Below are 56,275 nucleotides of genomic sequence, written 5' to 3'. Positions count from 1 at the left end.
GGCGCCGGGAAGATCGGCGTGAGCAGCGTGCCCTTCTCCGGGAAGCGCATCTCGATCAGCGGGACGACGCCCTCGTTGACGTCGAGCTGCGCCATGCGCTCCGGCGTCTCGGCCAGGTTGCGCAGGATCGGCGCCAGCCACTTCTTGAGGAAGTTGCCGTCGGCGTAGTCGCCGCAGTGGTTGATCGGGCCCTTGGCCTGCGGGCCGGTGCCGGTGAAGTCGATGACGAGCGGGACGTCCTTGGTGGAGTCCATGATCAGCGTGATCCGCTGCCGGTGCAGCTGCGGTTCCTCGACGCCGTCGTGCTCGGCGTAGTCCTCCCAGACGTACGTGCCGTCCGGGATCTGCGACAGGATCTCCCGCCGGTACACCTCGGTGGAGCTGTCGAGGATCGCGTCGAAGGCGGCCTCCACGGCCTGCACACCGTACCGCTCGAACAGCTCCCCGAGCCGGCGGGCGCCCGCGAGGCAGGCCGAGCACTCCGCGTCGAGGTCGGCCGCGAGCGAGTCGGGCATCCGCGAGTTGCGGGTCATGATCTTCAGCGCGCTCTCGTTGGGCACGCCGCGGTCCCACAGCTTGATCGGAGGGACCATCAGGCCCTCCTCGTACACGCTGGTCGCCGCCGACGGCATCGAGCCCGGCACGGCGCCGCCGATGTCGTCGTGGTGGCCGAACGCCTGGATGAAGGCGACCACCCTCTCGGCGCCGTCCACGTGCGCGAAGACCGGCACGGTGACGCAGAGGTCGGGCAGGTGGCCGATCCCGCCCTCGGAGAGGTAGACGTCGTTGTGGAAGTAGACGTCGCCGGGGTTCATCGAGTCCAGCGGGTAGTCCCGCACGACCGGCTGCACCAGCGCGGAGTACGAGCGGCCGGTGAGCTTGCGCATCAGCCGGTCGTGGATGCCGGCCCGGAAGTCGTGCGCGTCGCGGATCATCGGGGAGCGGGAGGTGCGGCCGATGGAGGTCTCGACCTCCTTCTCGATCGCGGCCAGCGTGCCGGCGACGATCTCGACGAGGACCGGGTCGGCGGTCGTGGTGTCGGTGAGGCTCATCGGCCGGTCTCCTTCGTGAGCAGCAGGTTTCCGTAGGCGTCCACCGTGGCGGCGAAGCCGGGGTGCACCGGGACGGTGGAGCCGAACTCCTCGACGATCGCCGGGCCGCTGACGACGTCGCCGGGGGCCAGGCGCAGGCGGTCGTAGGTCGGCGTCTCCACCCAGTCGCCTCCGGGGGACGACGACGGCTGCACAGCGTCGAAGAAGACGGGACGGGAGCCCGTGACGGCCCGGTCCGTCCCGCCGTCGGCCGGCGCCAGCTCGACGAGGTCGGGACGCCGGATCGGGCCGATCCCGCTGACCCGCAGGTTCACCCACTCCACGGCCTGGCGCGGGTCGTCGGCGAAGTCGTAGCCGTACAGCTGGCGGTGCGCGGCGTGGAACTCCCGCGCCACCGCCTCGGTGGCCTCGGCGTCGAGCTCGCCGTCGGCGACCGGCACCCGCACCTCGAACGCCTGGCCGACGTAGCGCAGGTCCGCCGTCCGCTGCATGCGCTGCTGGTCGCGGCCGAAGCCCTCGCCGTCCAGGGCGACCTGCGCCTGGGCCTCGAGGTCGGCGTAGACCGCGCGCACCCGGGCCAGGTCCAGGTCGGCGTGCCGGCTGATCACGGTCTGCACGTAGTCGTTGCGGACGTCGACGGTGAGCAGGCCGAAGGCGCTCACGTTGCCCGGGTTCGGCGGCACCAGGGTGCGGGGCAGGCCGAGGATGTCCATGAGCCGGCAGGCCAGCAGCGAGCCCGAGCCGCCGAAGGTGGTCAGCGTGAAGTCGCGGACGTCGAGGCCCTTGGCCACGGTCACCTGGCGCAGCGCGTTGGCCTGGTTCCACGCGGAGATCTCCAGGATCCCGGTGGCCGTCCGCTCGAGGTCCATGTCCAGCTTCGCGCCGAGCTGCTGCAGCCCGTCCCGTGCGGCATCGACCGACAGCGGGATCTCGCCGCCCAGCAGGTGCGGGGGGATCCGGCCGAGGACGACGTGGGCGTCGGTGACGGTCGGCTGGTCGCCGCCCGAGGGATAGCACATCGGGCCGGGGTCGGCGCCGGCTGACCTCGGGCCCACCTTGAGCGTGCCCTCCGGCGAGAGCCACGCGATCGAGCCGCCGCCCGCGCCCACGGTGACGACGTCGATCATCGGGATCTTGGACGGGTAGTCGCCCACCGAGCCCTCGGTGGTGAGCGCGGGCTCCCCGTCGATGACCACCGTGACGTCGGTGGAGGTGCCGCCGCCGTCGCAGGTGAGCACGCGGTCGAACCCGGCGGTGCCGGCGATCAGCGCCGCGCCCAGCGCCCCGGCGGCCGGGCCGGAGAGCATCGTGGTGATCGGCTGGTGCACGACCTCGGCGGCCGAGAGCACGCCGCCGTTGCTCTTCATGACGTAGAACGGCACGCCGGGGGCGATCTCGTCGAGGCGGGTGCGGATGTTGGTGACGTAGGCGCCGACCTTCGGCTTCACGGCGGCGTCCACCAGCGTGGTCACCGAGCGCTCGTACTCCCGGTACTCGCGCAGCACCTCGGAGCTGATGCTCACGACGGCGTCGGGGTGCTCCTCGCGGATCACCTCGAGCATCCGGCGCTCGTGCGCGTCGTCGGCGTAGGCGTGCAGGAAGCAGACGCCGACGGTGGTGATGCCGGCGTCGCGGAAGAAGCGGGCGGCGGCGCGGGCGTCGTCCTCGTGGAAGGGGCGCACCTCCGCGCCGGTGTGGTCCAGCCGCCCGCGGACGGTGCGGACCAGGTCGGCCGGGACGATCCGCGGCGGCTTGACCCAGAAGTAGCTGTTGCCGTAGCCGTCGGGCACCGACTGGCGGGCGATCTCCAGCACCGACTCGTAGCCCTCGGTGGTGATGAAGCCCAGGCGGTCCAGCTTGCCCTCGAGCAGCTGGTTGGTGGCCACCGTCGTCCCGTGGCTGACGGCGGTCACCGCCTCGCCGGTCAGGCCCATCAGGTCCAGCACCTTGCGGACGCCGGTGAGGAAGCCCTCGGCCGGATCGGCGGGCGTGGACGGCGTCTTGGTGGTGGTCGTCCGCCCGGTCTCCTCGTCCACCGCGACGACGTCGGTGAACGTCCCGCCGGTGTCGATGCCGATGCGGACCCGGCGCTCGCTCATGGAGAGAAACCTTAGCGGTGAGATAACCGGATCGGAAGACTCCCGCCGCCGCGGGTGCGCCCCGCGCGGGCCCTGCCTACCGTGGGCCGATGGACACCGCCGACCTGCTCGCGCTGCGGTCCGACGACCGCGCGGCCCTGCTCCTGATCGGCCTGCGGGGCGACTGGTAGCCCTACTGCTGCGCCCAGGCGGTCCGCCTGGCCCCGTCCCTGCCTCGTCTCGCCGCCGCCGGCACCGAGGTCGTGCTCGCCTCGGTCGACCCGCCCGAGGTCCAGCTCGCGTTCGACCGCACCTGGCACGTGCCCTACCGCTGGGTGAGCGATCCCGACGGCTCCCGGCTGGCGAAGCCGCTGGACGCCTGGGACGAGGACGCCTCGATCTTCCGGCCGGTCGTCGTCGCGGTCGCCCCCGACGGCTGGGAGGTGTTCCGGGAGCTCTCCCGCGACTTCACCGACCGGACGGACGACGAGCCCTTCCTCACCGCGCTGGAGGGGCTGGGCCTGCCCCCGCTCCCCGAGCCCGGGCCGTGGGCACCGGAGGGCGTCGAGCCCCGGCCGTCGAAGCGGGCGTTCACGCCCGGCTCCTTCATCCCGTACTTCCGCGCCATCAAGTTCAACACCATGGCGCTGGCCGACCGGATGCGCGACGACCGGGACCGCGAGGAGGTCCGCACCGAGAACCGGATGGCCGCTTCCTTCCTGGAGGCGTTCGACCGCTGGCGGGCCGAGCACCCGCCTGAGCGGCAGTAGTCAGCCCGGTGCCCGCCGCGCGCCGGGCTCCTCCGCCGCCGCGTGGAGGCGCTCGGCGCCGGGCACGTCGGAGAACAGCCACGGGTCCAGCCGCTCGGACCTGCGCACCACGCTCACCGCCCCGGTGCGCTCGAGCACGACGCAGCCCACCTCGGCGAGGTCGCGGATGCCGGCCAGGCGCAGCTTCTGCCGCAGCTCGTCCTCGCCGACGTGGGCCGCCCGCATGTTCTCCCGCAGCGGCACGTCCCCGGCCATGAGCAGCACCGGGGGGCGGTTCAGCAGCCGGTCCACCCAGCGGCTGCGCCGGACCCGCACCAGCGCGATCTGCGTGGTGAAGAGGGTGACGATCGCGACGACCCCGGTGAGCAGGGTCGGGTCGAGCAGCAGCGCGGTCCGGCCGATCACCGCGCCGAGCGCGATGGCGCAGCCGAGGTCGAAGCTGGACATGGTGGCGAGGCTGCGCTGGCCGACCAGCCGGACGCAGAGGACCAGCACCAGGTACATGGACACGGTGGTCAGGACGACGAGGCCGGCCGTCAGCCAGTCGATCCCCAGCCGGTCCCTCATCGGGCCTCCCCGGACGGCGGTGTGGGTCGGCCCCATTCTCGGGGGCGTCCGCCGCCGCGGCTGCGCGCCTCCCGGGTCACTGCCGTGCGGCAACAGCTCGGCAGACCAGGGGCCGGCGCGGTCAGTCGGCGAGCGTGCGCAGGATCCGGGCGAGCGCGGCGCGGTCCTCGGGACCCAGGCGGGCGAAGAGCTCGGCGGAGTCGGCGGCCCGCGCGCGGCCGATCTCGCCCCGGAGCCGCCGCCCCTCGTCGGTCGGCCGCAGCAGCACCGCCCGGCGGTCGGCGGGGTCGGGCGACCGCTCGACGAGCCCGCGCTCCTGCAGCCCGTCGGCCACCTCGGTCGCCGACCTCGGGGCGATGTGCAGCGCCTCCGCCAGGTCGGAGAGCCGCACGCCCTCGCGCTCGCAGACCACCCGCAGCGCCCGGGCCTGGTGAGGAGAGAGGTCCCAGGGGGCCAGCGCGTCGCGCCACCGGCGGCGCTGGGTGCGGGCCACCCGCATCAGCAGGTCGCCCAGCTCGCCGGTCCGGTCCTCCGCCACGGGGGAATGGTAGCGGCGGTGCTCCGGTTACCGGACAGTGAGGTAACCTCAGCAATCTGGAGGTGGCGACATCAGCGAGACGATGACCGGCGGCGGGGGCCGCGGTGGTGGCGGCGGCGGGGGCAACTCCGGCCGCAGGCCCGACCCGGCCGACCTCGCCCAGCTGGAGCGGTCCCCGGTGCGCTGGGGCCGGGTCGCGGCGCTGTTCCGCCCGTATCGCGGGCAGCTCGCCGTCGTGGTCGCGCTCATCGTGGCGTCATCGGCCGTGGCGCTGGCCACGCCCTTCCTCATCCGCCTGGTCATCGACGAGGCGATCCCCGAGCAGGACGTGCCGCTGCTGCTGTGGGCGGTCGGCGGGATGCTCGCCGTCACCGTGGTCACGGCCGTCTTCGGCGTCGTGCAGACGTGGCTGTCCACGACCGTCGGCCAGCGGGTCATGCACGGCCTGCGGACGGCGGTCTTCACCCACCTGCAGCGCCAGTCCCTGGGCTTCTTCACCCGCACCAAGGGCGGCGAGGTGCAGTCGCGGCTGATGAACGACATCGGCAGCATGCAGTCGGTCGTCACCTCGACCGCCACCTCGTTCGCCTCCAGCGCGACCACGGTCATCGGCACGGCCGTCGCCATGGTGGTGCTGAGCTGGCGGCTGTCGCTGCTCTCGCTGGTCGTCCTCCCGCCGGCGATCTGGCTGACCCGCCGCGTGGCCCGCATGCGCCGCACGATCACCGCCCAGCGGCAGCGGCACCTCTCCGACCTGCACTCCCAGGTCGAGGAGGGGCTCAGCGTCAGCGGCGTGCTGCTGGGCAAGACCCTCGGCGCGGGGCCGGTGCAGTCGCAGCGCTTCGCCGGCACGTCGGAGTTCCTCGTGGACCTCGAGGTCCGCTCGCAGCTGGCCGGGCGCTGGCGGATGGCCACGATGAGCGTCGTCTTCGCCGGCATCCCGGCGCTGATCTACCTGGCCGCGGGCCTGCCGGCGACGTCGGGCGGCATGACGATCGGCACGCTGGTCGCCTTCACCACGCTGCAGGGCGCGCTCTTCCGCCCGCTCATGCAGCTGCTGGACATCGGCGTCTCGCTCACCGCCTCGATGGCGCTGTTCAGCCGGGTGTTCGAGTACCTCGACCTGCCGGTCGACATCGACGACCCGGCCTCCCCCGTGCCGGTCGACCCGGCGCGGGTGCGCGGGGAGGTGCGCTTCGAGCACGTCGGCTTCCGCTACCCCGACGGCGTGCGGCCCGCGCTCGACGACGTCGACGTCACGGTGCCCGCCGGCTCCACCCTGGCGCTGGTGGGCGAGACGGGCTCGGGCAAGAGCACGCTCGCCTCCCTGGTGGCCCGGCTGAACGACCCCACCGCCGGGCGGGTGCTGGTCGACGGCGTGGACGTGCGCGACGTGCGGCTCGCCGACCTCGCGCGCGTCGTCGGCGTCGTCTCCCAGGAGACGTACCTGCTGCACGGCACGGTGCGGGAGAACCTGCTGCACGCCAGGCCCGACGCCACCGACGCCGAACTGGTCGACGCCGCCCGCCGCGCCCAGGTGCACCACGTCATCGCGGCGCTGCCCGACGGCTACGACACGGTGGTCGGGGCGCGCGGGCACCGCTTCTCGGGCGGGGAGAAGCAGCGCCTGGCGATCGCCCGCACGCTGCTGCGCGACCCCCGCGTGCTGGTGCTCGACGAGGCGACCAGCGCCCTGGACAACGAGACCGAGCGGGCGGTGCAGGCCGCACTGGACGAGGCCGCCCTCGGCCGCACGACCATCACCATCGCCCACCGGCTCTCCACCGTGCGCGACGCCGACCGCATCGTCGTCCTGGACGCCGGCCGGGTCGCTGAGCAGGGCACCCACGAGGAGCTCCTGGCGCTCGGTGGCCGGTACGCCCGGCTGGCCGGCCTCGCCCAGCGGGACGCCGTCCTCGCCGGCTGAGGCTCGCGCCGTCGTCCACGCCGCGCCGCCCGGCCCCGCGGTTCAGTCCAGATCGGCCTGCCAGAGGTCGGGCCCGAAGACCTCGTACTGGATGTCCCTGGCCGGGACGCCCCGGTCGATGAGCGTGCTGCGCACCGCCTGCATGAACGGTAGCGGGCCGCAGAGGTAGTACACCGCGCCCCAGGGCAGGTCGACCTGCGAGAGGTCCATCTGGCCGGCGTGCGCCCCGGCGACCGGCATCGAGCACCCGTCGCCCTGCTCGAACCAGACGTCCACCGAGGCGTTGGGCAGCTTCTGGGCGTCGCCGACCACCTGCTCCCGCAGCGCCCAGGAGGCCTCGTCGACGTCGGCGTGCCACAGTCGCACGTCCAGGCCGGAACCGGCGTGCGCCAGGTGCGAGAGCATCCCGGCCATCGGCGTGATGCCGATGCCGGCGCTGGCGAAGACCACCGGGCGCCCGGAGTCGTCGAGGACGACGTCACCGAACGGCACCGACAGCTCGAGCCGGTCGCCGACGCCGACCGAGTCGTGCAGCAGGTTCGACACCTCGCCGTCGGGCTTGCCGCCGCCGTGCACCCGCTTGACGGAGAACTGGCGGTGCTCGCCGTCGTCGGCGCGGGTGAGGCTGTACTGCCGCGGCTGGCGGACGCCGTCGGGCATGACGGGGCGCACCGTCACGTACTGGCCGGGCAGCGAGGTCTTCACCAGCCGGTCGTCGACCCGCTTGACCTTGAAGGTGACGACGTCGTCGGTCTCGGGGGTCTTCTCGGTGACCTCCCACTGCCGCCAGACGGTGTCCGGGCGGACGCCCCGGGCGCTGTACAGGCCGCGCTCCTGGTTGATGAGCGCGTTGGCCATCAGCCAGTAGACCTCGTCCCAGGCGGCGGCGACCTCGGGCGTGACGGCGTCGCCGAGGACGTCGACGATCGCCCAGAACAGGTTGTCGTGCACCACCTGGTACTGCTCGGGCGTGATGCCCAGCGAGGTGTGCTTGTGGGCGATGCGGCTCATCAGGTGCTCGGGCAGCCGGTCGGGGTGGTTCACCAGCGCGCTGGCGAACACCGCCACGGAACCGGCGAGCGCGACCTGCTGGGTGCCCTCGGCCTGGTTGCCGCGGTTGAACGTGCCGTCGAACAGCTCGGGGTGCTCCCCGAACAGGTGCGCGTAGAACCGCCGCGCGATCTCCTGGATGTTCTCCGCGACGACCGGCAGCGTGGCCTGGATGACGGGTGCGGACCTGTCGGACAACATGCGGAACTCCTTCCCCCTCGGTTCCCCGTACCAGGGCCACGTTAGGCAACACGGGGTGGCGGGGCAGGTTCGGAACGGTCCCGGGAGGTCACCTCGCGCCGTATGGTCACCGCCCCGGGCGCGGAACCGGTCCATCCGACGAGCAGCGGGGGGTGAGCGCGGGATGCCTGCGCAGCAGGGCGCCGTGCCGTGGGGGGACACGGGCCCCGGCCTGCCGGAAACCCACCTGGCGTGCGCGTTCGTGCAGGCGGTGGACGCGCTGCTGTGCATCATCGACGCCGAGGGCCGGATCGTGCTCGCCAACCCCGCCCTGCAGCGCTTCACCGGGCTCGACCGCGACGCGCTGCTCGGCCGGCGGTTCGTCGAGGTGTGGGTGATCCCCGGCGACGTGCCCTACGCCGAGGAGGCCGTGCAGCTGGCGATCCGGAGCGGCAAGGCCTACCCGTTGGAGGCCGACTGGGTCGACGCGCACGGTGGCTTCCGGCGGATCACCATGCGCAACACCGTCCTGCGGGACGACGACGGGCAGCCCTGGGCGATCGCCTGTGTGGGCCTCGACGTGACGGAGGAGCGGGCCCGGGAGGCGCGGCTGCACGAGAAGACCCGCACCGATCCGCTCACGGGCGTGGCCAACCGCGGGGCACTGTTCGACGAGCTGGCGCTGCGGTTGAGCACGACCGGCTGCGGGCTGCTCTTCTGCGACCTCGACGAGTTCAAGCGGGTCAACGACCAGTACGGGCACGGCGTGGGCGACCGCCTGCTCGCCGAGGCGGCCACCCGGCTGGTGGAGGTCGCCGGCCCCGAGCACCTCGTGGCGCGCTTCGGTGGCGACGAGTTCGTGATCCTCTGCTCCGTGGCAAGCGAGGCGACGCTGGCCGACCTGTCGCAGCGCGTCGTCGCCCGGCTGGGCATGCCCTTCCCGGGGCCCGACGAGCCGCTGTCGATCGGGGTGAGCGTCGGGGCGACCATCGGGCGTCCCGGGGAGCCGTCGGACGACGTCATCGCCCGCGCGGACCGCGCCATGTACGGGGCGAAGAGCACGGAGCGGCGGCGGGCGCGGCGGCTGCCCTGACCCGGCGGCGATGAGTTCCGGGGCCGGCGGTCGTCTACCCGGAGACCGCCCCGCCCCACGCAAGGAGGACACCGTGCGCCCGCTCGTCGTCACCACGTTCCTGACCCTCGACGGGGTCGTGCAGGCCCCCGGCGGCCCTCAGGAGGACACCTCGGGCGGCTTCCGCCACGGCGGCTGGCTGGTGCCGTTCTTCGATGAGGCCATGGGCGCCCAGATGGAGCGGTGGTTCGCCCCCGCCGAGGACTTCCTCCTGGGCCGCGGCACCTACGAGATCTTCGCCGCGCACTGGCCGAAGGCCCCGACGGAGGGCGACCCGGTCGGCTCGGCGCTGAACACGTTGACCAAGCACGTGGCGTCGCGGAGGCTCACCGCGCCGCTGGAGTGGGACACCGCGCGGCTGCTCGAGGGTGACGTGCCCTCGGCGGTGCGGGAGCTGAAGCAGCGGGACGGCGGCGAGCTGCAGGTGCACGGCTCGGCCGGGCTGGTGCACACGCTGCTGCGCGAGGACCTGGTCGACGAGCTGCGGCTGATCACCTTCCCGATCGTGGTCGGCGCGGGCAAGCGCCTGTTCGCCGACGACGCAGCGCCGCGCTCGTGGCGGCTGACCTCGTCGGAGGTGACGTCGACCGGAGCCGTGATGGCGGCCTACCGGCGGGTGGGCGAGCTGGAGACCGGGGACCTGACGCTCCCGGGGTGAGCCGGCGGCGGGTTCCACGTGGAACCCGCCGCCCACCCTCAGGGCCAGCGGCCCGCCGGGGTGCTCCTCCCGAGCTCCGTGGGAGCCGGGACGGCGTAGGCGCCGGGGCCCTCGTCGAGCCACAGGTCGGGTCGGGTCAGGAGCTCCCGCGCGGCGTCGGGCGGCAGCAGGTGCAACTCGCTGATGAGCCGCCGCTCCCGGTCCCCGCCCGGGGTCGTGCTGTCGTCGCGCAGCTCGAGCAGCCCCGCGTCGAGCCACCGCAGCAGTTGCGCGGAGCGCGCTCCCAGGTCCGGCGCATCCCACCAATCGTCCCGGTCGTCGAGGAAGCGCCCTGCCGACGAGTCCGGCGGGGGCCAGGTCTGCTCCCCGGAGCGTCACGTGCGGCACGACGCTCCCGGCGGGGTGCCCCGGACGACGCTCTGCCTCTGCTCCCCGTGCGGACCAGGGACAGAACCTCCCGAGGGGATCCCCGACCCCGGCGCCGCCGTCGCGAGGTCTTCGGTGGCGCAGCACGGCCTGGCCGGGGAGTGTGTTCATGATCGGTTCCGGGCGAGCGAGGAGGTCCCATGGCGGAGGTCCACGGCAGGTGCGACGAGCGGTTCGCGGGGGTACGCGAGGCGCTGGCGCAGCAGCTGGACGGCGAGGAGCTCGGCGCATCGGTCGCCGTGGACCTCGACGGCGAGACCGTCGTCGACCTCTGGGGCGGTCACCGCGACGAGGCGCGCACGCTGCCGTGGTCGGAGCACACGATCGTCAACGTCTGGTCGACGACGAAGTGCGTGCTGGCGCTGGCCGCCCTCATGCTGGTCGACCGCGGCGAGCTGGACCTCGACTCCCCGGTGGGCGACTACTGGCCGGAGTTCTGCGCGAAGGGCAAGAAGGACGTGCGGGTGCGGCAGCTGCTGTCGCACACCTCCGGCGTCTCGGGCTGGGAGCAGCCCTTCTCCATCCGCGACATGTACGACTGGCCCTCGGCCACCGAGCGGCTCGCCCAGCAGCGCCCCTGGTGGGAGCCGGGGACGGCGTCGGGCTACCACGCCAACAACCAGGGGCACCTGGTCGGCGAGGTGATCCGGCGGATCACGGGCACGACGTTCAAGAAGTTCGTGGCCGACCGGATCGCCGACCCGCTGGGCGCGGACTTCCAGATCGGGGCGCGGGAGTCGGAGGTGTCGCGGATCGCGCCGGTGGTGCCGCCGCCGCCCCCGGACGTCAACCCGCGCACGCTGGACCCGGAATCGGTGGCGGTGAAGACCTTCACCGGCCCGCTGGCCTCGGCGAAGGCCGCCAACAGCCCGGAGTGGCGGGCCGCCGACCTCGGTGCGCTCAACGGCCACTCCAACGCCCGCGGCGTCATGCGGGTGCTGCGCACGCTGTCGCTGGGCGGCGAGGCCGGCGGGGTGCGGCTGCTGCAGCCCGCCACCGTGGAGAAGGTGCTCGACGTGCAGGCCGACGGCGTGGACCTGGTGCTGGGCGCGCCGTTCCGCTGGGGGACGGGCTTCTGCCTCGGCTCCCCGACGGTGCCCTACGTGCCCGAGGGCCGGACCTTCTTCTGGGGCGGCTGGGGCGGCTCGCTGGCGGTGGTGGACCTCGACCGGCGGCTGACGATCACCTACATGATGAACCGGATGGGCGCCGGGCTGATCGGCTCGCCGCGCAGCGAGGCCTACGTGCGGGCCGTGTACGACGCGCTGGCCTGATGGACCTCGACGACGTCCTGCCGCGGCCGGAGCACGTCACCCGGCAGGCGCGCTGGATCGCGGCCGGGCCCGAGGCCGTCTGGGACGCGTTGCACGCGGTCCGTCTCTCCCAGCTGCCGGTGACGCTGGTGCTGGGCGTGGCCCGGTTCCTGCCGGTGGTGCTCTCCGGCCGCGGCATCGGGCAGCTGCACGACCGGCCGTTCCTGGACGCGCTGCCGGTGCCGTTGCTGGGCGCCGAGGCGCCGTCGTCGGTGGTCTTCGGCGGTCCGCTGCAGGCCTGGCGCCTGGACGGCGGTGACGACGGCCCGGCGTTGGATGCGCCGGCGTTCCGCCGGTTCACCCAGCGCGGCTGGGTCAAGGCGGCGATCGACTTCCGGCTGACCGCATGCGGCGGCGGCACGGAGCTGAGCTCGGAGACCCGCGTCATGTCGACCGACGAGGTCACCCGCCGCCGGTTCGACCGCTACTGGCGGCTGATCCGGCCGGGCAGCTCGGCGGTCCGCTGGGAGGTGCTGACGGCGGTGGAGCTCAAGGCCACCGGCCGCCTGCCCTGACCCGTCACCCCCTTCGAGCACGTGCGCTGACAGTGAGGGCCCGGCGTCCAGCACCCTGCGCCGGCGCGCATCGTCGGTGGGGGGCACGACCGTCACGGGTGGTGCACGCCGGGAGGATGTGCGCATGCCGTGGACCGAGAAGGACATCCCCGACCTCACCGGGCGCACCGCGGTGGTGACCGGTGCCAACGGCGGCCTCGGCCTGCAGACGTCGCTCGCGCTGGCCGGTGCGGGAGCGCACGTCGTCCTGGCCGCGCGGGACCCGCAGAAGACGACGGCCGCGGTCGCCCGGATCACCGAGCGGTACCCGGCGGCGTCGCTGGAGGTGGTGCCGCTCGACCTGGGCGATCTCGCGGCGGTGCGGGCCGCGGCGGACGCGGTGCTGGCCGGGCACGGGCGGGTCGACCTGCTGGTGAACAACGCCGGGGTGATGGCGATGCCGCAGCGCGCCACCGCCGACGGCTTCGAGCTGCAGCTCGGGGTGAACCACCTCGGGCACTGGGCGTTCACCGCGCACCTGCTCCCCGCCCTGCTCCACGCGCCGTCGGCCCGGGTGGTGACGGTGACGAGCACGGCGCGCCACCGCGCCCGGCGGCTGGACCCGGCCGATCCGCACCTGCGGCGCGGCTACGGGGCGTGGGCCTCCTACGCCCGGGCCAAGATGGCCAACCTCCACTTCGGCCTGGGGCTGCAGCAGCGGTTCGCGCGGGCCGGGGTGTCCGCGGCCTCGCTGATCGCGCACCCCGGGCTGTCGAACACCGACCTGCAGGCGCGGTCGGTGCGGGAGGGCGGCGCCGGGTGGGTGGGGGCGTTCTTCGAGGCGCTGACGGCGCGGTCGGGGATGACGCCGTTCGAGGGCGCCCGGCCGCAGCTGCGGGCGGCGACCGACCCGCGGTCCCGGGGTGGGGAGCTCTACGCGCCCCGGTTCGGCTCGCACGGGCCGGCGGTGCGCCGGCCGGTCCTGCGGCGGTGGGCCCTGCAGGAGCGGATCGACGTCCTGTGGGAGGTGTCGGCGCGGGAGACCGGCGTCCCGCTGGAGGTGCCGCCCGCCTGACCCGCCTGACCCGCGTGCCCGCGCCCCGACTTCCGGGAAGTAGGGGCCCGGCCGGTCCTGCGGAGGCCGACTTCCGGGAAATCGGGGCCTGCCGCGGTCGACGGAGCCCGGTTTCCCGGAAGTCGGGCCCCGGGGCTCGGGCTCAGCGGGGGAGCGGGCCGTGCCCGGGCTCGCTGCCGCCGGGCACGTGCCGCTCGGTGCCCCGCCCGATCCGTTCCCCGCAGACGTCGCACACCCAGGAGGCGGCGATGCGGTGCCCGTGGTGGTGCAGCTCCACCGGCGGTGAGTCGGCGACGTGGCGGTCGCCCCACTGCATGAGCGCCTGCAGCACCGGCAGCAGGTCGATGCCGGCCCGCGTCAGGTGGTAGTCGGCGCGCGGCGGGGTGCGGCTGTACTCGCGCCGCTCCAGCACGCCGGCGTCAACGAGGGCGGCGAGCCGGGCGGCCAGCCGTTCCCGGGGAGCACCGGTGCCGCGGAGGATCTCGCCGAACCGGTGCGCACCCAGCGACACCTCGCGGACGATCAGCAGCGCCCACCGGTCGCCGACGACGTCGAGCGCGCCCGCGATCGAGCAGCGCCGGCCCGGGAGCTCGTCCAGTCGCGTCGTCATGCCTACAGGTTCGCAGATCAAACCGACTCGTGTAACGTCCCGGCGCATCCGGTTCGGAAACCGAACCATCGACGGTGCAGGGGTGCCCATGAGCACGACGGCGGAACCGCAGGCGGCGAGGGCGACCCGGCCGGGGCTGGTGCTCCTCGTGGTGTCGGCGGCGGTGTTCCTGGCCAGCCTCGACCTGTTCATCGTCAACGTGGCGTTCCCGGCGCTGAGCCGGTCGCTCGACGCCTCGACGACGGCGCTGTCCTGGGTGCTGAACGGCTACACGATCGGCTTCGCCGCGCTGCTCGCCCCGGCGGGCCGGGTCGCCGACCGCATCGGCCGGCGGCGGGTCTTCCTCACCGGGCTCGCGACCTTCGGCGCCGGCTCGCTGGGCTGCGCCCTGGCCTGGGACGTCGGCAGCCTGGTCGCCTTCCGAGTCGTGCAGTCCGTCGGTGCCGCCCTGGTGACGGCGACGTCGCTGGCGCTGCTGCTGCACACCTTCCCGCCGGCCCGGCGGGCGCAGGCGATCGCGGTCTGGTCGGCGGTGGGCGGGGTCGCCGCCGCGCTGGGGCCGCCGATCGGCGGGCTGCTGGTCGAGGCGTCGTGGCGGTGGGTGTTCCTGGTCAACCTGCCGGTCGTCGTCGCGGCGCTGGTGGTGGGCCTGCGGGTGCTCCCCGAGTCGTGGGACGAGCACGAGACCCGCCGCCCCGACGTCGTCGGCACCGCCCTCCTCGTGCTGGCCGTCGGCGCGCTGGCCTACGCGCTGGTCGACGCCCCCGAGCGGGGCTGGGGCGACGCGGTCGTCGTCGCCTCCTTCGCCGCGGCCGTGGTCGCGGGCGTGCTGGTCGCCGTCCGGGCGGCGCGGGCGCCGGCCGAGCTCGTGCCGGTGCTGCCCCTGCCGCTGTTCCGCGCCCGGGCCTTCGCGCTGGCCTGCCTGTCGATCGCCGCGTTCATGGCCGCGTTCGCCGCGATGCTGCTGGGCAACGTGCTCTGGCTGACCGGCGGCTGGGGCTACACGGCGGTCGAGGCCGGCTTCGCGCTGGTGCCCGGGCCGCTGCTGGCCGCGCTCGCCGCCGTGCCGGCCGGCCGGCTCGGCGCGCGGGTGGGCTGCGGGGTGGTGGCCGGGGCCGGGACGGCGCTGTTCGCGCTGGGCGGGCTGTGGTGGCTCACCCAGGTCGGCGCGGACGCCGACTACTTGACCGCGTTCCTGCCCGGCCAGCTGCTCACCGGTCTCGGCGTGGGGCTCACGCTCACCAACCTGTCGGCGGCGGCGTCCTCCGCGCTGCCCCCGGGTGCGCTGGCCACCGGGACCGCCACGTTCGGGGCGTCCCGGCAGCTCGGCGCGACCCTCGGCGTGGCGCTGCTGCTGGCCGCCGTCGCCCGCAGCAGCGGGGAGCTGCCCGGGGCCGACCGGGGCTGGCTGCTCGTCGTCGTCCTCGCCGCCGGGGCCAGTGCGCTCGCGCTGGCCATCGGCCGCGCCCAGCACCCCGATCTCGGCCCCGCTCCCCGAGAGGAAGCCCCGTGACCGCCACGACCACCGCCGGACGCCGGCTCTCGTTCGACCCGACCTGGCGCTCGTTCACCGCGACGCAGGGCGGGCTGGTCGTCGGCCACCTGCTCGACGCCGCCGCCGCGCTGGCCGGGGCGCGGCCGCGCGCCGTGACCGCGCACCTGCTCGGCGGGGTGGCCGCCGGCGTCGAGGCGGAGGTGACGGCCGCGGCCGACCGGACCGGCCGCACCGGCAGCGTGCGCAGCGAGCTGCGGCAGGGCGGCGAGCTGCGCGCGGTCGCCCAGGTGCTCACGCTCGCCCGTCCGGCGTCCGCGGGGATCGAGCACGGGGCGCCGGCGGAGCAGCCGCGGGTGACCGACGGTGTCCCCTTCGAGCTGCCGCGCGAGTACGTGCCGGTGGCCGAGCACACCGAGATCCGCGCGCTGGGCGCGTCGCGCCCGCTGGCCGGGGGCAGCGAGCCGCGGCTGCACGCCTGGGTGCGCATCCGCGGCGGGGAGCTGGCGCCGCTCGTGCAGCTCGGTGTGCTGCTGGATGCGCTGCCGCCGTCGCTGTTCGCCGTCCGCACCGCCCCGGCGGCGATGCCGACGGTGGAGCTGACCGCCCACTTGACCGGGCCGGTGCCGGCGACCGGGGCGTGGGTGCGGGTGGACCAGCGGACCGTCTGGTGCGACGACGACGTCGCGATCGACGACGTGGAGCTGCGGGCGGAGGACGGCTCGCTGGTCGCCCGCGGCCGGCAGACCCGGCGGCTCCCGGCCGGCTGAGCCACGGGTGTGCGCTCGTCGGGGTCATCCGCCGGCCGATGACCCCGGTTTCCGCACAGCCGCCGGGGTCAGCGGCGGGCGGCCGGATCGGCCGTGCGGCGCTGCCCCCAGGCGAAGCGGGTCTCGCAGACCCAGTCCTCCAGGTGGTCGGCGAGGCGCTCGGCGAGGGCCCCCGGCCCGGCTCGTCCGAACTCCTCCCACGACGGGCTGCTCAGCAGGTCGCAGAACACCTCGCCGCGGGCGACGACGCGCACCCAGATCTCGTCCGGGGCCACGCCGTCCTCTCGCCACAGCTCGGCGGACTCGAACTCGTCGTCGCGCAGGATGCTGCGGGCCACCGGCTCGACGACGTCGTCCCGCAGGCGGTCCAGCTCGTCGTCCGGCACCCGGCCAGCATGGTGCGCCGGGTCAGCCGCCGTCCAGCAGGCCGGCCTCGTGGGCGAGGATCGCGGCCTGCGTGCGGTTGCTCAGGTCGAGCTTGGTGAGCAGCCGGGAGACGTAGGTCTTCACCGTCGCCTCGCTCACGAACAGGCGCCGGGCCAGTTCCGCGTTCGGCTCGCCGGTGCCCAGCAGGGCGAGCACCTCGCGCTCGCGGTCGGAGAGCCCGGCGATCCGCTGCAACGCCTGCGCCTTGCGGGGGGCGGCCCGCTTGTCCACGTAGGACTCGATGATCGCGGCGGTGACGGCGGGCGAGAGGGTCGCCGTCCCGTCGGCCACCGCCCGCACCGCGGCCGCGATCTCGCGTGGCGGGGTGTCCTTGAGCAGGAAACCGCCGGCGCCGGCGGCCAGCGCCGCGTGCACGTACTCGTCGACGTGGAAGGTGGTGAGGACGGCGACCCTCGGCGGCTCGGGCAGCGCGAGGATCTGCCGGGTCGCGGTCAGCCCGTCCATCTCCGGCATCCGGATGTCGATGAGGACGACGTCCGGTCGCAGCTCGCGGGCCGCGCGCACGCCGGCTGCGCCGTCGCCCGCCTCGCCGACGACCTCGAAGCCTCCGACCGACTCGAGAACCGTGCGCATCCCGAACCGCACGAGCTCCTCGTCGTCGACCAGCAGCACGCGGATCACGCCGGCAGCACCGCCTCGACGCAGAAGCCGCCGTCCAGCCGGGGTTCGGCCGTGAGCCGGCCGCCGAGGGTGCGCACCCGCTCACCCAACCCCACGAGCCCGTAGCCCTCGCCGGACGTTCCCGCGGGAACGCGGTCGGCCGGTCCGTTGACCACCCGGACGGCCAGCGCGTCCGCCGTCCGCACGATCTCGACCGAGACCCGCGCGCCGGGCGCGTGCTTGCCGGCGTTGGTGAGCGCCTCCTGTGCGATCCGGTACGCCGCGCGGCCGACAGCCGGCTCCACGGCGGCGTGCTCGCCCAGCGCGAGCTCCACCCGCATCCCGGCCTCGCGGGCGGAGTCGACCAGCCGCGGCAGGTCCTCCAGCCCGGGCTGCGGGCCGAGCGGTGCGTCCTCGTCGACGTCCCCGGCGCGCAGCACGCCCACCATCTGGCGCAGCTCCTCCAGCGCCCGCCGCCCGGCGGTCTGCACCTGCCCGGCCAGCTGCTCGACGCGCTCGGCGTCCCGCGCCGCCATCTCGATGGCGCCGGCCTGCAGCACCATGAGGCTCACCCGGTGGCCGACGGCGTCGTGCATCTCGCGGGCGATGCGGGTGCGCTCGCCGAGGACCGCCTCCCGGGCCAGGAGCTCCCGCTCGGCCTCGGCCTTCTCGGCGCGGTCGCGGAGGGCGACGAGCAGCTCCTCGCGGGCGCGGACCCAGGCGCCGATCACGCCCGGGAGCACGATGACGAGGGCGGCGGCGGTCGCCAGGACGACGAACTCCAGGGCAGCCTGCGCCACCATCCAGGGCCGGACCACGGCGATCGTCCCGACGACGGCGGCTGCGAGCCGACGGTTCATGCGGCCCTCGTAGCGGCCGACGGCGTAGGCCGAGATGGCCAGGGCGCCGGTCACGGCGGGGGAGAGCGCCGTCACGAGCGCGCTGGCGAGGAAGACGGCCAGCGGCGACCGGCGGCGCCGCAGGAGCAGCAGGACGGCCAGCAGCACGGCCGACAACACGACGGCGTCCGGCGGGAGCGGTCCGGCGTCCTCGACCGCGAGGGCGATCGAGACCCAGGACAGCAGCGCGAGGACGACCTCGAGGACGATGCCGCGTCTGCGCAGCCCCGGCCACAGTCGTTCCCGCAGCCTCATGCGCCGGAGCGTAGGTGGGTGCGGCCGGCCGGCGGGTCGCCCTGGGGTGGATCACCGGGGTCAACTATCGGATGACGAGGTCGAGCCCTCCGTCGTCCCGGGTCGATGCCTGCGGCCGACGCGCTGAGCTGGGTGTTCCCGGCAGATTCGTCCTCGACAACGGACGACCACTGCGGAGGACCCGATGATCACGGTCAGCGGACTGACCAAGAAGTACGGCGAGCGGACGGTCGTCGACGACGTCTCGTTCACCCTCGAACCCGGCACCGTCACCGGCTTCCTGGGGCCCAACGGCGCGGGCAAGACGACGACGATGCGGATGATGACCGGCCTGGTGCCGGCGACCTCCGGCTCGGCGACCGTCGACGGCCGGCGCTACACCGACCTGCCCAACCCGGGCGCCGTCATGGGCACGCTGCTCGACGCCTCCGCCGTCCACCCCGGCCGCACCGGGCACGTGCACCTGCGGCTGCTCGCCGCAGGGATCGGGGTGCCGGCGTCGCGGGTGGAGGAGGTGCTGGCGCTGGTCGGCCTCGCCGACGCCGGGGGACGGCGGATCGGCGGCTACTCGCTGGGCATGCGGCAGCGGCTGGGCATCGCCGGGGCGCTGCTGGCCGACCCGCCGGTGCTGGTGTTCGACGAGCCCGCCAACGGCCTGGACCCCGAGGGCATCCGCTGGATGCGCGACCTGCTGCGCGGGCACGCGGCGCGCGGCGGCACGGTGCTGCTCTCCTCCCACCTGCTAGGCGAGGTCGAGCACACGGTGCACCGGCTGCTGGTCATCGGCCAGGGGCGGATCGTCGCCGACGGGCCGGTGAGCACGCTGCTGGGCGGCGACGGTGTCGCGGTCCGCGCCGTCGACCCGCGAGCCCTGGCGGCAGCCCTGGAGGCCGCGGGGTTCCACCTGCAGCACGGGGACGACGGCGCGCTGGTCGTGGCCGGGGCCCAGCCCGCCGACGTCGGCGCCGTGGCCGCCGCGGGCGGTCACGTCCTGACCGACCTGCGCCCGGTGCAGCGCGGCCTCGAGGACCTCTTCTTCCAGCTCACGGCCGCGGCGTGACCACCACCCACATCACCGGAAAGGGCACCGCCATGACCGACGTCCTGACCCTCCCCGCTCCGCGCACCGACGTCCGGGTGCGCCGGACCGCTCCGTCACTGACATCGCTGATCGGCCTGGAGGTCCGCAAGTCGCTCTCCACCCGGTCGGGGAAGTCGCTCGCCGCGGTCGCCGTGCTGATCGGCCCGGCCGGCATGGCGCTCCTGGGCCTCACCGGGGACCAGTTCCCGGACGTGCTCGGACCGCTGGCCGTGGTGGGCGTGATGACCGGGCTGCTGCTGCTCGCCCTGGGCGTGCTCTCCACCGGCGGGGAGTGGACGCACCGGACGGTGCAGACGACATTCCTGCTGGTGCCGCGGCGCGGACGGGTGCTGGCGGCCAAGGAGATCGCGGTGGCGCTGCTCGGCGTCGTCCTGGCGGCGGTCTCGGCGGGCCTCTCGCTGCTGGTGCTCTCCGGGGTCGCCCCGGCGGAGGCGTCGTGGGACGGTCTGGGTGCGGCGGTGCCCGCCGTGCTGGGCGCCGGGGCGGCGTTCGCGATGGCCGGCGCCGGGGTGGGCGCGGCCACGGGCAACACGGCCGCGGCGCTGACCGGCCTCTACCTGCTGATCCTCGGCGCGATGCAGATCCTGCGGGTGTGGAACGCAGAGCTGGTCGGGTGGATCGACCCGGTGGACGCCACGCTCATGCTGGTGCAGGGGATGCAGCGGACGCAGGCAGCGGTGGTGCTCGCCGGCTGGATGGTCGTCTCCGCGGTGGCCGGCTGGCTGGTGACCCGGCGCCGCCAGGTGGGCTGACGCCGACCGGGCAGGGCCCCTCCCGGGTGCGGGAGGGGCCCTGCTGCTCAGCGCTTCGTGCCGTGGGCGGCGACGGAGAGCGGCTCCCACGCGCGCCACTCGGCCAGCCGGGACTCGTAGTCGCGGGTCGCGATCGCCAGCGGGCCGTCACCGAAGAAGACCCGCAGCGGCGGGTTCTCCGCGTCGACCAGCTGAAGCACCGCCTCGCGGGTGGCCAGCGGGTCGCCGGGGTTGCCGGCGCGGGCCCTGCGCTGCTCGGCGGCCTTCTCGCGGAAGGCGTCGTAGGCCGGGTCCGGGGTGGCGTGCTTCGCCGAGGCGCCGCCCCAGTCGGTGGAGTAGGCGCCGGGCTCGATGACCGTCACCTTGATGCCGAAGTCGGCGACCTCCGCGGCCAGCGACTGGCTGAACCCCTCCAGGGCCCACTTCGAGGCGTTGTAGATGCCGATGTTCGGGAAGGCGCTGATCCCGCCGATGCTGCTCACCTGCAGGATGTGGCCCGAACCCTGGGCGCGCAGGTAGGGCAGCGCGGCCTGGGTGACGAACAGGGCGCCGAGGACGTTGGTGTCGAACTGGGCGCGGGCCTCGGCCTCGCTGATCTCCTCGACCATGCCGAACTGGCCGTAGCCGGCGTTGTTGACGACGACGTCGAGGCCGCCGAACCGGTCGTGGGCCTGCGCGACCGCGGCGAACACGGCGGCGCGGTCGTCGACGTCCAGCTGGATCGGCAGCACCTTGTCGCCGAACCGCTGCACCAGGTCGTCGAGACTCGCGGTGTCCCGGGCGGTGGCGGCGACGCTGTCACCGCGCTCGAGGGCGGCGATCGACCACTCGCGGCCGAAGCCGCGGGATGCGCCGGTGATGAACCAGGTCTTGGCCATGCGGGGTCTCCTTCGTCGGGCGTCCGCCGTCGTCAGCGCATGCGTTCCCCGTCCTGTTCCGCCGCAGACCTCGTGATCCCGCGCCCCGCGCCCGACCCGTCGCTTCGCCGCCCGGTCCTACGGGGCCCGGGGGAGTCGCTCTCTGCCCACATCCGCGGGGCAGAGAGCGACTGTCCCGAACTGCGGCCTGGGGTCAGCCGCGGCGCCCGAGGCGGTAGCCGACCAGGATGCCGATCAAGGTCAGCACGGCACCACCCAGAGCGCCGAACGCCAGGGTCTGCGCATCGCCGGGCGTCCCCGCAGAGACGCCCGCGCGGCCGGTGAACACCTGCGGCGCGCCCTCGGGAGCGGGGGCGGCGTGCTTACCGGCCGCCTCCGCCTCCGCCGTCGAGCTCACCGCGGCCGCGGACGGCGCGACGGCCGCCGGCACCGCGGCACCGGTCAGCTCGGCGTCGATCGCCTTGAAGAACTGGCCGGCCATCCGCTTGGCCACGCCGGTGATCATCCGCTGGCCCACACCCGCGACCGGCCCGCCGATGACGGCGTCCGCCGAGTAGGTGAGGTTCGTGGCCCCGTCCTCGGACGGGGACAGGGTGATCGTCACCGTCGCCCGCGCATTGCCCGGCGCACCGGCGCCCGACGCGTGCATCACGAAGGACGAGGGCCGCTGCTGGTCCGACAGCCGCACCTCGCCGGCGTAGGTGCCCTTGATCGCGCCGACGCCGACCGAGACGTTCATCTTGTACTCGTCGTCGCCGACCTGTTCCAGCGACTCGCAGCCGGGGATCGTCCGCGCCAGCACGGCCGGGTCGGTGATCACGGCCCACACCTTCTCGGGGTCGCCGTGCAGCACCGCAGAGCCGTCGAGCTTCACGCCATCACTCCAGTCCCCGCCCGGCGCCCGGCCGTCGCGGTCATCTCCGAATCAGGGGAACGCACCAGGTCGTACAACTCGGTCGGCGAGATCGGCATCGACGCGATCCGCCGCCCCACCGCGTCCTCGATCGCCGAGGCCAGCGCCGCCGTCCCCGGGATCACGCCGGCCTCGCCGGCGCCCTTGATGCCCAGCGGGTTCAGCGGCGAGGGGGTCTGCTGGTGGTCGATGTCGATGTCGGGCACCTCGGAGGCGTACGGCATCAGGAAGTCCATGAACGAGGCGTTCTGCAGCTGCCCGTCGGCGTCGTAGGCCATCCGCTCGTACAGCGCCCCGCCCACGCCCTGTGCGACGCCGCCGTGCACCTGGCCCTCGACGATCATCGGGTTCACCACGTTGCCGCAGTCGTGCACCACCGCGTACTTCACGACGTCGATCTCCCACGTCGCCGGGTCGATCTCCACGATCGCCGCGTGCGCACCCGAGGCGAACGTCGACCGGATCGGCGAGTAGTAGTCGCGGTGCTCGAGCCCGGGCGCGTCGCCCTCGGCGATCGGCGGCTTGTCGTCGTCGCCGGGCTTGGCGAACTGCGTGGCCTGCCGCGCCGCCTCGTCGAAGGCGTACCGCAGCGGGTTCGAAAGCACCGCCACGGTGCGCAGCGGGATCGACGTCCCCGGTACGCCCTTCACCTGCACCAGGCCCTCGTCGATCTCGAGGTCCTCCGGCGAGGCCTCCAGCACGTCGGCGGCGATCCGCAGGGCCTTCTCGCGCACACCACGGGCGGCCAGCGCGATCGCGTTGCCGCTCATCACCGCGGCCCGCGAGGCGAACGTGCCGACGGCGTACCCGAAGCGGCGGGTGTCGCCGGTGGTCACCTCGACGTCCTCGATCGGCACCCCGAGCTCGCTGGCGACGATCTGCGCGAACGCCGTCTCGTGACCCTGGCCCTGCGACGTCAGCCCGGTCGAGACCAGCACCTTGCCGCTGCCGAGCACCTGCACGTGCCCGCCCTCGTACGGCCCGGGCCCGGTGCCCTCCACGTACAGCGCCATCCCGACGCCGAGCAGCTTGCCGCGCGCCTCGGCGTCGGACCGCAGCCGCGAGGCCTCGTCCCAGCCCACGAGGTCCTTGAGCTTGACCAGCAGCCCCGGGTAGTCGCCCGAGTCGTAGATGACCGGCCGGCCGTCCTGGAACGTCAGGTGGTGGTCGTAGGGGAACTGGTCGGGCTGGATGAGGTTCCGCTCGCGCACCAGCGCCCGGTCCAGGCCCAGCTCGTCGGCGATGCGGTCCATCGTCCGCTCCATCGCGTAGCAGCCCTGCGGCCGCCCGGCGCCGCGGTACGGCGTCACGATCACGGTGTTGGTGTAGACGCTCTCGACGATCACCCGGTACACCGGCAGCGCGTAGGGCCCGACCAGCTGGGTCGCCGTCACGATCGGGACGATGATCCCGTAGGGCGTGTAGGCGCCGTTGTCGTGCCAGATGTGCACGTCGAGGGCGGTGATCCGGCCGTCGTCGTCATACCCGACGGTGATCTCCTGCCGCTGCTGGCGCTCGTGCGCGGAGCCGATGAAGTGCTCGCGCCGGTCCTCGGCCCACTTGACCTCCCGGCCCAGCGCGATCGCGGCCATCGGCACCAGCAGCTCCTCGGGCCACGGGTGCATGATCTTCACGCCGAAGCCGCCGCCGACGTCCGGCGCGATCACTTCGACCTTGTCCAGGCTCAGGTCCAGCTTCGCCGCGATCGCCGCGCGCACCGACGTCGACGCCTGGGTGCTCGTGTACACCCGCAGCGACGAGTCGTCGGCGTCCCACTTCGCGTGCACGCCCTTGCCCTCCATCGGCATGCAGGCGCTGCGCTCGATGTACTGGGTGAAGCTCAGGGTCCGCGGGGAGGCGGCCAGCACGGGCTCGACGTCGCCGGTCTCCTGGTGGTGCCGGGCCGCGATGTTGTCCGGGATCTCCTCGTGCACCGCGTGCTGCGCCGCGCGTGCGGCGTCCACCCCGACGACGACCGGCAGCTCCTCGTAGGTGACGACGATGCGGTCGCAGACGTCCTCGGCGACGTACCGGTCGGTGGCGACCACCATGACCACCGGCTCCCCGACGTGGTTGACCTCGCCGTTGGCCAGCGGGAACCCGGTGCGCGGCGCGTGCAGCTGCGGGTGCGGGATGAGCACCGGCAGCGGCTCCGCCATCGGGCCGGTGAGGTCCTCGTAGGTGTAGATCGCGACGAGGCCCTCGACGTCCAGCGCCTCGTCCACGTCGATCGAGACGATCCGGGCGTGCGCGTGCGGGGAGCGCACGAAGGCGGCGGCCAGGGCGGTGTGCCCGATGTCGTCGAGGTAGCGGCCCTTGCCGGTGATCAGCCGCTGGTCCTCGCGCCGGCGGACCGGTTCGCCGAAGAGCTTGGTCGTCACGCGTCGGCGTCCTTCATCGCGGCGGCCGCGTGGTGCACGGCCTTCTTGATGTTGGCGTAGCCGGTGCACCGGCAGAGGTTGCCGCCGACCATGTCGTCGACCTCGTCCTCGGTGAGCTCCTCGGCGTTGTCCCGCGTCTCGAGCCCGGCCGCGATCGTCATGAGGAAGCCCGGCGTGCAGAACCCGCACTGCAGCGCGTGGCACTCGCGGAAGGCCTCCTGCACCGGGTGCAGCACCTGCCCGCCCTGGTGGTCCTCGCGCGCCAGCCCCTCGACGGTGCGCACCTCCGCGCCGTCCACCTGCACGGCGAGCATCAGGCACGAGCGCACCGGGGCGCCGTCCACGACCACCGTGCAGGCGCCGCAGACGCCGTGCTCGCATCCGACGTGCGTGCCGGTCAGCCCCAGGTCGTGGCGCAGCGCGTCGGAGAGCAGCCGGCGCACGGGCACCGTGGCTTCACGTGGAACACCGTTCACGGTGACGGTGATGGTCCGTTCGGTGTCGATGCTGGTCATGCGGCCCTTCCAGTGGCCTCTGCGGCGGCGTCCGCCAGCGTCCGCTCGGTCAGCACCCCCACCAGCAGGCGCCGGTAGTCGGCGCTGGCGTGGATGTCGGTGTCCGGGTCGACCAGCGTGCGCGCGAGCGCCCCGGCGGCGGCCCAGTCGGCCTTCTCCACCGGCGAGCCGGCGACGGCCTCGGTCAGGTCGTGCACCTCGGGGGTCAGCCCCACCGAGACGTAGGAGGCCAGCACCCGCTCGACCCGCCGGTCCTCGGACAGGGTGACGACGACGCCGGCGCCGCAGACCGCGTAGTCGCCCTTGCGGCGGGCGACCTCGGCGAACGCGGTGCCCGAGCGCGGGGGCAGGGCCGGGAAGGTGGCGGCGGTGACGACGGCGCCGGCGGGGATCGAGGTCTCCAGCGGCCCGACGAAGAAGTCGCGCCAGCCGACGACCTCGCTGCCGGCCGTCGTCGCCACGGTGACCGAGCCGTCGGTGAGCGCGAGCACCGAGGTCATCTCGCCCGAGGGGTCGGCGTGCGCGATCGAGCCCACGGTGGTGCCGCGGTTGCGGATCGCCGGGTGGGCCACGTTCGCGGTCGCCCGGGCCAGCAGCGGCTGCACCGCGGAGGCTCCCTCGTGGCGGAGCAGCGCGTCGTGCCGCACCAGCGCCCCGACCGTCACGCCGTCGGCGGTCACCTCGACGGCGTCCAGGCCGGGGATCCGGTTGATGTCGACCAGCGTGGCCGGCGCCGCCAGGCGCATGGACAGCAGGGGCAGCAGCGACTGGCCACCCGCGAGCACCTTGGCGCCCTCGTCGGACAGGACCGCCAGGGCCTCTCCCAGGCTGCTGGGATCGGCGTAGCGGAAGGGGGCGGGCTTCACCGGCTCCGTTCACCTCCGTGCTCGCTGCGAGACGTCACTCTGTCACCGGCGGGAGGGTGGGCGAAAGTACCTCAGCGCTAAAACTTCGTTGCGAGTTCCGTCAGCGGACGGGGATGACGGCGCCGAGCCCACCGTCCCGCGGACGCACGCCGCCCCCGGCACCGGGACGGTGAGGTCCGGGTGCCGGGGGCGACGGGGAGAGCGGGTCAGCGCTTGCGCGTGTCCGTCCCGGGGGTGTTGCCACCCAGCACGCCGGGGCGGCCCAGCTGGTCGACCGACGACGGATCCGGCCGGACCTCGTGCCTACCGGCGTGCCCCAGGGCCGGCCCGGTGCCCTGCACGAACCCGTCCTCCTCGAGGAGTGCGGCCTTCATCTCCGGGGGCGCAACGGCCCGGGCCAGGTGCCAGCCGACGACGACGACGATCGTGCCCAGGGCGATGCCGCTGAGCGGGAACGTGTCCGTGACGTTCAGGGTCACGTTGCCGATGGCGATGATGATCCCGGCCGCCAGCGGCACCAGGTTGATCGGGTTGGCGAAGTCGACCCGGTTCTCCTTCCAGATCTTGGCGCCGAGGAGGCCGATCATCCCGTAGAGGACGACGGTGATCCCGCCGAGCACCCCGCCCGGGATGATGTTGATCAGCGCGCCGAACTTCGGCACCAGGCCCAGCAGGATCGCGACGATCGCGGCCACGTAGTAGGCCGCCGTCGAGTACACGCGAGTGGCGGCCATGACCCCGATGTTCTCCGCGTACGTCGTCGTCGGGGAGCCGCCGACCGAGGTGGCGACGACGGTGGCGACGCCGTCGGCGAAGACCGCCCGGCCCATGACCGGGTCCAGGTCGCGCTTGGTCATCGCCGCGACCGCCTTGACGTGCCCGGCGTTCTCGGCGATCAGCGCGATCACCGCGGGCAGCACCAGCAGCGTGAAGTTCACCGAGAAGCTCGGGGCGGTGAACTCCGGCAGCCCGATCCAGTCGGCCTGGGCGACCGCGTCGAAGTTGATCCGGTCACGGGTGACGACCGCTCCCGTGCCGTCCGGCGAGGTGATCGGACCGGCGGCCGCGTCGAGCAGGACCGAAAGCAGGTAGCCGAAGATCAGGCCGAGCAGGATCGAGATCCGCGACCAGAACCCGCGCAGCAGCAGCGAGGCGACGATGACGAAGGTCATGGTCGCCAGGCCGACCCACTGGTCCTGCGGCCAGTACACGTTGGCCACCACCGGCGCGAGGTTGAAGCCGATCAGCAGGACGACCGCGCCGGTGACCGCCGGCGGGAGCGCCGCGTTGATCGCCCGGGCGCCCATGAAATGGATCGCGAGGCCGGCCAGGGCCAGCACGACGCCGGACACCAGGATCGCGCCCAGGACGGCGGCGTCGCTGTCGGTCTGCGCCCGTACCGCCAGCACGCCGCCGACGAAGGCGGCGCTGGTGCCCAGGTAGCTGGGGACCTGCCCCTTGACGATCAGCAGGAAGATGATCGTCGCGATGCCGCTCATCATGATCGCCAGGTTGGCGTCCAGGCCCATGATGAGCGGGAAGACGAAGGTCGCCCCGAACATGGCGACGACGTGCTGCGCCCCGATCCCGACCGTGCGCGGCCAGGAGAGGCGTTCGTCGGGGGCGACGGCCTCCCCGAGTGGGGGCGTCTTGCCGTCCCCGTAGAGCTTCCACCCGAACGCCATGAGTGCCTCCTCGACGTGCACTTCGAACTCGATGCGGTGCTGGTCGACGGGGGTGTCGGCGCACCAGAAGGCGTCACTGTGTCACCGCACACACGTCCGACGGAAGTACCTCAGTGCTAAATCGTTATTGCGGGCAGATGCCGATACTTCACCGCTGAGAGATCTGTCGGTACGGTGCCGAGGATGAGCCCCTCAGCCCCCTCCGGTGGAGACGCCGCGGTCTCGGTGCAGCTGCGATCCGGCGTCTACGCCGACTCGGTGAAGCTGATGCAGGTGAGCCGCCGGATCGGCGCCCGCGAGGGCGTCTCCGCAGTCCTCGTCGCCATGGCCACGCCGCTGAACCTCGAGCTCGCGGCCGGCATGGGGCTGGCACCCGACGAGCAGCCGAGCCCCGAGCAGCTCCTCATCGCCGTCCGCGCGGTCGACGACGAGACGCTCGCCGACGCGCTCGCCGACGTCGACGCCGCCCTGGCCGAGCGCGAGCGCTCGACGGGCACCGCCGCCGCGATCCCGCACCGCACCATCGGCGCGGGGCTCGACGAGCTCTCCCCGGAGGCGCCGGCGCTGGCGATCGTGAGCGTGCCCGGCCGGCACGCCGTCGCCGAGGCCGCCGACGCGATCGCCGCCGGGCGCAGCGTGCTGGTGTTCTCCGACGGCGTCCCGGTCGAGCACGAGGTCGCGCTCAAGCGCGCCGCCCGGAACGCCGGCGTGCTCGTCATGGGCCCCGACTGCGGGACGGCGATCGTCTCGGGTGTCGCCCTGGGCTTCGCCAACGTCGTCCGCCCCGGGCCGGTGGGCCTGGTCGCCGCCAGCGGCACCGGCGCGCAGCAGGTCTCCTGCCTGCTCGACATGGCCGGCGTCGGCGTCTCGCACGTGCTGGGCGTGGGCGGGCGGGACCTCAAGGAGGAGGTCGGCGGGCTCGCCACCCTCGACGCGCTGGCCGCCCTGGACGCCGACCCCGCCACCGAGCGGGTGCTGCTGGTGTCCAAGCCGCCCGCGCCCTCGGTGGCCGCCGCGGTCACCGACGCCGCGGCGCAGCTCTCGGTGCCGGTGCGCTCCGCCGTCCTCTCGCCCGAGAGCCCCGACCTGACCGCCGCCGTCGAGGCGCTGCTCGCCGACATGGGGCTCGACGTGCCGGTGTGGCCGTCCCGCCCCGGGCCCGCCGAGGCCGCCGTCCCCGGTGCGGCGCTCAAGGGCCTCTACTCCGGCGGCACGCTGGCCGACGAGGCGATGCTGGTCGCCGGCCCGGCGCTCGGCGGCATCCGCTCCAACATCCCGTTGCGGCCGGAGCTCGATCTCGGTACGGACCTGTCCGCCCCGGGCCACCTCGTCATCGACTTCGGCGACGACGCCCTGACCGTGGGCCGCGCGCACCCGATGATCGACCCGACGCTGCGGCTGGAGGCGATCGAGGCGCTGGCCACCTCCGACGAGCCCGCGGTCCTGCTGCTCGACGTCGTCCTGGGGTACGGCGCGGACCCCGATCCCGCCGCCGCGCTGGTGCCGGCGCTGACCGCCGCCCGCGCGCGCCGATCGCTGCCGGTCGTCGTCGCGCTGATCGGCACCGAGGGCGATCCGCAGGGCTGGTCCGGGCAGGCCGATGCGCTCGCCGCCGCCGGCTGCGCCGTCTTCTCCTCCAACGCCGCGGCCACGCGGTACGCCCTCGACCTGCTGGGAGCTTCGGCATGACGCTCGGGAACCTGCTCTCCGGCCCGCCGGCGATCGTCGCCGCCGGCGTCGACGTCTTCTCCGAGGCGCTGCGCGCCCAGGGCGCCGACGTGCACGACGTCGACTGGCGCCCGCCGGGCTTCGGCGACCCGGCCGACCTCGCCGCGCTCGCGCTCGACGCCCGCCGTGCCTCGGCCAACCGCACCGCCGTCGAGCGGCTCATGGCGGCCGGTTCCTTGCTCGTCGACGTCCGGCCCGCCCGCGAGGTCATAGGACTCACCGACCGCACCCTCCTGCACTCCGGCCCGCCGCTGGAGTGGGAGAACGCCTCCGGGCCGATGCGCGGTGCCCTGGTGGGCGCCTGCCTGTTCGAGGGCTGGGCGGCCGACGTCGAGGAGGCCGAGATCCTCCTCTCCACCGGAGCGGTCACCCTCGAGCCCTGCCACCACCACCGCACCGTGGGACCGATGGCAGGCGTGACCAGCCCGTCGATGTGGATGTGGTGCCTGGAGGACCCGGTCACCGGCGGGCGGGCGTTCTGCAACCTCAACGAGGGCCTGGGCAAGGTGCTGCGCATGGGCGCCTTCAACGAGGAGGTGCAGACCCGGCTGCGGTGGATGCGCGACGTCCTCGGCCCGGTGCTGTCGCAGGCGGTGCGCGGCTCGATCGACGCCGGCAACGACCCGCTCGACGTCAAGGCCGTGCTGGCCCAGATGCTGCAGATGGGCGACGAGGGGCACAACCGCAACCGCGCCGGCTCGCTCATGGCGCTGCGCGAGCTCTCGCCGTCCATCGTCGCCAGCGGTGCGCCGTCGACCGACATCGCCGACGTGCTGCGCTTCATCGGCGGCAACGAGCACTTCTTCCTCAACCTCGGCATGCCGACGGCGAAGCTCGCGCTCGACGCCGCCCGGGGCATCCCGGGCTCGACGATGCTCACCGTGATGTCGCGCAACGGCACCGAGTTCGGCATCCAGACCGCCGGCACCGGCGACCGTTGGTTCACCGGCCCGGCCAACACCCCGGTCGGCCTGTTCCTCGGCGACTACGGCCCGGACGACGCCAACCCCGACATCGGCGACTCCGCGATCATGGAGACCTACGGCATCGGCGGGTTCGCCATGGCCGCGGCCCCGGCGATCGTGCGCTTCGTCGGAGGCACCGTGCCCGACGCCCTGGCGACGACGGAACGCATGTACCAGCTGACCCTGGCCGAGAACCCGGCGATGGCGATCCCGGTCATGGGCTTCCGCGGGTCGCCCACCGGGATCGACGTGCTCAAGGTCGCCCGCACCGGCTGGCTGCCGCAGATCAACACCGGCATGGCCGGGCGGGTGGCCGGCACCGGGCAGGTCGGCGCCGGGCTGGTGCAGCCGCCGCAGCAGTGCTTCGAGCAGGCCCTGGCCGCGCTGGCCGAGGAGGCGCGCTCCGCCTGAGCCCCGCCGCGAATGCGACGAACGCGTGGCCATCAGCAGCTGATGGCCACGCGTTCGTCGCACTCGGGGAGCCTCGGGTCAGGGGCGACCGGTGCCCGCCTGCGCCGGGCCACCCGGGGCCGCCGGAGCGGCGTCGCCGCCCGCAGCGGGGCGCTCGACCGGAGCCGGGGCCGGGACCGGGGCGGGGGCGGGGGCCTGCGTCGGCCGCGCCGCGGGCGCCGACGAGGTGGCCGGGCGTTCCGTGGTCGCCCGGTCGGCCTGCTCCCCGGCCTGCTCGGGCTGGTGGGGGCTGCGGGCGTCCTGGCTGATCTGGCCGCCGTCCACCCCGCCGTCCCGGGCGTCCTCGCTGACCGAGGTGCCGAAGTCGGGGATGGCGGGGATGTCGGCCGGGCCGGTGCCGGCCGCGGGCGCCTCCTCCGTGGTGGTCTACTCGGAGGTCGGTTCGGTGGTCTCCTCGGCGTCGGTCGAGTCGGGCAGGTCGAACGGCGTCACGGCTTCGATGGTGGTGGCCACGCCGTCCTGGACCGGGGCGGGCAGGACGCCGGCGACGCCGGCGGTGCTGACACCGACCAGGGCGGCACCCAGGCCGGCGGAGGCCTGGGCCACGGCCCCGGCGGAGGCGAACTTGGCGACGGCGGCGGCGAGGACGGTGAACATGCGGTTTCTCCTTCTCGGTCGCCCCGGGAGCGCGGTGGACGCCGCTCCCCGGGCAGTGGGGACCGTCTCCGCCAGGGCGGGGACGGTGAGGAGACCGGTGGTCAGCAGCTCCGCGAGGGCCGCGTTCGGCCGCGCGGGCCGGGAGGACATCTCGCGGACCGAGTCGGCGAACGCCATGAGCGAGGCTTCCTCGGCCGGGACGGGGCGTCCCGCGAGGTAGGCCTCGAAGGCCTCGTCGAGCTGGCTGGTGGTCATCTCGTCCCCGTCATCGCCGACGCGCTTCACAGGGGCGCGCCGGTGCGTTCGAGCTCACTCCGGAGGGTGAGCAGCCCGCGGCGCTGGAGTGCCTTGACCGCCGCCACCGACCGGCCCATGGCCGCAGCGACCTGCTCCAGGCTGAGGTCGGCGACGATGCGCATGAGGAGGACCGAGCGCTGATCGTCCGGCAGGGAGGCGCACAACTGCTCGACGGCGCTCGAGCCCAGGAGCACGAGGGCGTCCTCCTCGACGTTCCCGCCCACGGTGCCGCCGAGCAGGTCCTCGTCGGAGCCGGAGGTCTGCGGACGGCGGCTGCGGCGTCGCCAGTCGTCGACGAGCCGGCGGTGCGCGATGGTGAACACCCAGGCCCGCAGGGCCCCCTCGTCGCCCTCGAACGAGGACAACCCGGTGAACAGGCCGATGAAGGTCTCGCTCGCGAGGTCGTCGGGTTCGAGCGCGCCGTGCAGCCGCAGGTACCCCGTCACGGACGGTGCGAGGTCGCGATACAGCGCCTCGAAGGCCCAGGGCGCGCCGGCCTGCGCCGCGGAGAGGACCTCCGGGAAAGGGGTTCCGATCGCCACGGCTCACCTCCGACCGGCATGGGCGTCAGCCCTGTCATCGGCAGGAGCGGCCGGGAACGTGAGCCCGGGTGGGCGGGTTGCCGCACCGGGAGCCCCTGAAGCCTGCGCGAGTGCGACGAACTCGGGGCCATCAGCGGCTGATGACCACGAGTTCGTCGCACTCGGTGGGCGTCGGCTCAGGGCAACCGGTGCCGCCGCACCGGGACCGGATCAGAGCAGGCCGCGGGAGCGCAGCGACCGCAGCCCGGCGAAGACGTGCCGGCGGAGCAGGTCCTGCGTCTTCTCCGGCATGCCGACGAAGCGCAGGCTCAGCTCGATGCCGCCGTCCTTGCGCGGGATCCGCCGCATCACCTCGCCCTGGCAGGTCAGCTCCTGCCCCTCCTCCAGGCAGACGGCCAGCGGGAGGTGGGCGCCCACGCGCAGCGGGTTCTCGGCTTCCCCGTGGGAGAGGTGGTCCGCCACCGGCTGCTCGGCAGTGAGGTCCGCCACCGGCTGCTCCGCAGGGAGGTCCTCCGCGGGCTGCGCGGCCGCCGTCTCCGGCATGGTGGCGCCGGCACGGTCGCGCGGCGCGAACAGGGCCCGGATCCCGCCCTCGCTGATGTCGACCGTCAGGCCGTGCAGCACGTCCGGCCCGACGGTCATCCGCACCTGCAGGCTCAGCGGCGCGCGCACCGCGGACCGGCGCTGCCCCCGGGTCGACGGGCCGACGGGGCGCAGCCGCCACTGCGGCGGGTGGAGCTCCGCGGCGATCAGCTCGGTCGGGAGGGAGCGGAGCTCCTCGGGTCCGCGCCAGATGACCTCGACGTGCTCGCCGACGTCGAGCCGGACCCGCCGCCTCGAGCGGTCCTCGCCGATCGACACCACGATCTCGGTGGGGTCCGCCGACTCGACCAGGCTGATCAGCACGTCACCCCGGCTCGTGGCGAGCAGGTCCACCACGGTGCGGGCTTCCGGGTAGTCGACCCCCGCGTTCTCCGGCATTCCGACCCCTCCTCCATCCAGAACGGGTGCGTCCTGGATCGCGCGCAGGTTAGCGGGGCGAGGTGACCGTGAGGGTGCGTTACCGGGGAAATCCGATCGGCGTGTCGTCACCGAGGGTGCGGCGCCGTGCATGGGTCAGGCGGGGCCGCAGCTGACCAGGTGGTCGACGGCGGCGGCGAACCCGCCGACGCCGTCCAGCGCCTCGGCGAACGGCACCCGCAGGTCGTAGCAGCCGTCGCGGCCCTGCACCCGGAAACGGACGCCGAAGCGGTCCAGCCCCAGCAGCCGGACGTCGTCGTGCCGCCCCGCCCAGTGCTGCACCCGCGTGCACAGCCGGCCCAGCGGCACCCGGTGGGCGGACATCAGCTCGGTCTCCGCCGCGCTGACGGCGTCGGGCCGGGCGGCGCGGAAGTCGTCGGGGTCCACCTCGGCGCGGGTGCCGGACTCCTCGAGCTCGACCTCGGCCAGGTCCAGCCGCACCAGCGCTGCGCCCAGGCCCACCTCGAAGAGCACGTCCGCCGGCGAGCTGTCGGCGAAGTCGAGCACCAGCTGCGGCACGTCCGGCTCGCCCACGGGCACCAGCCAGCCGGTCAGCTGCACCAGGCCCCGCACCGGGTGGCGCAGCGGGAAGGGGGCGCGGTCGGCGACGGTCAGCCGCGCGGGGACGTCGCCCAGCGGGGAGCCGCGCAGCGCCGTCGTCACGCCGCCGCCGGCGGGGACGACGAGCAGGACGTCGCCGTCGGCCGTCGTCGTCGCGGCGAGCACCGAGCAGGACCCGGTCCCGGCCACGTGGAGGGCGGCGGCGGAGCGCGCCGCGACCGTGCGGGCGCGCTCGGCCGCCGGCGGCTGCCGGTCGACGGCCGCGGACGAGTGCGTGGGGCCGGCCGTCATGGACCACCTCGGTGTGCTCGTGGGCGAGTAGTAAGGTGAGCCTAACCAAACCGGAGGTCCCGAGTGAACACGCCCCGTCCCAAGGTCCGGCTCAGCCGCGCGCTGGGCATCCCGCTCACGCCGAAGTGCGTCCAGTACTTCGAGCGCCGCCCCTACCCGCCGGGCGAGCACGGGCGGAAGCGTCGCAAGGACAGCGACTACTCCACCCGCCTCAAGGAGAAGCAGCGGCTGCGCGCGCAGTACGACATCAGCGAGACCCAGCTGCGCGCCGCCTTCGACCGCGCCAAGCGCAGCGGCGGGAAGACCGGTGAGGCGCTGATCCAGGACCTCGAGTCGCGGCTGGACGCCACCGTGCTGCGGGCCGGCTTCGCCCGCACGATCTACCAGGCCCGCCAGTTCGTCACCCACCAGCACGTGCTGGTCAACGGCAAGCGCGTCGACCGCCCCTCCTACCGGCTCCAGCCCGGTGACTTCGTGCAGGTCGCCGAGAAGTCGCGGGCCAAGGAGCCGTTCGTCGTCGCCGCCTCCGGGGCGCACGCCGAGCCGCCGGCCTACCTCGAGGTGCGGCTGGCCGACCTGGTCTGCCGCTACGAGCGGACGCCGGGCCGCGACGAGGTGCCGGTGGTCTGCGAGGAGCAGCTGGTCGTGGAGTACTACTCCCGCTGAGCAGCGCGCGAACCCCGTGTACTCGTGGCCGTCGGCGCCGGCGGCCACGAGTCCGTGCCCCCGGGGCCGGCGATCCGCGGCAGGGGCGACCCGGCGGGGTGCCTCCCGGTCGTGCCCAATGCACCTGCCGCGGGTGCGGGTGCGAGGATTCGCGCGGCACGAGCGGACGGTCACCGGATCGGCGGCGCGGGGCGTGCCCGGCCGGTGGGGAGCGCAGCGCTGAACAGGCAACTGGCGGAGCTGATCCCCGGGAACCCCCGGTCGGAGCTCCAGCGGATGGTCCTCGAGCACGACTGGGCGGACACCCCGCTGGGGCCGCAGCAGGACTGGTCGCCGACGCTGCGCAGCGCCGTCAGCATCTGCCTGAACTCCCGGTTCCCCATGCTGCTCATGTGGGGGCCCGAGCTGGTCATGGTCTACAACGACGGCTACGCGCCGATCCTGGGTGGGCGGCACCCCGCGGCCCTCGGCGAGCGGGTGGCCGACGTCTGGCCCGACGTGTGGGCCGACATCGAGCCCATGATCGCCGAGGTCTACGCCGGCGGTGCCACCTACGACGAGGACCTCCCGCTCGTGATGACCCGGCACGGGTACGACGAGGAGACCTACTTCACCTTCGCCTACAGCCCGGTCGTCGAGCCCGGCGGCGCGGTGGTCGGGCTGCTCGACACGGTCGTCGAGACCACGTCCCGGGTGCTCACCGCCCGCCGGCTCGGCGTCCTGCAGCGGCTGGGCAGCCTGCCGCGGGCCGCGCACGGGGACACGACCGAAGCGGTCGTCACCGCGCTCGAGCTGCTCGCCGACGCCCGGCCCGACTGCCCGTTCGGTCTGGTCTACCTGGCCGACGACGCAGGGGTGCCGCGCTTCGTCGCCGGGCAGGGCCTCGCCGTCCGCGGGGGGCCGGCCACCGGCGACGTCCCCGAGCAGGTGTTCCGGGCGATGGCCACGGGAGAGGCGCAGACGGTCACCGGCCTGGCGGAGCTCCTGCCGGGGTTCTCGATCGCCGGCGCGAGCCCCGCCGCGCAGGTCGACGTCGACACCGCCGTCGTCCTGCCCCTCACCGCCGCGGGCGCCGAGCGGCCGATCGGCGCCCTGGTCCTGGGCGCCAGCCCCCACCTCCCCCTGGACGACGACTACCGCGTCTTCATGGCGCTGGTCGCGGGGCAGGTCGCCGCGACCGTCGCCGATGCGCAGGCGGTCGCGGCCGAGCGCCGCCGGGCCGAGGAGCGGGCGCGGTCCGAGCGGGCGCGGGCGCAGTTCTTCACCGACGTCGCCGTCACCCTGCAGCGCGCGGTCCTCGGCCCCACCGTGCTGCCCGAGGGGTTCGCCGTCCACTACGAGCCGGCGGCCGGGACCCTGGAGGTGGGCGGCGACTGGTACGACGTGGTGGACCTGCCCGGCGGCGGCTACGGCGTGGTCGTGGGCGACGTGGTCGGTCGCGGGCTGCCCGCCGCCGCGGTGATGGGGCAGCTGCGCAGCGCCGGACGCGCCCTGCTGCTGGAGAGCCGGTCCCCCTCCCACGCCCTCGAGGCGCTCGACCGGTTCGCCGCCATGGTGCCCGGCGCCGCGGTCAGCACGGTGTTCTGCGCGGTCCTCGATCCGCGCACCGGGTCGCTGCGCTACAGCAGCGCGGGTCACCCGCCGGCGGTCCTCGCCGAGGCCGACGGCGGGACCCGCCTGCTGGAGGACGCCGCCTCCCTGCCCCTGGCGGTGGTCGAGGGGCTCGACCGGCCCGAGGCCGAGGTCGTGCTCCCGGCCGGCTCCACGCTCCTGCTCTACACCGACGGCCTGGTCGAACGGCGGGACGAGGCCATGGACGAGGGCATCGGCCGGGCCGCGGCGGCGCTGGCCGAGGGCCGGCACCTCGGCCCGGCGGAGCTGAAGGCGCAGCTCACCGAGCGGCTGCTCGGCGACGCCCCGGACGACGACGTCGCCTTCGTGCTCGTCCGCCGCAGCTGACGACCGCGCCCGCGCTCACCCGTCCAGGACGCCGCGGAAGGTCTCCTCGGTCTCGGTGAACAGCTCGGCCAGGCCCTCGCCGTCGATGAACTCCTCGGGTACGTACCGCTCGTCCAGCGTCTCCACCACGCTCGCCTCCTCCGCCGCGCTGCGCAGCGTGTCCTCGAGCGTCTGCCGCACGTCGTCGGGGAGCCCGGCGGGCGCGACGACCCCGAAGGTCGTCGTGCTCTGGACGAGCTCGGGGTACCCCTCGTCGACGAAGGTGGGGGCGTCCACGTAGGGCAGCGGCTCCTCGCTGCCGACGGCGAGGACGCGCAGGTCGCCGGACTCGACGGCCGGCAGCACGTCCTGCGAGAGGTTGAGGAAGCCGGCGGTCACGTTGCCGCCCAGCAGCGCCGTCTGGACCTCCGAGTTGCCGTCGAACGGGACGACGGTCAGCGGGACGTCGTAGAGCTGGGTGATCCGCCGCGCCTCGGCGGCGTGGGTGTTGGTGGCGCCCGGCGTGCCCACGGTGACCGAGCCGGGTTCGTCCTGCGCGGCGCCGAACAGCGACGCCAGGTCCTGGTGCGGCGAGTCGGCCGGCACCACGATGCCCGACGGCACGCGCGTGACGACGCCGATCGGGGTGAAGTCCTCGCGGGTGTAGCCGATGTCGTTGGTCAGGTAGTTGAGCACCGCGGTCGGCAGCGCGGTCATGGAGAGCGTGTGCCCGTCGGCCTCCTCCTGGATCAGCTGCTGGTACGCGGTGGCGCCCGAGGCCCCGGGGAGGTTCTCGACGACGACGGACTCCCCCAGCTCCTCCTCCATGTGCGCGGCCAGGGCGCGCGCCGCGATGTCGGTCGGGCCGCCCGCGGTGTACGGGACCAGCAGCCGGACGCTCTCCGACGGGAAGCCGCCCCCGCCCGGGCCGGGGTCGTCGCCGCCGCAGGCGGTCAGCGCGGTGGCGGTGAGCAGGGCGACGAGCACGCGGGCAGATCGCATGGGAGCTCCTGATGTGGGGGACGGCGGCGTCGCCGTCGCACCGGGTCACCGCCCGTGTCCGGCGGTGTGCTCATCGTGCGGCATCCCGACCGGCCCGGCATCCGCGCTGCCCGTCAGGTGGGGAGCCGCACCACCAGCAGCGCGATGTCGTCGTCGCCCCGGCTGCCCAGGGCGCTGAGCAGCCCGTCGCACATGCGGTCCAGGGGCTCCCGGCCGAGCTCCCGCAGCGTCCGCACCAGCCAGGTCGTGCCGTCGTCGAGGGTCATGCCGCGGCGCTCGACCAGCCCGTCGGTGTAGAGCAGCAGCGTGTCGCCCCGGTGCAGCAGCAGGTCGTGGTCGGTGCGCGCCGGCCCGTCGCCGGGGCCGGCGCCCAGCAGCCGGTCGGGCATCCGCTCCAGCACCTCGACCCGGCCGTCGGCCCGCACGAGCACCGGCGGGGGGTGCCCCGCGTTGGACCACTGCAGCGGCACCGCGCCGTCCACCGCACCCCGCGGGTCGATGGTGGCCACGGCGACCGTCACCAGCGTCTCCAGGCCCAGCCCTGCCAGGACGTCGTCCAGCACGGTCAGCGCGGCGGCGGGGGAGCCGTGCCCCACCCGGGCCAGGGCGCGCAGCATGCCGCGGGTCTGCGCCATGGTGGCCGCCGCCGGGGCGTCGTGGCCGGCGACGTCGCCGATGACCAGCATCGTCCGCCCGTCGGACAGCGGGAAGGCGTCGTACCAGTCGCCGCCCACCTGGGCCTCCCGGGCGCCGGGGAGGTAGCGCGCGGTGGTCTCCAGTCCCGGGACGGTCGGGATGTCGCCCAGCAGGGCCCGCTGCAGCGTCTCCCCGGTCCGGACGGCGGCCCGCGTCGCCGCGGCCTCGGCGCCGAGCCGGGCGACGTGGGCTTCCCGGCGCAGCCGCAGCTGGCAGGTGACCACGGCCAGCGCGCCGCCGAGGGCGACGGCGATCAGGCGGATGGTCTGCGCCACCGCCGTCTCGGCGGTGTACTGCTGGCTGTAGAGGCCCAGCAGGGTGGCGACGACGAACGCGGCCGCGGCGTAGGCGACCGTGGTCCGCCGGCCCAGGAAGGTGGCCGAGGCGAGCGGTGCGATGACGCTGAGCCCGAGCACCACCTGGCCGCGGCCGCTGACGACCTCGGCGATCACGACGAGCAGCAGCACGAGGGCCGGCAGCGCGGCGTTCACGCGCCGTGACCGCTTCACCGCATCCCCCTCGTGCCCGCCCAGTGACGCGGCGCGTCCGGGGCCCAACCTAGAGGACGGCGGCCGTGGATCGGGTCACGGCGGGAGCGGTCAGGCGCCCGTTCCGGGCATGGCGTCCAGCGGCAGCCCGACGTAGAGCATGCCGATCAGGGCCCCCGCGTCGTCCCGCAGCCCGGTGTAGGCGGTGAAGTACGGCCGGTCGGCCACCGTGGCGGCGCCGGTGTAGGTCTCGCCGGCGAGGACCGCCGCGAGCACCGGATTCGGGCGGCCGTCGGCGTTCGTGCGGCCGATCGCGGTGCCGACGTTGCGCCGGCCGGCCGGGTTCAGCACCGTCGTCGCCACGCGCACCATGCCGCCGTCGCCGTCCAGGCGCTGGAACACCGTGCAACTGCCCCCGACCTCGCGCACCACGTCGTCGACCAGCACGGCCGCGCGCCGGGGGTCGTCGCTGCGCTCCAGCGGCCGGCCGCCGACCAGCAGGTCGGGGAGCTCCGCCGTGCGCGTGGCCCCGGTGGTCTGGTCGCGCACGGTCAGCCTGGTCCGGCCCGCGCCGAGCCGCGCGCCGCCCAGGTCGGCCAGCTGCTGCTCGGCCACCGCCAGGGCCCGGCGGACGTAGACCACCCGCTGGCTCTCGGCCAGCTGCCCGACGGCCTCGCTGATCCGGGCGGAGCCGCCGGCGGCGCGCTCGACGTTCTCCACGACGCGGTCGGTGGCCGCCCGCTGCTGCTCGACCGCGGCGGCGATGGTGTCCTGCGCCTCGGCGATCGAGCCGAGCGTGCCGGTGATCCGCTGGACCGCCTCGACGGCGTGCTGGGTCTCCCGCTGCACCGCCGTGATCTGGGCGTCGATGTCGCGGGCGGCCTGCGCCGTCCGGTCGGCGAGCTCCTTGACCTCGTCGGCGACGACGGCGAACCCGCGGCCGAGGTCACCGGCGCGGGCGGCCTCGACGGAGGCGTTCAGCGCGAGGAAGCGGCTCTGCTGGCTGATCGCGCTGATCAGCCGCACGAACTGGGTGATCGACTCGCTCGCGGTCTGCAGCGCGGCGATCCGCTCGTCGACCGCCCGCGCGTCCTGCACCGCCTCCTCGGCGACGGCCGAGGCCCGGCCGGTGCTCGCGGAGATGTCGCCGATCGCAGCGCGCAGCTCGGCGAGAGAAGCGGCGGCCTCCGCGGAGGTGTCGGAGACCTCGCGCGAGGCCTGGGCGAGGACGCCGGCCTGCCGGGCGGCATCCTCCATGCTGGTGTCCCGCTCGGCGGCGCGCCGGGGTGCGCGGGGCGCCGGGACGACCGCCGGCGTCGCGGGGGGAAGCGGAGCGGGACCTGACGACGTGGACGGACGCACGACCCGTTCCCTCCTGCGGCTGATCGGCGGACCGGCCCGTGAGCGGGCCGTCCCGGAACCGTAGGGCGCACGGCAGGAGGCCGGGGAAGGCGCGCCGGTCGGTGGCTGATCCGGCCCGGCGGAGACCATTCCGGTGCCATTCGGTGACCGCCCCGGAAATGTCGACTCAGCGACTCGAGCTTCTTTTGGGGCAGGAGTTGAGAATGCGCGGGGCCGTGCCGAGAACAGGGGCGTCAATGATTCGGCGCAGCCAGCACGTGGACCGGGTGACCAGCATCCCGGCGGGTCTGGGCCACTGAGAGAACAGGACCACTGCAATGCGCCTGTCGCGCGTTCTGCTCGCCGGTGTCGCGGTCGCCGGCGTCGCCGCCACCACCTCCGCCTTCACCGCCAGCAACACCGTTCCGCCGAGCACTGCCGGCTACGGCTCCGCCACGGTCAGCGGCGCCACCGCTACGGACATCGCCTACGTGCTCGACGCGGCCGACAAGTCCCTGGTGGACTCGATCAACTTCGAGATCACCGAGGACATCACCGGCATGCAGGCCTTCCTGACGCTGCGCACCGGCGCGGCCCCGGGCACCGTCGTCGGGACCCCCATCAGCTGCGTCGTCGGCACACGGACCACGATCTCGCCCGTCACCTGCTCCGTCCCGGATCAGCCGCTGGTCTCGTTCAACTCCATCGGGCTGACGATCGCCCAGTAATCCGACGCCGGGACGGGTGGTGCGGCGCAGCTTCCGCACCACCCGACCGTGGTGAGGTGCCTCTCCCATGACAGCCACGTCCAAGGTCGCCCGCGCCAGCGCAGTCATCGCGCTGGCGCTGGCGACCATGTGGTTGTTCTGGCCATCCACGCTCGGGGGCGGCACCACCTACATCAACACCTTCGGCACGAGCATGGAACCGGGTTTCCGGACCGGCGACCTCGCCGTCCTGAGCAGGGCCGGCTCCTACTCCGTGGGCGAGGTCGTCGCCTACCGGAGCGAGTCGCTCGACACGGTCGTCATGCACCGCATCGTCGCCGCGGACGCCGAGGGCTTCGTGACCCAGGGGGACAACAACGACTGGCTCGACGAGGACCGCCCCACGCAGGAGGAGATCCTCGGCCGGCTGTTCGTCCGCATCCCCCAGGGCGGCAAGGCGCTGGAGGCGATCAGCTCGCCGTCGGTGCTCTCGCTCGTGGGTGTCGCGTCGGCCCTCGTCCTCGCCGCGGGCCGCCGGAAGCGCGGCGGGCACCGCGCCCGGGCGCTCCGCCGGCGGCTGCCCGCCCTGCGCACGCCGTCGGTCTCCCTGTCGTCGGTCTCCCTGCCGTCGTTCTCCGTTCCCTCGTTCTCCGTGCCCTCGGTGCAGCTGCCCCGGGTGCCCCGCGGTTCGCTGACGGTGCTCGTGCGGGCACGATCCCGCCAGGTCGCGCTGACCGCCGCGGCCGTCGCGCTGGTCGCCGCCCTCGGCGCCGGCGCCCTCGTCGTCGTCCCCGGGACCGAGACGGTCGAGGAGCCGCTCACGGTCACCCAGCAGGGGCGCTTCTCCTACGCCGGGACCGCCGAGCGCGGCACCACCTACCCCGACGGGACGGTGGCGACCGGGGACACCGTGTGGACCCGGCTGTCGACCGGCCTGACCGTCTCCTACGAGGACACCGTCACCGGCCCGGACCTCGCCGGCCTCCAGGGCGCCCTGCGCCTCGACGTCACCGTGCAGGCCGCCGACGGCTGGAGCACCTACCTGGGCAGCGGCCCCGTCGTCGGCTTCACCGACGGGGTGGCGACGGCGTCGGTCGACGTCGACGCCGCCCGCGCCGCCGAGGTGCTGGCCCGGCACTACGCCGAGGTCGGCGTCTCGGGCAGCACCGCGACGCTGACCGTCACCCCCACCGTGGCGCTCTCCGGCACCGTGCGGGGCACGGCGTTCGAGGCGGGCTCCCCGGCCGGGCTGGACTTCGCGCTCGACCCGACGGCCCTGCGCCTGGCCGGCGACCCCGAGACCGTGCTGAGGACGCTGACCCCGACCTCCGTGCCGGTGACGACGGTCGGCCCCCGCTCGTTCGACGTCCTGGCCCTGTCGGTCCCCATCGGGGTGGCCCGCGGTGCGGTCCTCGCCGTGCTGGCGCTCGCCCTGCTCGTCGCCGCGGTCGGGACGGTGCTCGGCCGGGCCGGCCGCGGCGACGCCGCCGACGAGTTCCTCGTGCGGCACGCCGACCGGATCGTGCCGGTCAACGGGCTCGCCGCGGGCGGCACCGTCATCGACGTCTCCGACGCCGACTCGCTGCGCCGGGTCGCCGAGCGCTTCGACACCGTCGTCCTGCACCACGCCGGCCCGGACGAGGACGTCTTCGCCGTCCGCGACGTGGACGCCACCTACCGCTTCGTGGTCCCCGGCGGCGCCGAGCGCCGCGGGCGGCCGCCGGTGCCGTCCCGGGAGCGCCGGCCGGTCCCGGACGAGGACCTCACCGCACCGCTCCCGCAGGTCGGCCTCCGCGGCCTCCTGGCCTGACCGTTCCCGGGGACGACTTCGGGGAAGCAGGGCTCCGGACCGTCGTCCGGACCCCCGCTTCCCCGAAGTCGTGTTCTGGGAGCTACGCCTTGACGATCGCGGCGACCGGGCCGCCGCCGGACGGGCCCTGGTGCACCGCGGCCACCGAGACGAACACCGCCGGATCACCGGTCACCGACGCGGTGACGCCGCCGACGGTCGCCTTGATCTGGCGGTGCCAGGAGACGTCGGAGTCGTCGAGCATCGCGTTGCGCCGCCCGCGCACCTTGCCGTCGGGCGAGGCCTCGCACTTGAGGAAGACGTTGACCAGCCGGTCGCCCAGGTCGGTGTGGTGCGGGCGCTCGGGCAGCTCCAGGCCGGCGTCGCGGATCGCGCTCCAGATGCCGTCCTGGTCGAGGGCATCCTTCATCACCGAGTGGCCGACGCGGTAGCTGCCGCCGTGCCCGCGGGCGTTGCCGACGACGACGATCTGCGCCCGGTCCAGCTCCACGCCCGACGAGCAGGACGCGACCGAGGAGTACAGGGACAGGTCGCGCATGACCTGCTCCTGCGTCGGCATCTCGATCTCGCCGAGCGCCACCGCGATGCCCAGCGCCGTCGTGCCGTTGGAGATGTCCATCGAGCCGTGCGGCTCCTCCAGGATCGTCGTCTCCCCGCGCTGGTGGGCGTCGCGGATCGTGTCGATCGTCAGCAGCGGCGTCTTGGTCTGCACGTAGTGCACGTCGGCCGGGTCGGTGATGCCCGCGGCCGCCATCGCCTTCTTCACGCCCTCGGCGACCTTCTCGACCATCGCCACCCGGCCGATGTCCTCGGGCAGCAGGACGTCGCTCATCGCGTAGCCCACGGTCAGCCGCGGCTCGTCGGTCTTCTCGACGGCGTCCTCGGGAAGCGTGGCGAAGATCGTCGCGTGCGGGCTGATGACGCCGTCGGTGCCGCCGGACCACACGATCGGGATGTCACCGACCTCCTCCTTGGAGCGGCTGCCCTTCTCGAGCAGCACCTCGCGGAAGGCGCGGTCGGCGATGATCCGCGTGTAGTCGTTGATCCCGCCGTTGCCCTCGGTCTTGCCGATGACGGCGACGACGCGGTCGGCCTCCATCACGCCGTCGTCGATGAGCTTGGCGAGCTCGGAGGCGTCGCTGACGTTGTGCAGCGGGACCTTGCGGACCTCGATCGGTGCGGGCATGCGGATTCCCTTCAGGAGGAGGTGAGGACGGTGCCGGCGTCGTCGCCGCGGACGGCGTCGGCGATGTGGTCGAGCGAGGTGATGACGGCGCGCGGGGGCGGGGCGTGGCCGGGGGTGGAGCCCTCCACGAAACGTAGGGCGGCCTCGACCTTGGGGCCCATCGAGCCGCGGGCGAACTGGCCCGCGGCGGCGAGCTCGCGGACCTCGGCGACGGTCACCCGGCCCAGCGGGCGCTGCGCCGGCGTCCCGAAATCGACCATGACGTTCGGGACGTCGGTGGCGATCACGAGGGTGTCGGCCTCGACGTCGCGGGCGAGGATCGCGGCGGTCAGGTCCTTGTCGATGACCGCCTCGACGCCGCGCAGGGCGTGCCCGTCCACGTGGTCGTCGACGACGGGGATGCCGCCGCCGCCGGCGCAGACGACGACGAACCCGGCCGCGGCCAGGGCGTGGATGGCGGGGGAGTCGACGACGGACAGCGGCTCCGGGGAGGCGACGACGCGCCGCCAGCCCTTCTCCCCGCGGTCCTCCCAGATCTGCCCGAGCGAGACGAACCGTTCCGCCCGCTCGCGGGGGAGGAAGCGGCCGACCGGCTTGGACGGCTCGGCGAAGTGCGGGTCGTCGCCGTCGACGAGCGTCCGGGTGACCAGGGCGGCGGTGCGCTGCGGCAGGCCGCGCGCGGCGAGAGCGGCGTCGAGCTCGTCGGCCACGGTGAAGCCGATGGTGGCCTGGGTCTGGGCGACGTTCCAGTCCAGCGGCACCGGCGGCACCTCGTGCGCCGCGAGCTCGTTCTTCACCAGCAGGTTGCCCACCTGCGGGCCGTTGCCGTGGGTGAGCACCACCTGCACGCCGGCGGCGACCACCTCGGCGACGTGCCCGGCGGCCTCCCGGATCGCATCGCGCTGTGCCTCGGGTGTCGCGGAGCCGTCGGGGCCGGTCATGGCGTTGCCGCCGAGGGCGATCACCACGCGGTTCGACGTCACCCCGGGAACCCTAGCCGCATTTCCCTTAGCGGTGAAGTAGTTGCCCCGGTCCGGGTCAGCTCGGCTCGGCCGGCTGGTCGTCGTAGCTGCCCAGCGGCCGTTGCGCCCACAGCACGTCCCGCCACCGGCCGTGCTTCCAGCCGATGCGCCGGTAGGTGCCGATCGGTTCGAAGCCCATCGCCGCGTGCAGCCCCTCGCTCGGCTCGTTGGGCAGCGTCATGCCGGCGATCGCGGTCCGGTAGCCGCGCGCGGCCAGCCGGTCGAACAGGGCGGTGTAGAGCGCGCGCCCGCCGCCGCGCCGCCCGCGATCCGGCACCAGGTAGACGCTGACCTCGCACGACCACCGGTACGCCGCGCGCTCCTTGTACGGCCCGGCGTAGGCGTACCCGACGACGACGCCGTCGTCCTCCAGCACCAGCCACGCGTGCGTGCGCAGGGCCGCGACGATCCGGCCGGCCATCTGCTCGGCGGTCGGCGGCTCGGTCTCGAAGGTGATCGCGGTGCCGCTGACGTAGGGCGCGTAGATCGCCGCGCAGGCGGCGGCGTCGGCCACGGTGGCGTCCCGGGTCGTCGGAGCGGAGGCAGCCATGATCAGCAACGTAGGCCGGGTGGGCCGGGGCCGGGCGTGAGGTCGGCCACCTCGGCCCGGCGTCGACGGAGCGCCCCCGGTCCGCTCCGCTAGCGTCCCCCGCCGTGCCCGCCGCCCCCTCGTCGACGACCGTCGCGGGGCTGGTGACCGCGCTCGTCGGCTTCCTGAGCTCCTTCGCCGTCGTGCTCACCGGGCTCCGCGCGGTCGGCGCCACCCCGGGGCAGGCGGCCTCGGGCCTGGTCGTGCTGTCGATGGCGATGGGGGTGGCCACCGTGCTGCTGGCCCAGCGGACGCGGATGCCGATCACCGTCGCCTGGTCCACGCCCGGTGCGGCCCTCCTCGCGACCGCCTCCGCGCCGTCCTGGGAGGTGGCCGTCGGCGCCTTCGTGCTGGTCGGCGCGCTCGTCCTGCTCACCGCGGCGTGGCCCCGGTTGGGGTCCGCGATCGGCGCGATCCCGCCGGTGCTTGCCCAGGCGATGCTGGCCGGCGTCCTGGTCCCGCTCTGCCTGCAGCCGGTCCGGTCCGCGCTGGAGATGCCCTGGCTGGTGGTCCCGGTCGTGCTGGTCTGGGCGGTCCTGCTGCGCTTCTCCCCCCGCTGGGCCGTGCCGGCCGCGTTCGCCGTCACCCTCGGCATCATCGGCTGGCTGGCCTGGCGCGACGGCGGGGTGGACGCCGCCGCCCTGGTCCCCGTCCTCGAGTGGACGACGCCGGCCTTGGGCTCGACCGCAGTGATCGGGCTCGCGCTGCCGCTGTTCCTGGTCACCATGGCCTCGCAGAACGTGCCCGGCATGGCGGTGCTGGCGGCCTACGGCTACCGGGCGCCCTGGCGGTCGGCCATGGCCGTCACCGGCGCCGGCACGCTGCTCGGCGCCCCGTTCGGCGGGCACGCGATCAACCTGGCCGCCATCAGCGCGGCGCTCGCCGCCGGCCCCGAGGCGGACCCCGACCCCTCACGCCGCTACCTCGCCGCCCGCACCGCCGGCCTGACCTACGTCGGCTTCGCGCTCGTCTCGGCCGCCGTCGCCGCGCTGGTGGTCACGGCCCCGGCCGGCTTCGTCGCCGCGGCCGCCGGCCTGGCGCTCTGGCCCGTGCTGGCGGCCTCCCTGAGCGGCGCGCTGGCGCGGCCGGAGGACCGGATCCCCGTCGTCGCCACCATCCTCGTGGCGATCAGCGGCGTCACCGTGGGCGGCATCGGATCGGCGTTCTGGTCGCTCGTCGTCGGCCTGGCGTTCTGGGCCTGGTACCGGCCGCAGCCCGCCGTCGCCCCGGCCTGACGGTCAGCGGCGCCAGAAGTCGAAGCGGTCGCGTCCGGGCCGGAAGCCGGCGGCCTCGGCGACGGCGGCGGCCAGGTCGAACTTCTGCCCGACGGCCGTGGGCGCGTGGGCGTCGCTGCCGAAGCTGACCGCCTCGCCGCTCTCCTCGCGGAACCAGCGCACCTGGTCGGCGGAGGCGAGCGGGCTGCTGGTGTTGATCTCCAGCGCCCGGCCGCTGCCGGCGAGCGCCCGGAACACCGCCCGGTACTCCTCCTCGTAGTCCTTCTCCACGTACCGGTGGCTGCCGCCGGGCCAGTACCGCCGCGGGAAGTCCACGTGGGCCAGCACCTGGAAGACGTCGCTGCTCTCGATCATCCCGACCATCTCGCCGAGGTAGCGGCGCATCGTCGCGTCGGCGTCGACGTGCAGCAGCCGCCCCACCCCGACCAGCCGGCCCTCGTCGGAGAGCGAGTGCAGCGAGCCCAGGATCCGGTCGACCGGGGAGTCCTCGAGGTGCCTGGCGATGCTCGCAGCGAACAGGTGCGGCTCGCCCGTCTCGATCCCCGACCAGATGCGCAGCTCCGGGAACCGGCCGCGGACCTCGGCCAGCTCCGCGACGTACCCCTCGACGTCGATGGGCAGCTGGTGGGCCGGGTAGCGGTCGACCAGCCCCTCCTCGGTGGCCCGGTCCTCGTCGTGCCACACGGTGAAGTCCAGGTGCTCGGTGAACGCGATCGCCGGCAGCCCCTGGGCGATCGCCCGCTCGCAGGCCTTGCGCATGGTCGAGGAGTCGGGTGTGTCCCACGACCAGTGGGTGTGCACGTGGTTGTCGGGCGGCAGTTGCCCCTGGTGTGCCCTCTCGAGTGCCATCGCCTGTGGATTCTCCCCCGCCGTCCCCAGGTGCCGCGCGGCCACCCGTTCCGTCCCTGCCCGTGCCTACTGTCGTCGGCATGAGCACCGCCGCACCGCCGTCCTCGATCGCCGACGAGGCCCTGGAGATCCTCCGGGAGCTGACCGGCCGCCCCGACGCCGTCTTCCGCGAGGGGCAGGACGCCGCCGTCGCCGCGCTGGTCGAGCGCTCCCAGCGGGCGCTGGTCGTCCAGCGCACCGGCTGGGGCAAGTCCGCCGTCTACTTCGTCTCCACCGCCCTGCTCCGCCGCCGCGGCGCGGGCCCGACGCTGCTCGTGTCGCCGCTGCTGGCGCTGATGCGCGACCAGGTGGCCGCCGCGGCCCGCGCCGGCATCCGCGCGGTCGAGATCTCCAGCGCCAACATGACCGAGTGGGACGACATCGCGGCCCGCCTGGCCGCCGACGACGTCGACGTCCTGCTCGTCTCGCCCGAGCGGCTCACCAACCCGCGGTTCCGCGAGGAGCAGCTGCCCGGGCTGGTCGCCCGGTGCGGCCTGGTGGTCGTCGACGAGGCGCACTGCGTCTCCGACTGGGGGCACGACTTCCGCCCCGACTACCGCCGCATCCGCGACCTGCTGGGCACCCTTCCCGACGGCACCCCCGTGCTGGCGACGACGGCGACGGCGAACGAGCGGGTGGTCGCCGACGTCGCCGAGCAACTGGGCGCCGGTGGCGTCGAGGTGACGACGGTCCGCGGCCCGCTCTCCCGCGACTCGCTGCGGCTGGGGGTGCTCCGGCTGCCGTCGGACCGGGCGCGGCTGGCCTGGCTGGCCGCCCACCTCGGCGACCTGCCGGGCAGCGGCATCGTCTACACGCTCACCGTCGCGGCGGCGGAGGAGACGGCGAACCTGCTGCGCGACGCCGGCCACGAGGTACGCGCCTACACCGGCCGCCTCGACGACGCCGACCGCAAGGACGCCGAGGAGGCGTTGCGGGGCAACGAGGTGAAGGCGCTGGTCGCCACCTCGGCCCTCGGCATGGGCTTCGACAAGCCCGACCTGGGTTTCGTCGTCCACCTGGGGGCGCCGTCCTCCCCGGTCAGCTACTACCAGCAGGTCGGCCGTGCCGGGCGCGCCGTCGAGCACGCCGACGTGCTGCTGCTCCCCGGGCCGGAGGACATCGCCATCTGGCAGTGGTTCGCCACCTCCTCGATGCCGCGGGAGGACCACGCCGCCGCGGTGCTGACGGCGATGGCCGACGGCAGGGCCTGGTCGGTCGCCCGCCTGGAGACGGTCGCCGACGTGCGCCGGTCCCGCCTGGAGCTGCTGCTCAAGGTGCTCGCCGTCGACGGCGCGGTGGAGCGCGTGCAGGGCGGCTGGCGGTCCACCGGGCAGCCGTGGGTCTACGACGCGGACCGCTACGCCCGCGTCACCCGCACCCGCGAGGCCGAGCAGCGCGCGATGCTCACCTACGCCAAGCCCGTCGACGAGGCCGAGTGCCGCATGGCCTTCCTGCAATCCGCGCTCGACGACCCGACGGCGTCCCCCTGCGGCCGCTGCGACGTCTGCGCGGGCCCCTGGTACGCGGCCGACGTGCCCGAGGCGGCGTCCGAGGCGGCGTCTGCCGCGCTGGACCGGCCCGGTGTGGAGCTGGCGCCGCGCGCGATGTGGCCGACCGGCGCCGACCGGCTGGGCGTCGACGTGAAGGGGAAGATCCCGCCGGGGGAGCAGCTGCAGACGGGCCGGGCGGTGGCCCGGCTCACCGACCTGGGCTGGGGCCAGCGGTTGCGCAGCCTGCTCGGGGACGACGGCGTCGGCGGGGTGGTCGAGCTCGACCTCGAGGCGCCGGGCATCGAGGAGGACCCGGACGCGGCCTTCGAGGTCCCGGTGCGGCGCTCGGTCTCCGACGTGCCACCCGACGAGGAGCTGCTGCGGGCCTGCGGCCGGGTGCTCGCCGCCTGGGACTGGACAGAGCGCCCGGCCGCGGTGGTGGCGATGCCGTCGCGACGCCGCCCGCAGCTGGTGAGCGGCGTCGCGCAGGGCCTGGCTCGCATGGGGCGGCTGCCCTACCTCGGCGAGCTCTCCCTCGCGCACGGTGGGCCGACCGGGCAGCCCGGGGGGAACAGCGCTTTCCGGCTGGCCGCGGTGTGGGACCGGATCGTCGTGGGACCGGAGCTCCGCGCGCGGCTGGCGGAGGTCTCGGGGCCGGTGCTGCTCGTCGACGACCTGGCCGACTCGCGGTGGACCATGACCGTCGCCGGCCGGGAGCTGCGCCGGGCCGGGGCGGCGTCGATCCTGCCGTTCGCCCTGGCGCTCACCGCCTGACGGCCCATCCGTGAGTCGGCGACGGGTGAGGCCCACCGGGTCCGCGCACTGCGCCCGCGCCTCGCGCGCTCACCTGGCCCGCCAGGTGGTCCGGGGGTGGGACCGCTGTCCACAGCTTTTCGCACACATGTGCGGAAAGTCGGAGTAGCGTGCCGGCATGCAGCTCGCGCACCAGCCCTCCATCTGGGACCTGGCCGAGGAGGCCGCGCTCACGCCCCTCGCCGGCCGCGTCGCGCGGCACGAGCTCTCCGCCGGCGCGTGGGTCGACCACCTGCCGGGCTGGGTGACCGGCTCCGACGAGGTGCTGGACGTGCTGCTCGGCGACATCGGCTGGCGGGAGGACCGCCGCCAGATGTACGAGCGCGAGGTCGCCGTACCACGGCTGCTCCGCTGGTACTCCGGCCAGGAGGAGCTCCCGCACCGGCTGCTGACCGACGCGCGCGAGCAGCTGAACCGCCACTACCTGCCGGAGCTCGGCGAACTCTTCGTCACCGCGGGCATGTGCCTCTACCGGGACGGGCGCGACAGCGTGGCCTGGCACGGCGACCGGATCGGCCGCGGGCGATCGGCGGACACCATGGTGGCCATCGTCTCCTTCGGGTCCCCGCGGCCGCTGCTGCTGCGGCCGGCCGGTGGTGGGGAGTCGCTGCGGTTCCCCCTCGGGCATGGCGACCTCGTCGTGATGGGTGGCTCGTGCCAGCGGACGTGGGAGCACTGCATCCCCAAGACGGCGAGGCCGGTGGGTCCGCGGGTGAGCGTCCAGTTCCGCCCGCGTGGCGTCGCCTGAGAAGGACCTCCCGCGCCGCCTCCCGTGCAGGCTCGGGGCGGTGCCCGGGACGGGGCCGGGGACCCCCCCTGCAGGCCCCCTCCGGGGGCGTGTACTGTTCTCCCTGCACCGAGCGAGAACGGACCGGGCCGCGAGGCCCGGGAAACCGCCGGCAGAGCCCCTGAGGCCGAGCTGCTGCGGAGCCCGGTGTAGAGTGGGGAAATCGCCTCGAACGAAGGCCAAGAAATTGGCCCGGATTCGTGCGCGTCCGCTCCTTGAGAACTCAACAGCGTGCCGAAAGTCAGTGCCAAGTAATACCCCGTGCCGGTCTTCGGATCGGCTGGGATTCCTTTGGTTGATTGATATCGAGAGTGTCAGCTCTCGGTTCTCAGCCGGTATCAAATCATCTACGGAGAGTTTGATCCTGGCTCAGGACGAACGCTGGCGGCGTGCTTAACACATGCAAGTCGAACGGTGAACCGCTTCGGTGGGGATCAGTGGCGAACGGGTGAGTAACACGTGGGCAACCTGCCCCTGGCTCTGGGATAACTCCAAGAAATTGGGGCTAATACCGGATATGACCGCTGACCGCATGGTCTGGTGGTGGAAAGATTTATCGGCTGGGGATGGGCCCGCGGCCTATCAGCTTGTTGGTGGGGTAGTGGCCTACCAAGGCGACGACGGGTAGCCGGCCTGAGAGGGTGACCGGCCACACTGGGACTGAGACACGGCCCAGACTCCTACGGGAGGCAGCAGTGGGGAATATTGCGCAATGGGCGGAAGCCTGACGCAGCGACGCCGCGTGGGGGATGACGGCCTTCGGGTTGTAAACCTCTTTCAGCAGGGACGAAGCGAGAGTGACGGTACCTGCAGAAGAAGCACCGGCCAACTACGTGCCAGCAGCCGCGGTAATACGTAGGGTGCAAGCGTTGTCCGGAATTATTGGGCGTAAAGAGCTCGTAGGCGGTTCGTCGCGTCGGCTGTGAAAACCTGAGGCTCAACCTCAGGCCTGCAGTCGATACGGGCGGACTTGAGTTCGGCAGGGGAGACTGGAATTCCTGGTGTAGCGGTGAAATGCGCAGATATCAGGAGGAACACCGGTGGCGAAGGCGGGTCTCTGGGCCGAAACTGACGCTGAGGAGCGAAAGCGTGGGGAGCGAACAGGATTAGATACCCTGGTAGTCCACGCCGTAAACGTTGGGCGCTAGGTGTGGGGGCCATTCCACGGTCTCCGTGCCGCAGCTAACGCATTAAGCGCCCCGCCTGGGGAGTACGGCCGCAAGGCTAAAACTCAAAGGAATTGACGGGGGCCCGCACAAGCGGCGGAGCATGTTGCTTAATTCGATGCAACGCGAAGAACCTTACCTAGGCTTGACATGCACGGAAATCCTCCAGAGATGGGGGGTCCGTAAGGGCCGTGCACAGGTGGTGCATGGTTGTCGTCAGCTCGTGTCGTGAGATGTTGGGTTAAGTCCCGCAACGAGCGCAACCCTCGTTCTATGTTGCCAGCACGTGATGGTGGGGACTCATAGGAGACTGCCGGGGTCAACTCGGAGGAAGGTGGGGATGACGTCAAATCATCATGCCCCTTATGTCTAGGGCTGCAAACATGCTACAATGGCCGGTACAAAGGGCTGCGATACCGCGAGGTGGAGCGAATCCCAAAAAGCCGGTCTCAGTTCGGATTGGGGTCTGCAACTCGACCCCATGAAGTTGGAGTCGCTAGTAATCGCAGATCAGCAACGCTGCGGTGAATACGTTCCCGGGCCTTGTACACACCGCCCGTCACGTCACGAAAGTCGGTAACGCCCGAAGCCGGTGGCCCAACCCCTGTGGAGGGAGCCGTCGAAGGCGGGATCGGCGATTGGGACGAAGTCGTAACAAGGTAGCCGTACCGGAAGGTGCGGCTGGATCACCTCCTTTCTAAGGAGCATCTCACTACCTCCGCTTCGCGGGGGTGGTGCAGAGCCGCGCCCAGGCCGTGACGGCCCCTCAGTCTCGGGGGGTCGCGTCGTGTCTGGGGTGGTGCTCGAGGGTGGAACGCTGACCAGTTCGCACCGGCAGCCTGGTGCTGCCCCTAGTACTGCACACATCTGGTGTGTGCGTGGAGCGGGGTGGGGTCGGGTGGCTGGTGGTAGGCACGCTGTTGGGTCCTGAGGGAGCGGACCCGGGGTCCCCGTGAAGGGGGGTTCTGGTTCTGGTTTCTCGTGTCAGGGCCGTCTGGGTCTCGTACCGCTGATCGCCGCCTGTGGGTGGGGTCGGGTCTGGCGGGGTCGGTGCAGGCGGTGGCTGGTCGTACGTTGAGAACTGCACAGTGGACGCGAGCATCTTCTGACTCTGGTAGCAGAGTTTCAAGTGTTGTAGGCCCGCTGCACGCTTCCTTCCGGGGGTGTGGGGCGGGATTTTTGTGTGGCCAAGTTGTTAAGGGCACACGGTGGATGCCTGGGCACCAGGAGCCGATGAAGGACGTAGGAGGCTGCGATAAGCCTCGGGGAGCTGTCAACCGAGCGTTGATCCGAGGATTTCCGAATGGGGGAACCCCGCACCAGTCATGTGGTGTGACCCGCGCCTGAACACATAGGGCGTGTGGAGGGAACGTGGGGAAGTGAAACATCTCAGTACCCACAGGAAGAGAAAACAACAGTGATTCCGTGAGTAGTGGCGAGCGAAAGCGGAAGAGGCTAAACCGATCGCATGTGATAGCCGGCAGGCGTTGTGTGGTCGGGGTCGTGGGACAGTTCTGCATCCTCTGCCGGGGGTGCGGGGAGTCATAAAGGATCTGTGTTAGTGGAAGGCCTCTGGAAAGGGTCGCCGTAGAGGGTGAGAGCCCCGTACACGAAAACACGGTCCCTCCCGAACTTGTTTCCCAAGTAGCACCGAGCCCGTGAAATTCGGTGTGAATCCGGCGGGACCACCCGCTAAGCCTGAATACTCCCTGGTGACCGATAGCGGACAAGTACCGTGAGGGAAAGGTGAAAAGTACCCCGGGAGGGGAGTGAAATAGTACCTGAAACCGTGTGCCTACAAGCCGTGAGAGCCTTATGCCACTTCGTGTGGCGGGGGTGATTGCGTGCCTTTTGAAGAATGAGCCTGCGAGTTAGCGGTACGTGGCGAGGTTAACCCGTGTGGGGTAGCCGTAGCGAAAGCGAGTCCGAACAGGGCGATCTCCAGTCGCGTGCTCTAGACCCGAAGCCGAGTGATCTACCCATGGCCAGGTTGAAGCGCGGGTAAGACCGCGTGGAGGACCGAACCCACCAGGGTTGAAAACCTGGGGGATGAGCTGTGGGTAGGGGTGAAAGGCCAATCAAACTCGGTGATAGCTGGTTCTCCCCGAAATGCATTTAGGTGCAGCGTCACGTGTTTCTTGCCGGAGGTAGAGCACTGGATGGCCGATGGGCCCCACAAGGTTACTGACGTCAACCAAACTCCGAATGCCGGTAAGTGAGAGCGTGGCAGTGAGACTGCGGGCGATAAGGTTCGTAGTCGAGAGGGAAACAGCCCAGATCATCGGCTAAGGCCCCTAAGCGTGTGCTAAGTGGAAAAGGATGTGGGATCGCAGAGACAACCAGGAGGTTGGCTTAGAAGCAGCCACCCTTGAAAGAGTGCGTAATAGCTCACTGGTCAAGTGGTTCCGCGCCGACAATGTAGCGGGGCTCAAGCACACCGCCGAAGCCGTGGCATTCACACAACAACCCGCCGGCATCTTTCGTGGGTGCCGGCCAGGTGTGTGGATGGGTAGGGGAGCGTCGTGTGGCGGTGGAAGCGGCGGAGTGATCCAGCCGTGGACGCCACACGAGTGAGAATGCAGGCATGAGTAGCGAGAGGGGAGTGAGAACCTCCCCCGCCGGAAGACCAAGGGTTCCTGGGCCAGGCTAATCCGCCCAGGGTGAGTCGGGACCTAAGGCGAGGCCGACAGGCGTAGTCGATGGACAACGGGTTGATATTCCCGTACCCGCGAAGGAACGCCCATGCTGAACCCAGCGATGCTGACCCACCGACGCCGGGGAGCCTCCTTGTGAGGTGAACCGGGGAAGCTGGGGACCCGGACTGGTAGTAGGCAAGCGATGGGGTGACGCAGGAAGGTAGTCCTACCGGTGAGTGGTAGTACCGGTGCAAGGGTGTGGCCCGTCCGATAGGTAAATCCGTCGGACATGAGGGTGAGGCCCGACGCATAGCCGATTGAGGCGAATTGGATGATCCTATGCTGCCGAGAAAAGCCTCTAGCGAGTTCCGAGCGGCCCGTACCCCAAACCAACTCAGGTGGTCAGGTAGAGAATACCGAGGCGATCGAGCGAACTGTGGTTAAGGAACTCGGCAAAATGCCCCCGTAACTTCGGGAGAAGGGGGGCCCCAGCCCGTGAACCACCTAGCGTGGGGCAGCGGGAGGGGGTCGCAGAGACCAGTGAGAAGCGACTGTTTACTAAAAACACAGGTCCGTGCGAAGTCGTAAGACGATGTATACGGACTGACGCCTGCCCGGTGCTGGAACGTTAAGGGGACGGGTTAGCCGCAAGGCGAAGCTCAGAACTCAAGCGCCAGTAAACGGCGGTGGTAACTATAACCATCCTAAGGTAGCGAAATTCCTTGTCGGGTAAGTTCCGACCTGCACGAATGGCGTAACGACTTCTCAGCTGTCTCAACCACAGGCTCGGCGAAATTGCACTACGAGTAAAGATGCTCGTTACGCGCGGCAGGACGGAAAGACCCCGGGACCTTTACTATAGCTTGATATTGGTGTTCGGTTCGGCTTGTGTAGGATAGGTGGGAGACTGCGAAGCGGGCACGCCAGTGTTCGTGGAGTCGCCGTTGAAATACCACTCTGGTCGAATTGGATGTCTAACCTCGGTCCGTGATCCGGATCAGGGACAGTGTCAGGTGGGTAGTTTAACTGGGGCGGTTGCCTCCCAAAATGTAACGGAGGCGCCCAAAGGTTCCCTCAGCCTGGTTGGCAATCAGGTGTCGAGTGCAAGTGCACAAGGGAGCTTGACTGCGAGACCGACGGGTCGAGCAGGAGCGAAAGCTGGGACTAGTGACCCGGCACCGGCATGTGGAAGCGGTGTCGCTCAACGGATAAAAGGTACCCCGGGGATAACAGGCTGATCTTCCCCAAGAGTCCATATCGACGGGATGGTTTGGCACCTCGATGTCGGCTCGTCGCATCCTGGGGCTGGAGTAGGTCCCAAGGGTTGGGCTGTTCGCCCATTAAAGCGGTACGCGAGCTGGGTTTAGAACGTCGTGAGACAGTTCGGTCCCTATCCGCCGTGCGCGTAAGAGACTTGAGAAGAGCTGTCCCTAGTACGAGAGGACCGGGACGGACGAACCTCTGGTGTGCCAGTTGTACCGCCAGGTGCACTGCTGGTTGGCTACGTTCGGCAGGGATAACCGCTGAAAGCATCTAAGCGGGAAGCTCGCTTCAAGATGAGGTCTCTCACCGGGTCAACCGGGTAAGGCCCCCGCCCAGACCAGCGGGTTGATAGGCCGGAAGTGGAAGCACCGCAAGGTGTGGAGCTGACCGGTACTAACAGGCCGAGGGCTTGACCACACACACCTCCTCCACGAGGGCCCTGTGTACCAAGTCATCAACGAAGATTGTCGCGTCCACTGTGCGGTTCTGAACGCACGAACCAGCCCCCCCGCCGGGGAAGTTCGAAGTTCACAGAGTTACGGCGGCCATGGCGAGAGGGAAACGCCCGGCAACATTCCGAACCCGGAAGCTAAGCCTCTCAGCGCCGATGGTACTGCCCTGGAGACGGGGTGGGAGAGTAGGACGCCGCCGGACA

The 56,275-nt window shown here is 73.0% G+C and carries 47 protein-coding genes, 3 rRNA genes and 1 pseudogene (1 of these 51 cut by a window edge); 23 read left to right on the top strand and 28 right to left on the bottom strand.

Annotation, left to right across the window (positions count from 1 at the left end):
- Together QOZ88_RS19165 and QOZ88_RS19160 are read right to left on the bottom strand one after the other, a co-directional pair.
- On the bottom strand, positions 1–1,052 hold the 5' portion of the coding sequence (locus QOZ88_RS19165; RefSeq protein WP_306001306.1) for a hydantoinase B/oxoprolinase family protein. 823 nt of this gene lie to the left of the window's left edge; only the first 1,052 of its 1,875 coding nucleotides appear in the window; it begins with the start codon at positions 1,050–1,052; the stop codon falls past the left edge of the window.
- A complete protein-coding gene (locus QOZ88_RS19160; RefSeq protein ID WP_306001305.1) occupies positions 1,049–3,151 on the bottom strand; it encodes a hydantoinase/oxoprolinase family protein in 2,103 nt (700 codons plus the stop codon). Before QOZ88_RS19160 ends, QOZ88_RS19165 begins: the two co-directional genes overlap by 4 nt.
- 182 nt (positions 3,152–3,333) lie before the next feature.
- Here QOZ88_RS19160 and QOZ88_RS19155 point away from each other — a divergent pair.
- A pseudogene (locus QOZ88_RS19155) lies at positions 3,334–3,900 on the top strand (hypothetical protein); the annotation flags it as partial.
- Here the strand turns inward: QOZ88_RS19155 and QOZ88_RS19150 are convergent.
- Positions 3,901–4,467, bottom strand: coding sequence for a DUF421 domain-containing protein (locus QOZ88_RS19150; protein ID WP_306001304.1), 567 nt, complete (start codon positions 4,465–4,467; stop codon positions 3,901–3,903).
- 121 nt (positions 4,468–4,588) lie between these two features.
- Positions 4,589–5,005: a MarR family winged helix-turn-helix transcriptional regulator gene (locus QOZ88_RS19145; protein ID WP_211435198.1), complete on the bottom strand. Its 417-nt coding sequence runs from the start codon at positions 5,003–5,005 to the stop codon at positions 4,589–4,591.
- An 82-nt stretch (positions 5,006–5,087) separates the two neighbouring features.
- Between QOZ88_RS19145 and QOZ88_RS19140 the strand changes: the two genes are divergently transcribed.
- Complete coding sequence (locus QOZ88_RS19140; RefSeq protein WP_306001303.1) at positions 5,088–6,932, top strand: ABC transporter ATP-binding protein; 1,845 nt, start codon at positions 5,088–5,090, stop codon at positions 6,930–6,932.
- A 42-nt stretch (positions 6,933–6,974) separates the two neighbouring features.
- Here QOZ88_RS19140 and QOZ88_RS19135 read toward each other — a convergent pair whose 3' ends face one another.
- Positions 6,975–8,183, bottom strand: a complete 1,209-nt coding sequence (locus tag QOZ88_RS19135; protein ID WP_306001302.1) for a globin domain-containing protein — start codon at positions 8,181–8,183, stop codon at positions 6,975–6,977.
- Between the two features lie 163 nt (positions 8,184–8,346).
- Between QOZ88_RS19135 and QOZ88_RS19130 the strand changes: the two genes are divergently transcribed.
- Together QOZ88_RS19130 and QOZ88_RS19125 are read left to right on the top strand one after the other, a co-directional pair.
- Complete coding sequence (locus QOZ88_RS19130; protein WP_306001301.1) at positions 8,347–9,255, top strand: GGDEF domain-containing protein; 909 nt, start codon at positions 8,347–8,349, stop codon at positions 9,253–9,255.
- A 73-nt stretch (positions 9,256–9,328) separates the two neighbouring features.
- Entirely contained in the window at positions 9,329–9,952 is a 624-nt protein-coding gene (locus QOZ88_RS19125) for a dihydrofolate reductase family protein (protein ID WP_306001300.1), read from the top strand.
- 38 nt (positions 9,953–9,990) lie between these two features.
- On the opposite strand, the gene QOZ88_RS19120 is transcribed toward QOZ88_RS19125, so the two are convergent.
- Positions 9,991–10,128, bottom strand: coding sequence for a hypothetical protein (locus QOZ88_RS19120; protein ID WP_306001299.1), 138 nt, complete (start codon positions 10,126–10,128; stop codon positions 9,991–9,993).
- Between the two features lie 390 nt (positions 10,129–10,518).
- Between QOZ88_RS19120 and QOZ88_RS19115 the strand changes: the two genes are divergently transcribed.
- The 3 genes from QOZ88_RS19115 (at position 10,519) to QOZ88_RS19105 (ending at position 13,260) form a co-directional block, all read left to right on the top strand.
- The gene (locus QOZ88_RS19115; protein ID WP_306001298.1) at positions 10,519–11,652 is read left to right on the top strand and encodes a serine hydrolase domain-containing protein; all 1,134 of its coding nucleotides are present in this window, start codon (positions 10,519–10,521) and stop codon (positions 11,650–11,652) included.
- Positions 11,652–12,206, top strand: coding sequence for a hypothetical protein (locus tag QOZ88_RS19110; RefSeq protein ID WP_306001297.1), 555 nt, complete (start codon positions 11,652–11,654; stop codon positions 12,204–12,206). Before QOZ88_RS19115 ends, QOZ88_RS19110 begins: the two co-directional genes overlap by 1 nt.
- 124 nt (positions 12,207–12,330) lie before the next feature.
- Complete coding sequence (locus QOZ88_RS19105) at positions 12,331–13,260, top strand: oxidoreductase (RefSeq protein ID WP_306001296.1); 930 nt, start codon at positions 12,331–12,333, stop codon at positions 13,258–13,260.
- A 142-nt stretch (positions 13,261–13,402) separates the two neighbouring features.
- Here the strand turns inward: QOZ88_RS19105 and QOZ88_RS19100 are convergent, their stop codons facing one another.
- Positions 13,403–13,870 (bottom strand): winged helix-turn-helix transcriptional regulator, encoded by a 468-nt coding sequence (locus QOZ88_RS19100; protein ID WP_306001295.1) that lies wholly within the window; start codon positions 13,868–13,870, stop codon positions 13,403–13,405.
- 88 nt (positions 13,871–13,958) lie between these two features.
- Between QOZ88_RS19100 and QOZ88_RS19095 the strand changes: the two genes are divergently transcribed.
- Both QOZ88_RS19095 and QOZ88_RS19090 read left to right on the top strand, forming a co-directional pair.
- Positions 13,959–15,383 (top strand): MFS transporter, encoded by a 1,425-nt coding sequence (locus tag QOZ88_RS19095; RefSeq protein ID WP_306001294.1) that lies wholly within the window; start codon positions 13,959–13,961, stop codon positions 15,381–15,383.
- Positions 15,380–16,132: a thioesterase family protein gene (locus QOZ88_RS19090; protein ID WP_306001293.1), complete on the top strand. Its 753-nt coding sequence runs from the start codon at positions 15,380–15,382 to the stop codon at positions 16,130–16,132. The genes QOZ88_RS19095 and QOZ88_RS19090 overlap by 4 nt, the downstream gene beginning before the upstream one ends.
- A 68-nt stretch (positions 16,133–16,200) precedes the next feature.
- On the opposite strand, the gene QOZ88_RS19085 is transcribed toward QOZ88_RS19090, so the two are convergent.
- Genes QOZ88_RS19085 through QOZ88_RS19075 form a run of 3 tightly spaced genes read right to left on the bottom strand, consistent with a single transcriptional unit; the run spans position 16,201 to position 18,333 of the window.
- A complete protein-coding gene (locus tag QOZ88_RS19085; protein WP_306001292.1) occupies positions 16,201–16,518 on the bottom strand; it encodes a hypothetical protein in 318 nt (105 codons plus the stop codon).
- 22 nt (positions 16,519–16,540) lie between these two features.
- Positions 16,541–17,200 (bottom strand): response regulator transcription factor, encoded by a 660-nt coding sequence (locus QOZ88_RS19080; protein WP_306001291.1) that lies wholly within the window; start codon positions 17,198–17,200, stop codon positions 16,541–16,543.
- Positions 17,197–18,333: a sensor histidine kinase gene (locus tag QOZ88_RS19075; RefSeq protein ID WP_306001290.1), complete on the bottom strand. Its 1,137-nt coding sequence runs from the start codon at positions 18,331–18,333 to the stop codon at positions 17,197–17,199. The genes QOZ88_RS19080 and QOZ88_RS19075 overlap by 4 nt, the downstream gene beginning before the upstream one ends.
- 184 nt (positions 18,334–18,517) lie before the next feature.
- Here QOZ88_RS19075 and QOZ88_RS19070 point away from each other — a divergent pair, with 184 nt between their 5' ends.
- Both QOZ88_RS19070 and QOZ88_RS19065 read left to right on the top strand, forming a co-directional pair.
- Positions 18,518–19,393: an ABC transporter ATP-binding protein gene (locus tag QOZ88_RS19070; protein WP_306001289.1), complete on the top strand. Its 876-nt coding sequence runs from the start codon at positions 18,518–18,520 to the stop codon at positions 19,391–19,393.
- Positions 19,390–20,187, top strand: coding sequence for a hypothetical protein (locus QOZ88_RS19065; protein ID WP_306001288.1), 798 nt, complete (start codon positions 19,390–19,392; stop codon positions 20,185–20,187). Before QOZ88_RS19070 ends, QOZ88_RS19065 begins: the two co-directional genes overlap by 4 nt.
- A 47-nt stretch (positions 20,188–20,234) precedes the next feature.
- Here QOZ88_RS19065 and QOZ88_RS19060 read toward each other — a convergent pair whose 3' ends face one another.
- The 6 genes from QOZ88_RS19060 to QOZ88_RS19035 all read right to left on the bottom strand — a co-directional run bounded on the left by QOZ88_RS19060 (position 20,235) and on the right by QOZ88_RS19035 (position 27,425).
- Positions 20,235–21,065, bottom strand: coding sequence for an SDR family oxidoreductase (locus QOZ88_RS19060; RefSeq protein ID WP_306001287.1), 831 nt, complete (start codon positions 21,063–21,065; stop codon positions 20,235–20,237).
- A gap of 193 nt (positions 21,066–21,258) precedes the next feature.
- Positions 21,259–21,939 carry an SRPBCC family protein gene (locus tag QOZ88_RS19055; RefSeq protein ID WP_306001286.1) on the bottom strand — a complete coding sequence of 227 codons (681 nt, stop codon included), beginning with the start codon at positions 21,937–21,939 and terminating at the stop codon, positions 21,259–21,261.
- Positions 21,936–24,359: an aerobic carbon-monoxide dehydrogenase large subunit gene (gene cutA, locus QOZ88_RS19050; protein ID WP_306001285.1), complete on the bottom strand. Its 2,424-nt coding sequence runs from the start codon at positions 24,357–24,359 to the stop codon at positions 21,936–21,938. Before cutA ends, QOZ88_RS19055 begins: the two co-directional genes overlap by 4 nt.
- Positions 24,356–24,874: a (2Fe-2S)-binding protein gene (locus tag QOZ88_RS19045; protein ID WP_306001284.1), complete on the bottom strand. Its 519-nt coding sequence runs from the start codon at positions 24,872–24,874 to the stop codon at positions 24,356–24,358. The genes cutA and QOZ88_RS19045 overlap by 4 nt, the downstream gene beginning before the upstream one ends.
- Positions 24,871–25,740: an FAD binding domain-containing protein gene (locus tag QOZ88_RS19040; RefSeq protein ID WP_306001283.1), complete on the bottom strand. Its 870-nt coding sequence runs from the start codon at positions 25,738–25,740 to the stop codon at positions 24,871–24,873. Before QOZ88_RS19040 ends, QOZ88_RS19045 begins: the two co-directional genes overlap by 4 nt.
- Before the next feature lie 206 nt (positions 25,741–25,946).
- The gene (locus QOZ88_RS19035; protein WP_091934496.1) at positions 25,947–27,425 is read right to left on the bottom strand and encodes a uracil-xanthine permease family protein; all 1,479 of its coding nucleotides are present in this window, start codon (positions 27,423–27,425) and stop codon (positions 25,947–25,949) included.
- Between the two features lie 183 nt (positions 27,426–27,608).
- Here QOZ88_RS19035 and QOZ88_RS19030 point away from each other — a divergent pair, with 183 nt between their 5' ends.
- A complete protein-coding gene (locus QOZ88_RS19030) occupies positions 27,609–29,114 on the top strand; it encodes an FdrA family protein (RefSeq protein ID WP_306001282.1) in 1,506 nt (501 codons plus the stop codon).
- On the top strand, positions 29,111–30,529 hold the full coding sequence (locus QOZ88_RS19025; RefSeq protein ID WP_306001281.1) for a YlbE family protein: 1,419 nt from the start codon (positions 29,111–29,113) through the stop codon (positions 30,527–30,529). Before QOZ88_RS19030 ends, QOZ88_RS19025 begins: the two co-directional genes overlap by 4 nt.
- Positions 30,530–30,607: 78 nt before the next feature.
- On the opposite strand, the gene QOZ88_RS19020 is transcribed toward QOZ88_RS19025, so the two are convergent.
- From QOZ88_RS19020 to QOZ88_RS19000, 5 genes are all read right to left on the bottom strand, one after another.
- Entirely contained in the window at positions 30,608–30,853 is a 246-nt protein-coding gene (locus tag QOZ88_RS19020; RefSeq protein ID WP_306001280.1) for a hypothetical protein, read from the bottom strand.
- Positions 30,854–30,955: 102 nt separating this feature from the next.
- The gene (locus tag QOZ88_RS19015; RefSeq protein WP_306001279.1) at positions 30,956–31,441 is read right to left on the bottom strand and encodes a hypothetical protein; all 486 of its coding nucleotides are present in this window, start codon (positions 31,439–31,441) and stop codon (positions 30,956–30,958) included.
- Positions 31,442–31,467: 26 nt separating this feature from the next.
- Complete coding sequence (locus tag QOZ88_RS19010; protein WP_306001278.1) at positions 31,468–32,025, bottom strand: RNA polymerase sigma factor; 558 nt, start codon at positions 32,023–32,025, stop codon at positions 31,468–31,470.
- Positions 32,026–32,235: 210 nt separating this feature from the next.
- The gene (locus QOZ88_RS19005) at positions 32,236–33,006 is read right to left on the bottom strand and encodes a PilZ domain-containing protein (RefSeq protein WP_306001277.1); all 771 of its coding nucleotides are present in this window, start codon (positions 33,004–33,006) and stop codon (positions 32,236–32,238) included.
- A 135-nt stretch (positions 33,007–33,141) separates the two neighbouring features.
- Positions 33,142–33,897, bottom strand: a complete 756-nt coding sequence (locus QOZ88_RS19000) for a DUF2470 domain-containing protein (protein ID WP_306001276.1) — start codon at positions 33,895–33,897, stop codon at positions 33,142–33,144.
- A gap of 63 nt (positions 33,898–33,960) precedes the next feature.
- Here QOZ88_RS19000 and rpsD point away from each other — a divergent pair, with 63 nt between their 5' ends.
- The gene (rpsD, locus tag QOZ88_RS18995; protein WP_306001275.1) at positions 33,961–34,563 is read left to right on the top strand and encodes a 30S ribosomal protein S4; all 603 of its coding nucleotides are present in this window, start codon (positions 33,961–33,963) and stop codon (positions 34,561–34,563) included.
- A 204-nt stretch (positions 34,564–34,767) separates the two neighbouring features.
- Positions 34,768–36,522 (top strand): SpoIIE family protein phosphatase, encoded by a 1,755-nt coding sequence (locus QOZ88_RS18990; protein WP_306001274.1) that lies wholly within the window; start codon positions 34,768–34,770, stop codon positions 36,520–36,522.
- Positions 36,523–36,537: 15 nt separating this feature from the next.
- Here QOZ88_RS18990 and QOZ88_RS18985 read toward each other — a convergent pair whose 3' ends face one another.
- From QOZ88_RS18985 to QOZ88_RS18975, 3 genes are all read right to left on the bottom strand, one after another.
- Entirely contained in the window at positions 36,538–37,503 is a 966-nt protein-coding gene (locus QOZ88_RS18985; protein WP_306001273.1) for a tripartite tricarboxylate transporter substrate binding protein, read from the bottom strand.
- A gap of 113 nt (positions 37,504–37,616) precedes the next feature.
- Complete coding sequence (locus QOZ88_RS18980; RefSeq protein WP_306001272.1) at positions 37,617–38,708, bottom strand: PP2C family protein-serine/threonine phosphatase; 1,092 nt, start codon at positions 38,706–38,708, stop codon at positions 37,617–37,619.
- Between the two features lie 90 nt (positions 38,709–38,798).
- Complete coding sequence (locus QOZ88_RS18975; RefSeq protein ID WP_306001271.1) at positions 38,799–39,944, bottom strand: Cache 3/Cache 2 fusion domain-containing protein; 1,146 nt, start codon at positions 39,942–39,944, stop codon at positions 38,799–38,801.
- Between the two features lie 422 nt (positions 39,945–40,366).
- Between QOZ88_RS18975 and QOZ88_RS18970 the strand changes: the two genes are divergently transcribed.
- On the top strand, positions 40,367–40,756 hold the full coding sequence (locus tag QOZ88_RS18970; RefSeq protein WP_306001270.1) for a hypothetical protein: 390 nt from the start codon (positions 40,367–40,369) through the stop codon (positions 40,754–40,756).
- A gap of 67 nt (positions 40,757–40,823) precedes the next feature.
- Positions 40,824–42,545 (top strand): signal peptidase I, encoded by a 1,722-nt coding sequence (locus QOZ88_RS18965; protein WP_306001269.1) that lies wholly within the window; start codon positions 40,824–40,826, stop codon positions 42,543–42,545.
- Positions 42,546–42,627: 82 nt separating this feature from the next.
- On the opposite strand, the gene QOZ88_RS18960 is transcribed toward QOZ88_RS18965, so the two are convergent.
- From QOZ88_RS18960 to QOZ88_RS18950, 3 genes are read right to left on the bottom strand one after another with little or no spacing between them, the layout of a single operon-like run.
- Positions 42,628–43,731, bottom strand: coding sequence for a barbiturase (locus QOZ88_RS18960; protein ID WP_306001268.1), 1,104 nt, complete (start codon positions 43,729–43,731; stop codon positions 42,628–42,630).
- A gap of 11 nt (positions 43,732–43,742) precedes the next feature.
- A complete protein-coding gene (locus QOZ88_RS18955; RefSeq protein WP_306001267.1) occupies positions 43,743–44,714 on the bottom strand; it encodes a carbamate kinase in 972 nt (323 codons plus the stop codon).
- 55 nt (positions 44,715–44,769) lie between these two features.
- Complete coding sequence (locus QOZ88_RS18950; protein ID WP_306001266.1) at positions 44,770–45,303, bottom strand: GNAT family N-acetyltransferase; 534 nt, start codon at positions 45,301–45,303, stop codon at positions 44,770–44,772.
- A gap of 104 nt (positions 45,304–45,407) precedes the next feature.
- On the opposite strand from QOZ88_RS18950, the gene QOZ88_RS18945 reads away from it, so the two are divergent.
- Positions 45,408–46,577, top strand: a complete 1,170-nt coding sequence (locus tag QOZ88_RS18945) for a benzoate/H(+) symporter BenE family transporter (RefSeq protein ID WP_306001265.1) — start codon at positions 45,408–45,410, stop codon at positions 46,575–46,577.
- 3 nt (positions 46,578–46,580) lie between these two features.
- Here QOZ88_RS18945 and QOZ88_RS18940 read toward each other — a convergent pair whose 3' ends face one another.
- Entirely contained in the window at positions 46,581–47,426 is an 846-nt protein-coding gene (locus tag QOZ88_RS18940) for a PHP domain-containing protein (RefSeq protein ID WP_306001264.1), read from the bottom strand.
- 80 nt (positions 47,427–47,506) lie between these two features.
- Between QOZ88_RS18940 and QOZ88_RS18935 the strand changes: the two genes are divergently transcribed.
- The 5 genes from QOZ88_RS18935 (at position 47,507) to rrf (ending at position 56,274) form a co-directional block, all read left to right on the top strand.
- Positions 47,507–49,729 carry a RecQ family ATP-dependent DNA helicase gene (locus QOZ88_RS18935; RefSeq protein WP_306001263.1) on the top strand — a complete coding sequence of 741 codons (2,223 nt, stop codon included), beginning with the start codon at positions 47,507–47,509 and terminating at the stop codon, positions 49,727–49,729.
- Positions 49,730–49,886: 157 nt separating this feature from the next.
- Positions 49,887–50,516: an alpha-ketoglutarate-dependent dioxygenase AlkB gene (locus QOZ88_RS18930; protein ID WP_306001262.1), complete on the top strand. Its 630-nt coding sequence runs from the start codon at positions 49,887–49,889 to the stop codon at positions 50,514–50,516.
- Between the two features lie 385 nt (positions 50,517–50,901).
- Positions 50,902–52,418, top strand: a 16S ribosomal RNA gene (locus QOZ88_RS18925).
- 488 nt (positions 52,419–52,906) lie between these two features.
- Positions 52,907–56,037, top strand: a 23S ribosomal RNA gene (locus tag QOZ88_RS18920).
- 120 nt (positions 56,038–56,157) lie between these two features.
- Positions 56,158–56,274, top strand: a 5S ribosomal RNA gene (rrf, locus tag QOZ88_RS18915).
- The 16S, 23S and 5S rRNA genes sit together here, the layout of an rRNA operon.
- Position 56,275: the final 1 nt, after the last annotated feature.

The sequence above is a fragment of the Blastococcus carthaginiensis genome, from assembly GCF_030731085.1.
GTDB lineage: Bacteria > Actinomycetota > Actinomycetes > Mycobacteriales > Geodermatophilaceae > Blastococcus > Blastococcus carthaginiensis.
The sequence above is the reverse complement of the archived record's forward strand: the minus strand, read 5'-3'. Positions and strand labels throughout refer to the sequence as shown.

Excerpts from the sequence above, each read along its gene's own strand:
- QOZ88_RS19030 (WP_306001282.1), top strand. The coding sequence starts at position 27,609 with ATGAGCCCCTCAGCCCCCTCCGGTGGAGACGCCGCGGTCTCGGTGCAG.
- QOZ88_RS19025 (WP_306001281.1), top strand. The coding sequence starts at position 29,111 with ATGACGCTCGGGAACCTGCTCTCCGGCCCGCCGGCGATCGTCGCCGCC.
- QOZ88_RS19015 (WP_306001279.1), bottom strand. The coding sequence starts at position 31,441 with ATGACCACCAGCCAGCTCGACGAGGCCTTCGAGGCCTACCTCGCGGGA.
- QOZ88_RS19110 (WP_306001297.1), top strand. The coding sequence starts at position 11,652 with ATGGACCTCGACGACGTCCTGCCGCGGCCGGAGCACGTCACCCGGCAG.
- QOZ88_RS19130 (WP_306001301.1), top strand. The coding sequence starts at position 8,347 with ATGCCTGCGCAGCAGGGCGCCGTGCCGTGGGGGGACACGGGCCCCGGC.
- QOZ88_RS19105 (WP_306001296.1), top strand. The coding sequence starts at position 12,331 with ATGCCGTGGACCGAGAAGGACATCCCCGACCTCACCGGGCGCACCGCG.
- QOZ88_RS19000 (WP_306001276.1), bottom strand. The coding sequence starts at position 33,897 with ATGACGGCCGGCCCCACGCACTCGTCCGCGGCCGTCGACCGGCAGCCG.
- QOZ88_RS18985 (WP_306001273.1), bottom strand. The coding sequence starts at position 37,503 with ATGCGATCTGCCCGCGTGCTCGTCGCCCTGCTCACCGCCACCGCGCTG.
- QOZ88_RS19060 (WP_306001287.1), bottom strand. The coding sequence starts at position 21,065 with ATGGCCAAGACCTGGTTCATCACCGGCGCATCCCGCGGCTTCGGCCGC.
- QOZ88_RS19115 (WP_306001298.1), top strand. The coding sequence starts at position 10,519 with ATGGCGGAGGTCCACGGCAGGTGCGACGAGCGGTTCGCGGGGGTACGC.
- QOZ88_RS18975 (WP_306001271.1), bottom strand. The coding sequence starts at position 39,944 with ATGGAGGATGCCGCCCGGCAGGCCGGCGTCCTCGCCCAGGCCTCGCGC.
- QOZ88_RS19075 (WP_306001290.1), bottom strand. The coding sequence starts at position 18,333 with ATGAGGCTGCGGGAACGACTGTGGCCGGGGCTGCGCAGACGCGGCATC.
- QOZ88_RS18940 (WP_306001264.1), bottom strand. The coding sequence starts at position 47,426 with ATGGCACTCGAGAGGGCACACCAGGGGCAACTGCCGCCCGACAACCAC.
- QOZ88_RS18970 (WP_306001270.1), top strand. The coding sequence starts at position 40,367 with ATGCGCCTGTCGCGCGTTCTGCTCGCCGGTGTCGCGGTCGCCGGCGTC.
- QOZ88_RS19160 (WP_306001305.1), bottom strand. The coding sequence starts at position 3,151 with ATGAGCGAGCGCCGGGTCCGCATCGGCATCGACACCGGCGGGACGTTC.
- QOZ88_RS18935 (WP_306001263.1), top strand. The coding sequence starts at position 47,507 with ATGAGCACCGCCGCACCGCCGTCCTCGATCGCCGACGAGGCCCTGGAG.
- QOZ88_RS19005 (WP_306001277.1), bottom strand. The coding sequence starts at position 33,006 with ATGCCGGAGAACGCGGGGGTCGACTACCCGGAAGCCCGCACCGTGGTG.
- QOZ88_RS19140 (WP_306001303.1), top strand. The coding sequence starts at position 5,088 with ATGACCGGCGGCGGGGGCCGCGGTGGTGGCGGCGGCGGGGGCAACTCC.
- QOZ88_RS19150 (WP_306001304.1), bottom strand. The coding sequence starts at position 4,467 with ATGAGGGACCGGCTGGGGATCGACTGGCTGACGGCCGGCCTCGTCGTC.
- QOZ88_RS19100 (WP_306001295.1), bottom strand. The coding sequence starts at position 13,870 with ATGACGACGCGACTGGACGAGCTCCCGGGCCGGCGCTGCTCGATCGCG.
- QOZ88_RS19070 (WP_306001289.1), top strand. The coding sequence starts at position 18,518 with ATGATCACGGTCAGCGGACTGACCAAGAAGTACGGCGAGCGGACGGTC.
- QOZ88_RS18950 (WP_306001266.1), bottom strand. The coding sequence starts at position 45,303 with ATGGCTGCCTCCGCTCCGACGACCCGGGACGCCACCGTGGCCGACGCC.
- QOZ88_RS19095 (WP_306001294.1), top strand. The coding sequence starts at position 13,959 with ATGAGCACGACGGCGGAACCGCAGGCGGCGAGGGCGACCCGGCCGGGG.
- QOZ88_RS19035 (WP_091934496.1), bottom strand. The coding sequence starts at position 27,425 with ATGGCGTTCGGGTGGAAGCTCTACGGGGACGGCAAGACGCCCCCACTC.
- QOZ88_RS19045 (WP_306001284.1), bottom strand. The coding sequence starts at position 24,874 with ATGACCAGCATCGACACCGAACGGACCATCACCGTCACCGTGAACGGT.
- QOZ88_RS18960 (WP_306001268.1), bottom strand. The coding sequence starts at position 43,731 with ATGCCCGCACCGATCGAGGTCCGCAAGGTCCCGCTGCACAACGTCAGC.
- QOZ88_RS19135 (WP_306001302.1), bottom strand. The coding sequence starts at position 8,183 with ATGTTGTCCGACAGGTCCGCACCCGTCATCCAGGCCACGCTGCCGGTC.
- QOZ88_RS18930 (WP_306001262.1), top strand. The coding sequence starts at position 49,887 with ATGCAGCTCGCGCACCAGCCCTCCATCTGGGACCTGGCCGAGGAGGCC.
- QOZ88_RS18965 (WP_306001269.1), top strand. The coding sequence starts at position 40,824 with ATGACAGCCACGTCCAAGGTCGCCCGCGCCAGCGCAGTCATCGCGCTG.